This window comes from Burkholderia vietnamiensis LMG 10929 (genome assembly GCF_000959445.1).
GTDB lineage: Bacteria > Pseudomonadota > Gammaproteobacteria > Burkholderiales > Burkholderiaceae > Burkholderia > Burkholderia vietnamiensis.
On sequence record NZ_CP009630.1, the window covers coordinates 1,375,625 to 1,433,295 of the forward strand.

47 protein-coding genes and 1 pseudogene (2 of these 48 running past the window's edge) are annotated in these 57,671 nt (G+C 68.4%); 32 read left to right on the forward strand and 16 right to left on the reverse strand.

Features of this window, described 5'->3' with window-relative positions; genetic code table 11:
* Window positions 1-734, reverse strand: partial view of an NAD(P)/FAD-dependent oxidoreductase gene (locus tag AK36_RS06140; protein ID WP_045578101.1) — the 5' portion only. The gene continues 397 nt to the left of window position 1, outside the view; 734 of the gene's 1,131 nt are visible here — the first part of the coding sequence; it begins with the start codon at window positions 732-734; its stop codon lies beyond the left edge, outside the window.
* A complete protein-coding gene (locus AK36_RS06145) occupies window positions 731-1,663 on the reverse strand; it encodes a 4-hydroxyproline epimerase (RefSeq protein WP_034193876.1) in 933 nt (310 codons plus the stop codon). Before AK36_RS06145 ends, AK36_RS06140 begins: the two co-directional genes overlap by 4 nt.
* Before the next feature lie 857 nt (window positions 1,664-2,520).
* Here AK36_RS06145 and AK36_RS06160 point away from each other — a divergent pair.
* From AK36_RS06160 to ilvD, 3 genes are all read left to right on the forward strand, one after another.
* Entirely contained in the window at window positions 2,521-4,113 is a 1,593-nt protein-coding gene (locus AK36_RS06160) for an aldehyde dehydrogenase (NADP(+)) (RefSeq protein WP_045578103.1), read from the forward strand.
* Window positions 4,106-5,128, forward strand: a complete 1,023-nt coding sequence (locus AK36_RS06165; RefSeq protein ID WP_045578104.1) for an Ldh family oxidoreductase — start codon at window positions 4,106-4,108, stop codon at window positions 5,126-5,128. The genes AK36_RS06160 and AK36_RS06165 overlap by 8 nt, the downstream gene beginning before the upstream one ends.
* Window positions 5,129-5,376: 248 nt before the next feature.
* A complete protein-coding gene (ilvD, locus tag AK36_RS06170) occupies window positions 5,377-7,236 on the forward strand; it encodes a dihydroxy-acid dehydratase (protein WP_045578105.1) in 1,860 nt (619 codons plus the stop codon).
* 153 nt (window positions 7,237-7,389) lie between these two features.
* On the opposite strand, the gene AK36_RS06175 is transcribed toward ilvD, so the two are convergent.
* Window positions 7,390-8,214: an SH3 domain-containing protein gene (locus AK36_RS06175; RefSeq protein WP_045578106.1), complete on the reverse strand. Its 825-nt coding sequence runs from the start codon at window positions 8,212-8,214 to the stop codon at window positions 7,390-7,392.
* A 33-nt stretch (window positions 8,215-8,247) separates the two neighbouring features.
* Window positions 8,248-8,706, reverse strand: coding sequence for a hypothetical protein (locus AK36_RS30745; RefSeq protein WP_080938616.1), 459 nt, complete (start codon window positions 8,704-8,706; stop codon window positions 8,248-8,250).
* A gap of 311 nt (window positions 8,707-9,017) precedes the next feature.
* Here AK36_RS30745 and AK36_RS06180 point away from each other — a divergent pair, with 311 nt between their 5' ends.
* Together AK36_RS06180 and AK36_RS06185 are read left to right on the forward strand one after the other, a co-directional pair.
* On the forward strand, window positions 9,018-10,574 hold the full coding sequence (locus AK36_RS06180; RefSeq protein ID WP_045578107.1) for a sigma-70 family RNA polymerase sigma factor: 1,557 nt from the start codon (window positions 9,018-9,020) through the stop codon (window positions 10,572-10,574).
* A gap of 190 nt (window positions 10,575-10,764) precedes the next feature.
* A complete protein-coding gene (locus AK36_RS06185) occupies window positions 10,765-11,643 on the forward strand; it encodes a helix-hairpin-helix domain-containing protein (protein WP_011881982.1) in 879 nt (292 codons plus the stop codon).
* 34 nt (window positions 11,644-11,677) lie between these two features.
* On the opposite strand, the gene AK36_RS06190 is transcribed toward AK36_RS06185, so the two are convergent.
* The gene (locus tag AK36_RS06190; RefSeq protein WP_011881981.1) at window positions 11,678-12,103 is read right to left on the reverse strand and encodes a helix-turn-helix domain-containing protein; all 426 of its coding nucleotides are present in this window, start codon (window positions 12,101-12,103) and stop codon (window positions 11,678-11,680) included.
* A 193-nt stretch (window positions 12,104-12,296) separates the two neighbouring features.
* Window positions 12,297-13,811, reverse strand: coding sequence for an acetyl-CoA hydrolase/transferase family protein (locus tag AK36_RS06195; RefSeq protein WP_011881980.1), 1,515 nt, complete (start codon window positions 13,809-13,811; stop codon window positions 12,297-12,299).
* A 645-nt stretch (window positions 13,812-14,456) separates the two neighbouring features.
* Here AK36_RS06195 and AK36_RS06200 point away from each other — a divergent pair.
* From AK36_RS06200 to arsA, 12 genes are all read left to right on the forward strand, one after another.
* Entirely contained in the window at window positions 14,457-15,212 is a 756-nt protein-coding gene (locus tag AK36_RS06200; RefSeq protein WP_011881979.1) for a CDP-alcohol phosphatidyltransferase family protein, read from the forward strand.
* Window positions 15,209-16,018 carry a HalD/BesD family halogenase gene (locus tag AK36_RS06205; protein WP_034193842.1) on the forward strand — a complete coding sequence of 270 codons (810 nt, stop codon included), beginning with the start codon at window positions 15,209-15,211 and terminating at the stop codon, window positions 16,016-16,018. The genes AK36_RS06200 and AK36_RS06205 overlap by 4 nt, the downstream gene beginning before the upstream one ends.
* Window positions 16,015-17,016 carry an HpnL family protein gene (locus AK36_RS06210; protein ID WP_011881977.1) on the forward strand — a complete coding sequence of 334 codons (1,002 nt, stop codon included), beginning with the start codon at window positions 16,015-16,017 and terminating at the stop codon, window positions 17,014-17,016. Before AK36_RS06205 ends, AK36_RS06210 begins: the two co-directional genes overlap by 4 nt.
* Window positions 17,017-17,051: 35 nt before the next feature.
* A complete protein-coding gene (locus tag AK36_RS06215) occupies window positions 17,052-17,819 on the forward strand; it encodes a phosphocholine cytidylyltransferase family protein (RefSeq protein ID WP_011881976.1) in 768 nt (255 codons plus the stop codon).
* Complete coding sequence (aepX, locus tag AK36_RS06220) at window positions 17,816-19,501, forward strand: phosphoenolpyruvate mutase (RefSeq protein WP_045578108.1); 1,686 nt, start codon at window positions 17,816-17,818, stop codon at window positions 19,499-19,501. Before AK36_RS06215 ends, aepX begins: the two co-directional genes overlap by 4 nt.
* Window positions 19,498-20,679 (forward strand): phosphonopyruvate decarboxylase, encoded by a 1,182-nt coding sequence (gene aepY, locus AK36_RS06225; protein ID WP_011881974.1) that lies wholly within the window; start codon window positions 19,498-19,500, stop codon window positions 20,677-20,679. Before aepX ends, aepY begins: the two co-directional genes overlap by 4 nt.
* Window positions 20,679-21,743, forward strand: coding sequence for a 2-aminoethylphosphonate aminotransferase (locus AK36_RS06230; RefSeq protein ID WP_011881973.1), 1,065 nt, complete (start codon window positions 20,679-20,681; stop codon window positions 21,741-21,743). Before aepY ends, AK36_RS06230 begins: the two co-directional genes overlap by 1 nt.
* 133 nt (window positions 21,744-21,876) lie before the next feature.
* Window positions 21,877-22,200, forward strand: coding sequence for an ArsR/SmtB family transcription factor (locus AK36_RS06235; RefSeq protein WP_014725081.1), 324 nt, complete (start codon window positions 21,877-21,879; stop codon window positions 22,198-22,200).
* 122 nt (window positions 22,201-22,322) lie between these two features.
* Window positions 22,323-22,820, forward strand: coding sequence for an arsenate reductase ArsC (locus AK36_RS06240; protein ID WP_011881971.1), 498 nt, complete (start codon window positions 22,323-22,325; stop codon window positions 22,818-22,820).
* A 23-nt stretch (window positions 22,821-22,843) separates the two neighbouring features.
* Complete coding sequence (gene arsB, locus AK36_RS06245) at window positions 22,844-23,923, forward strand: ACR3 family arsenite efflux transporter (RefSeq protein ID WP_014725082.1); 1,080 nt, start codon at window positions 22,844-22,846, stop codon at window positions 23,921-23,923.
* A 120-nt stretch (window positions 23,924-24,043) separates the two neighbouring features.
* On the forward strand, window positions 24,044-24,889 hold the full coding sequence (gene arsD / locus AK36_RS34640) for an arsenite efflux transporter metallochaperone ArsD (protein ID WP_014725084.1): 846 nt from the start codon (window positions 24,044-24,046) through the stop codon (window positions 24,887-24,889).
* A gap of 9 nt (window positions 24,890-24,898) precedes the next feature.
* Window positions 24,899-26,662 (forward strand): arsenical pump-driving ATPase, encoded by a 1,764-nt coding sequence (gene arsA / locus AK36_RS06255; RefSeq protein WP_045578109.1) that lies wholly within the window; start codon window positions 24,899-24,901, stop codon window positions 26,660-26,662.
* Between the two features lie 336 nt (window positions 26,663-26,998).
* On the opposite strand, the gene AK36_RS06260 is transcribed toward arsA, so the two are convergent.
* The gene (locus tag AK36_RS06260; protein ID WP_045578110.1) at window positions 26,999-27,682 is read right to left on the reverse strand and encodes a glutathione S-transferase; all 684 of its coding nucleotides are present in this window, start codon (window positions 27,680-27,682) and stop codon (window positions 26,999-27,001) included.
* A 136-nt stretch (window positions 27,683-27,818) separates the two neighbouring features.
* Here AK36_RS06260 and AK36_RS06265 point away from each other — a divergent pair, with 136 nt between their 5' ends.
* Together AK36_RS06265 and pip are read left to right on the forward strand one after the other, a co-directional pair.
* On the forward strand, window positions 27,819-28,394 hold the full coding sequence (locus tag AK36_RS06265) for a TetR/AcrR family transcriptional regulator (RefSeq protein WP_011881966.1): 576 nt from the start codon (window positions 27,819-27,821) through the stop codon (window positions 28,392-28,394).
* 521 nt (window positions 28,395-28,915) lie between these two features.
* Window positions 28,916-29,848 carry a prolyl aminopeptidase gene (gene pip / locus AK36_RS06270; RefSeq protein ID WP_011881965.1) on the forward strand — a complete coding sequence of 311 codons (933 nt, stop codon included), beginning with the start codon at window positions 28,916-28,918 and terminating at the stop codon, window positions 29,846-29,848.
* Between the two features lie 40 nt (window positions 29,849-29,888).
* Here the strand turns inward: pip and AK36_RS06275 are convergent, their stop codons facing one another.
* The 7 genes from AK36_RS06275 to AK36_RS06305 form a co-directional block, all read right to left on the reverse strand.
* Window positions 29,889-30,161, reverse strand: a complete 273-nt coding sequence (locus AK36_RS06275) for a hypothetical protein (protein ID WP_011881964.1) — start codon at window positions 30,159-30,161, stop codon at window positions 29,889-29,891.
* Window positions 30,162-30,346: 185 nt separating this feature from the next.
* Complete coding sequence (locus AK36_RS06280; protein WP_045578111.1) at window positions 30,347-31,438, reverse strand: transglutaminase family protein; 1,092 nt, start codon at window positions 31,436-31,438, stop codon at window positions 30,347-30,349.
* Window positions 31,432-34,035 (reverse strand): circularly permuted type 2 ATP-grasp protein, encoded by a 2,604-nt coding sequence (locus AK36_RS06285; protein WP_045578446.1) that lies wholly within the window; start codon window positions 34,033-34,035, stop codon window positions 31,432-31,434. The genes AK36_RS06280 and AK36_RS06285 overlap by 7 nt, the downstream gene beginning before the upstream one ends.
* Before the next feature lie 210 nt (window positions 34,036-34,245).
* The gene (locus AK36_RS06290) at window positions 34,246-37,683 is read right to left on the reverse strand and encodes a transglutaminase family protein (protein WP_045578112.1); all 3,438 of its coding nucleotides are present in this window, start codon (window positions 37,681-37,683) and stop codon (window positions 34,246-34,248) included.
* A gap of 93 nt (window positions 37,684-37,776) precedes the next feature.
* Window positions 37,777-38,751 (reverse strand): transglutaminase family protein, encoded by a 975-nt coding sequence (locus tag AK36_RS06295; RefSeq protein ID WP_045578113.1) that lies wholly within the window; start codon window positions 38,749-38,751, stop codon window positions 37,777-37,779.
* Window positions 38,752-38,759: 8 nt separating this feature from the next.
* Window positions 38,760-39,701 carry an alpha-E domain-containing protein gene (locus AK36_RS06300; protein WP_011881959.1) on the reverse strand — a complete coding sequence of 314 codons (942 nt, stop codon included), beginning with the start codon at window positions 39,699-39,701 and terminating at the stop codon, window positions 38,760-38,762.
* A 68-nt stretch (window positions 39,702-39,769) separates the two neighbouring features.
* Window positions 39,770-41,185 carry a circularly permuted type 2 ATP-grasp protein gene (locus AK36_RS06305; protein ID WP_011881958.1) on the reverse strand — a complete coding sequence of 472 codons (1,416 nt, stop codon included), beginning with the start codon at window positions 41,183-41,185 and terminating at the stop codon, window positions 39,770-39,772.
* A gap of 574 nt (window positions 41,186-41,759) precedes the next feature.
* On the opposite strand from AK36_RS06305, the gene AK36_RS06310 reads away from it, so the two are divergent.
* The 9 genes from AK36_RS06310 to AK36_RS06350 all read left to right on the forward strand — a co-directional run bounded on the left by AK36_RS06310 (window position 41,760) and on the right by AK36_RS06350 (window position 54,603).
* Entirely contained in the window at window positions 41,760-42,752 is a 993-nt protein-coding gene (locus AK36_RS06310) for a LysR substrate-binding domain-containing protein (RefSeq protein ID WP_034193833.1), read from the forward strand.
* A gap of 665 nt (window positions 42,753-43,417) precedes the next feature.
* Window positions 43,418-43,849, forward strand: coding sequence for a hypothetical protein (locus AK36_RS06315; protein WP_034193832.1), 432 nt, complete (start codon window positions 43,418-43,420; stop codon window positions 43,847-43,849).
* 62 nt (window positions 43,850-43,911) lie between these two features.
* Window positions 43,912-44,676, forward strand: coding sequence for a hypothetical protein (locus tag AK36_RS06320; RefSeq protein WP_045578114.1), 765 nt, complete (start codon window positions 43,912-43,914; stop codon window positions 44,674-44,676).
* A gap of 102 nt (window positions 44,677-44,778) precedes the next feature.
* Window positions 44,779-47,565 carry a poly-beta-1,6 N-acetyl-D-glucosamine export porin PgaA gene (pgaA, locus tag AK36_RS06325; protein WP_045578115.1) on the forward strand — a complete coding sequence of 929 codons (2,787 nt, stop codon included), beginning with the start codon at window positions 44,779-44,781 and terminating at the stop codon, window positions 47,563-47,565.
* Window positions 47,566-47,580: 15 nt separating this feature from the next.
* Entirely contained in the window at window positions 47,581-49,674 is a 2,094-nt protein-coding gene (pgaB, locus tag AK36_RS06330; protein WP_045578116.1) for a poly-beta-1,6-N-acetyl-D-glucosamine N-deacetylase PgaB, read from the forward strand.
* Window positions 49,671-50,942, forward strand: a complete 1,272-nt coding sequence (gene pgaC, locus AK36_RS06335; protein WP_011881951.1) for a poly-beta-1,6-N-acetyl-D-glucosamine synthase — start codon at window positions 49,671-49,673, stop codon at window positions 50,940-50,942. The genes pgaB and pgaC overlap by 4 nt, the downstream gene beginning before the upstream one ends.
* The gene (locus AK36_RS06340; RefSeq protein WP_045578117.1) at window positions 50,920-51,408 is read left to right on the forward strand and encodes a hypothetical protein; all 489 of its coding nucleotides are present in this window, start codon (window positions 50,920-50,922) and stop codon (window positions 51,406-51,408) included. The genes pgaC and AK36_RS06340 overlap by 23 nt, the downstream gene beginning before the upstream one ends.
* Before the next feature lie 91 nt (window positions 51,409-51,499).
* Window positions 51,500-53,323: a glutamine--fructose-6-phosphate transaminase (isomerizing) gene (glmS, locus tag AK36_RS06345; RefSeq protein WP_045578118.1), complete on the forward strand. Its 1,824-nt coding sequence runs from the start codon at window positions 51,500-51,502 to the stop codon at window positions 53,321-53,323.
* Window positions 53,323-54,603: a hypothetical protein gene (locus AK36_RS06350; protein WP_410719672.1), complete on the forward strand. Its 1,281-nt coding sequence runs from the start codon at window positions 53,323-53,325 to the stop codon at window positions 54,601-54,603. Before glmS ends, AK36_RS06350 begins: the two co-directional genes overlap by 1 nt.
* 46 nt (window positions 54,604-54,649) lie before the next feature.
* On the opposite strand, the gene AK36_RS30755 is transcribed toward AK36_RS06350, so the two are convergent.
* A complete protein-coding gene (locus AK36_RS30755) occupies window positions 54,650-54,931 on the reverse strand; it encodes a DUF3626 domain-containing protein (RefSeq protein ID WP_224383347.1) in 282 nt (93 codons plus the stop codon).
* A gap of 157 nt (window positions 54,932-55,088) precedes the next feature.
* Here AK36_RS30755 and AK36_RS06355 point away from each other — a divergent pair, with 157 nt between their 5' ends.
* Window positions 55,089-55,925: a c-type cytochrome gene (locus AK36_RS06355; RefSeq protein ID WP_045578120.1), complete on the forward strand. Its 837-nt coding sequence runs from the start codon at window positions 55,089-55,091 to the stop codon at window positions 55,923-55,925.
* 9 nt (window positions 55,926-55,934) lie between these two features.
* Here AK36_RS06355 and AK36_RS34210 read toward each other — a convergent pair.
* Window positions 55,935-56,157, reverse strand: a pseudogene (locus tag AK36_RS34210) (Zn-dependent hydrolase); the annotation flags it as partial.
* A gap of 111 nt (window positions 56,158-56,268) precedes the next feature.
* Here AK36_RS34210 and AK36_RS06365 point away from each other — a divergent pair.
* From AK36_RS06365 to ahpC, 3 genes are all read left to right on the forward strand, one after another.
* Window positions 56,269-56,487: a hypothetical protein gene (locus AK36_RS06365; RefSeq protein WP_011881946.1), complete on the forward strand. Its 219-nt coding sequence runs from the start codon at window positions 56,269-56,271 to the stop codon at window positions 56,485-56,487.
* A 163-nt stretch (window positions 56,488-56,650) separates the two neighbouring features.
* Window positions 56,651-57,016 carry a type II toxin-antitoxin system VapC family toxin gene (locus AK36_RS06370; RefSeq protein WP_014725103.1) on the forward strand — a complete coding sequence of 122 codons (366 nt, stop codon included), beginning with the start codon at window positions 56,651-56,653 and terminating at the stop codon, window positions 57,014-57,016.
* A gap of 554 nt (window positions 57,017-57,570) precedes the next feature.
* A protein-coding gene (ahpC, locus tag AK36_RS06375; RefSeq protein ID WP_011881944.1) for an alkyl hydroperoxide reductase subunit C crosses the window boundary here: on the forward strand, window positions 57,571-57,671 show its 5' end (the start). It continues 463 nt past the right edge of the window; only the first 101 of its 564 coding nucleotides appear in the window; its start codon is at window positions 57,571-57,573; its stop codon lies off the right edge, out of view.

Sequence of the window (57,671 nt, forward strand, 5' to 3'; positions counted from 1 at the left end):
GCCACCGACGTGCCGTCGCTCGCGTGCGCGCTCGCCGCATAGCCGAGCTCGACGAGCTGGTGCGACACGCGGCCGGGATAGCGGTCGGTGATCAACAGGTGGCCCTTCTTCGGGCGCAACGGCAGTTCGGGTAACAGCGCGCGTGCAGCGACGCCGTTGGCGACCACCACGCGCTGCGCGCGCAGCGTGTCGCCGCTCGCGAGCGTCACGCTCGCGCCGTCGACCGCCACCGCGCGATCGCGGCGCAACGCGACGCCCGGCGCGCGCTGCAGCAGCCAGCTGGCTGCGACGGGCGCATAGAGAATCGCATCGCCGGGGATCTTCAGCGCGCCGCCGAGGCCCGCGCGCAGCATCGGCTCGAGCCGCGCGAGCGTCGCCGCGTCGATCAGCTCGCCGGCCACGCCGTGCGCGGCGAGCGTCGCCTGCTTCGCGCGCGCGAGATCCATCTCGTGCGCGTCGGCCGCGAGCCACAGCGTGCCGCAGTTGCGGTACGCGCAGCCCTGCGGCATCTGGTCGGCGAGCGCGCGCCACAGCCCGATCGAATAATGGCTCAGCGCGAGCTCGGCCGCGTTGTCGTCCATCGCGACGAGATGGCCCATGCCGGCGCCGGTCGCGCCGCCGCTGGCGTCGTCGACCACCAGCACACGCAGCCCGCGCTGCGCCAGCTCGTGCGCACATGCCGCGCCGACGATGCCGGCGCCGATCACCACGACGTCGGTCGTCGTCCCGCTCACGACACGATGCCCCAGCCGAACGGATCGTCTTCGTCGATCAACAGCGTCGCTTCCGCGCTCAGGTGGGCGCTGCCGCGAATCGTCGGCACGATGCCGCCGTCGGCGAGCGCATAGCTCGCATGGAACACGCTGCCGATCACGCTCGCCTGCCGCCACACGACGCCCGGTTCGAGCTTGCCGTCGGCCGCGAGGCACGCGAGCTTCGCGCTCGTGCCGGTGCCGCAGGGCGAGCGATCGTACGCATGGCCGGGACACAGCACGAAGCTGCGGCTGTCGTGCTCGGGGTCGTCGGCGAACAGTTCGATATGGTCGATCTCGCCGCCGTTCGCGCCGGTGATGCCGGCGCGCTCGAGCCCCGCGCGCACCGCCGACGAATACGCGGTCAGCGCCGCGACGTTGTCGCCGGCGACGCGCTGGCCGTGCTCGCTGATCAGGAAGAACCAGTTGCCGCCCCAGGCGATGTCGCCCTTCACCGGGCCGTAACCCGGCACGTCGACCTCGACCGCCTTCGCATGGCGATACGCGAGCACGTTGCGCACGCTGACCGACAGGTCGTCGTGCAGCGTCGCCTCGACGGTGCCCACCGGCGTCTCGATCAGATGCACGCCCGGCCCGATGCGGCCCATGTGATGCAGCGTGCGCACGACGCCGATCGTGCCGTGGCCGCACATCCCGAGGTAGCCGCTGTTGTTGAAGAAGATCACGCCGGCCGCCGCGTCGGGCGACACGGGCTCGCACAGCAGCGCGCCGACCAGCACGTCGCTGCCGCGCGGCTCGAGGATGCAGGCGGTGCGGTAGCGATCGTGCTCGCGCGCGAGCACGTCGCGACGCTCGGCCATCGTGCCGTTGCCGAGCGAAGGAAAGCCGGACACGACGAGCCGCGTGGGTTCGCCGCCCGTGTGCGAATCGATGATCTGAATGCGCTTCATCATGAGCCGTCCGAGATGGGAAAGGAGCATAGCTTCCTCCGTCGCGCGTCGGCCCGCTTGTGGGTTTTCGATGAGGCCGACGACGAAATCGGCACAGCGTCGGGCGCCGCCCGGACGCGCGCCGCGCATTGTGCCGATTTCGTCATTCCGCTCCGCGATACGGCTCAAGCGTGATGGGCACCGGCACGGCGATACTGGTTGCAGGTCGCCGCGCCGGTCGTCGATCGAGATGCGGCAGGCGTACGCGGTGCGCCGGGACGTCGGCCACAAGCGGCGGACTTCGCGCCGCGCCCGGCAGCCGGCCGGTGCGCGGGCGGTGTTAAGCCGCTTTCGTCACGGCGCACCGCGCCGGCCGTGCGTCATTGGTCAGCGGTCAGCGGGCGAACCGCCGAACGTGCGGGGCAGGCGCTTGCCGGCAGCGCGGCGGCGGCACACCGCCGCTTCGCCATTTGCGTGCCCGGCATCGCCGGCGCCGAGCCCGTTCGCCGCAGCGCGCCGCGCGCGGCGCATGAATGGCCGGCGCCCGCGCCGCTCGTCCGGACCGGCCGCCACCCGCACCGGCCCCGGCCCCGATACATCCCAGGAGACGCACCCATGCCAGCCCAAGGCAACGCCCATCCGCCCGTCCCGTTGCCCCGCTCCGCGGCGGCTTCGGCGGCATCGGCCGGCTCGCGCATCCGTACGACACGGCGGTCGTCGCGGCAGTCGCGCTCGTCCTCCATTACTGGGGCGCCCGCACCGGCATCCGTGCCGACGAGCTGCAGCTCGACGACGACGAAGGCGGACGCCCCGCTTTCCGCTCCCTTCCACTCCGGCCGCACGCAGTGCGCGCGGCGCCGCATTTTCCAAGGAACCCCATGCAACTCACAGGCCAGCTCCTGATCGGCCAGACGGCCGTCGCCGGACGGAACGGCACCTTTCACGCGATCGCCGCCGCGACCGGCGAGCCGCTCGCGCCCGCATTCGGCGGCGCGAGCCCGCACGACCTCGACACGGCCTGTGCGCTCGCCGACGCCGCCTTCGACACCTATCGCGACACGCATCCCGAGCAACGCGCCGCGTTTCTCGAGGCGATCGGCCGCAACATCGTCGCGCTCGGCGACGAGCTGATCGAACGCTGCGTCGTCGAAACCGGGCTGCCGCGCGCGCGCATCGAAGGCGAGCGCGGCCGCACGGTCGGCCAGCTCGCGCTGTTCGCGGCGCTGCTGCGTGACGGCGCTTACATCGATGCGCGCATCGACCCCGCGCGCCCCGAGCGCAAGCCGCTGCCGCGCGTGGACCTACGGCTGCGCAACGTCGCGATCGGCCCGGTGGCCGTGTTCGGCGCGTCGAACTTCCCGCTCGCGTTCTCGGTGGCGGGCGGCGACACCGCGTCGGCGCTGGCCGCCGGCTGCCCGGTGATCGTCAAGGCGCACTCGGCGCATCCGGGCACGTCCGAGCTCGTCGGCCGCGCGATCCAGCAGGCCGTGCGCGACTGCACGCTGCCGGCCGGCGTGTTCTCGCTGCTGTTCGACGCGTCGCGCGAGATCGGTCAGGCGCTCGTCGCCGACGCGCGCATCAAGGCGGTCGGCTTTACCGGCTCGCGCGGCGGCGGCGTCGCGCTGATGCACATCGCGGCCGTGCGCCACGAGCCGATTCCCGTCTATGCGGAAATGAGCTCGATCAACCCGGTGCTGCTGTGCCCGGCCGCGCTCGCCGAACGCCACGATGCGATCGCGGCGCAGTTCGTCGCGTCGCTCACGCTCGGCGCCGGCCAGTTCTGCACGAACCCCGGCCTGGTGCTCGCGATCGACGGCCCGGCCCTGCGTGCGTTCGAGGGCGCGGCGGTCACCGCCATCCAGGCGAGCGCGGCGCAGACGATGCTGACGCCGCACATGCATGCGAGCTATACGCGCGGCGTGATCGCGCAGCGTGCGCACGGCGCGGTCGAGCTGCTTGCCGAAGGCGCCGAGGGCGGCCGCTACCAGGCGCGCGCCGCGCTGTTCGCGACGTCGGCCGACGCGTTCGTCGCGCACCCCGAATTGCGCAATGAAGTGTTCGGCCCCGCGTCGCTGATCGTGCGCTGCCCGGACGCCGATACGCTGCATCGCGTGCTGAAGTCGCTCGAAGGCCAGTTGACGATCGCCGCGCACCTCGCCGCCGACGACGCGCCGCTGTTCGCCGCGCTGCGCCCGACGCTCGAGCGCAAGGCCGGCCGCATTCTGGTCAACGGCTTCGGCACGGGCGTCGAGGTCGGCCACGCGATGGTGCACGGCGGCCCGTTCCCGGCGACGTCCGACACGCGCACCACGTCGGTCGGCGCACGCGCGATCGAGCGGTTCCTGCGGCCGGTGTCGTACCAGGACGTGCCCGACGCACTGCTGCCCGACGCGCTCCGCGACGGCAACCCGCTGAACGTGCCGCAACGCATCGACGGCGTGCCGGCGCTGCGGGCAGCGCGCGATGTCTGAGCCGCGCGCCGACGTCGTGCTGGCGCTCGACGACGTCCATGCACTCGCGCTGCGGGTGCTGATGCACCACGGGATGTCGCTTGCACACGCGCATGCGATCGCCGACGTCATCACGCAGGGCCAGCGCGACGAGTGCCACTCGCACGGCGTGTATCGGCTGCTCGTGTGCGTGCGCACGCTGAAGAAAGGCAAGGTCGATCCACGCGCCGTGCCGACGCTGCGACGCCTGTCGTCGTCGATCGTCGCGCTCGACGCGCATCGCGGCTTCTCGCTGCTGAGCTTCAAGACGGGGCTGCCGGTGCTCGTCGGGATGGCGAAGCAACACGGCATCGCGGCGATGGCGATCAACAACTGCTACCACTTCTCGGCGCTGTGGCCCGAAGTCGAAGCGATCGCCGCCGAGGGGCTGGCCGGCATCGCGATGAACCCGAGCCACAGCTGGGTCGCGCCGGAAGGCGGCCGCGAACCGGTGTTCGGCACGAATCCGATCGCGTTCGCTTGGCCGCGCCCGGGCGGACTGCCGTTCGTGTTCGACTTCGCGACCAGCGCGATCGCGCGCGGCGACATCGAGCTGCACGCGAAACGGGGCGACGCGATCCCGCCGCACTGGGCGATCGACGCCGACGGCCGGCCGACCACCGATCCGCACGCCGCCCTGCGGGGCGCAATGCGCACGTTCGGCGGGCACAAGGGCTCGGCGCTCGCGGCGATGGTCGAGCTGCTCGGCGGCGCGCTGATCGGCGACCTGACGAGTCAGGAGTCGCTGGCGTTCGACGGCGGCGTCGGCGCCACGCCGTGCCACGGCGAGCTCGTGGTCGCGTTCGACCCGAAGGTGTTCCTCGGCGACGACCTCGACGCGGGTCTCGCGCGCGGCGAACGGCTGTTCGACGCGATCACCGCGCAAGGGGCGCGACTGCCGTCGCAGCGGCGCTTCGACGCCCGTGCGCGCAGCATCGCGCACGGCGTGCGGATTCCGCGGGCGCTGTACGACGAGATTCTCGCGCTGGTCGAGTGAGGCGTGGCGGTGCGGGCCGGCCTACACGGCCTGCCCTGCGCGCCGCGGCCCGCGGCCGCTCATCGCCGATGGAATGGCCAAACCCGGTGCCCCACCACCCGCTCCCACCGCCGGCGCACGCCCGGCGGCTGTGGGATAATTGCCCCGTTTGCCCAGGGCGCAGCTCAAGAGGTTGTTCGCACGGGCGCGAGAGAGGCCTTTATTCCCGTGCCTCCACCCTTTTCCGCGATATTTCTTCAGCCATCACAATGCCCACATACCGCTCCAAAACCTCCACCGCCGGCCGCAACATGGCGGGCGCGCGCTCGCTGTGGCGCGCCACCGGCATGAAAGACGACGATTTCTCGAAGCCGATCATCGCGGTCGTCAATTCGTTCACGCAATTCGTGCCCGGGCACGTCCACCTGAAGGATCTCGGCCAGCTGGTCGCGCGCGAGATCGAGGCTGCCGGCGGCGTCGCGAAGGAATTCAACACGATCGCCGTCGACGACGGCATCGCGATGGGCCACGACGGGATGCTGTACTCGCTGCCGAGCCGCGACATCATCGCCGACTCGGTCGAGTACATGGTGAACGCGCACTGCGCGGACGCAATGGTCTGCATCTCGAACTGCGACAAGATCACGCCGGGGATGCTGATGGCCGCGATGCGCCTGAACATCCCGGTGATCTTCGTGTCGGGCGGGCCGATGGAAGCCGGCAAGACGCGCCTCGCGAACCCGGTCACCAAGACCATCGAGCTGAAGAAGCTCGACCTCGTCGACGCGATGGTGATCGCAGCCGACCAGTCGTACTCCGACGCCGACGTCGCCGAAGTCGAACGCTCGGCATGCCCGACCTGCGGTTCGTGCTCGGGCATGTTCACCGCGAACTCGATGAACTGCCTGACCGAAGCGCTCGGCCTGTCGCTGCCCGGCAACGGCACGGTGGTCGCGACGCACGCCGATCGCGAGCAGCTGTTCAAGCGCGCCGGCCGCCGGATCGTCGAGCTGACCCGCCAGTACTACGAACAGGACGACGTGCGCGTGCTGCCGCGCTCGGTCGGCTTCAACGCGTTCGAGAACGCGATGACGCTCGACATCGCGATGGGCGGCTCGACCAACACGATCCTGCACCTGCTCGCGATCGCGCGCGAAGCCGGCATCGACTTCACGATGAAGGACATCGACCGCCTGTCGCGCGTCGTGCCGCAGCTGTGCAAGGTCGCGCCGAACACGAACAAGTACCACATCGAAGACGTCCATCGCGCGGGCGGCATCATGGCGATCCTCGGCGAGCTCGACCGTGCGGGCCGGCTGCACACCGACGTGCCGACGGTCCACGCGCCGACGCTGAAAGATGCGCTCGACCAGTGGGACATCGTCCGTACGCAGGACGAAGCGGTGCGCAAGTTCTACCTGGCCGGCCCGGCCGGGGTCCCGACGCAGATCGCGTTCAGCCAGGACACGCGCTGGCCCAGCCTCGACCTCGACCGCGCCGAGGGCTGCATCCGCTCGTACGAGCACGCGTTCTCGAAGGAAGGCGGCCTCGCCGTGCTGACCGGCAACATCGCGCTCGACGGCTGCGTGGTGAAGACGGCCGGCGTCGACGAGAGCATTCTCGTGTTCGAGGGCTCCGCGCACGTGACCGAGTCGCAGGACGAAGCGGTCGAGAACATCCTGAACGACAAGGTCAAGGCCGGCGACGTGGTGATCGTGCGCTACGAAGGCCCGAAGGGCGGCCCCGGCATGCAGGAAATGCTGTACCCGACGAGCTACATCAAGTCGAAGGGCCTCGGCAAGGCATGCGCGCTGCTGACCGATGGCCGCTTCTCGGGCGGCACGTCCGGGCTGTCGATCGGCCATTGCTCGCCGGAGGCGGCCGCGGGCGGCGCGATCGGCCTCGTGCGCGACGGCGACCGCATCCGCATCGACATCCCGAACCGCACGATCGACGTGCTGGTGTCGGATGAAGAACTCGCGCGCCGCCGCGAAGAGCAGAACGCGAAGGGCTGGAAGCCGGCGCAGCCGCGTCCGCGCAAGGTGTCGGCGGCGCTGAAGGCCTATGCGAAGCTCGTGATGTCGGCGGACAAGGGCGCGGTTCGCGACCTGTCGCTGCTCGACGACTGACCGTCGCCTTAGAGGCCGGGAACGGGCCGAGACGGGCTCGTTCCCGGCTTCTACCCGAGCCCCACCCGCAGCCCACCGGCCGGATCGGCAAGCTGCCCAAGCCGCTCTTCGGAGCGGCTTTTTTTCGTCCCGCGCCAACGCGGGCGCCGCGTGTCAGCGGCGAAACTCGTCGTTGCCGACGCCGCCACCGTGGCCGCCGCCGGCATTTCCGCCACCTTGCGACCGGCCGCCGTAACCGCCGCCACCGGGGTTTCCCTGCGGCGGCAGCATGCGCGGCCCGCCGCCCGGCCCGGGCGCCGGGCGCACGACGGCTGGACCGGGCCCGGGTGGCGGCGCCGGGTGCGGTGCGGCTGCCGGGCCCGGTTGCGGCGCCGCGTGCGGTACCGGCGCCGGCTGGGGCATCGCCTGCGGGGCCGGCATGCGGTTCGGTCCACCCCAGCCGCCGCGCGTGGCCGACGGCCGCGTATCGTGCTGCGACGGCGGAGCGCCGCCGGGCGCGCGCTGGATCGGGCCGCCCGGCTGCGGGTGTCCCTGTCCCGGCGGGAGCCCTCCCGGACCGATGCGCGGCTCGGCGCGACGCTCCCAGCGATCGCGATCGTGGAACCACGGGCGATTGCGGTAATAGCGGTCCCAGTACGCGCCGATCGCGAACCCGGTGACCGGTACGCCGACGATCGCGCCGTATTCGATCAGCGGCACGTAGTAGCCCTGGTAGGGATAGTCGAGCTGCTCCGCGTCGATCCAGCCGCGCACGCCAGGCAGCGCGACGTCGCACCACGAGTAGTCGCTCAGACAGCCGAACACGTCCACCGCGGTGCCGGGCGGAAGTTGCGCGACCACCGGATAGTCGGGTGCCGGCCCGGCATAGAGCGCCGCGACCGAGTTCGTGTAGGCGCTGCTTTGCGCGGCGGCGATGCCCGGCGCCGCGGCGATGCCGAACAGGACGACGCACAGACTTCGGATGATCGTTTTGCTCATGGTGCTCTCCCGCGCGGTTCAGCCGCGCGTCCTTCAGTGTCGATGGCCGCCGTGGTGTCCGCCGCCCCAGTGCCCGCCGCCGCCCCAGTATCCGCGGAAACCGAAGCCGATCGAGATGGGCGGCCCGTACCAGCCGGGGTAGTACGCCGGATAGTACGCGGGGTAATAGACCGGATACGGCACGTAGGCCGGCGCGACATAAACGGGGGGCGGCGCGTAGGTGTAATCAGGCGGCGGCTCGGCTGGAGCTGGAGCTGGAGCCGGAACCTGGGCTTGGGCCCGAGCAGGCGCCCGAGCGGGGGCCGGCGTCGGCGCCGGTGCAGCCGCGGACGCCCCGCTCGCCGGCGCGACGGGAAGCTCGCGCTGCGACAGCAGTGCGGGCGCCGGTGCGTAATACGGTGCATAACCGTACGGCCCCGTGTAATAGCAACCACTCAGCGCAAGCATGACCAACGCCATCGCAGGTCGCTTCGCAGCGGAAAGGGAAATCATCGAATGCTCCGTACGAAATCGGCGCGCCGCCGCGCGGCGCGCGCCTGTGTCTAGCTTACGTCCCCTACATATTTCTGCGGGTTTGATCGGTGACTTTTTGTTTCGCCGCATGAATCGGGCCGATGCGGCCCCACAGGCACGCCGCCTGCTTGCGCGTCTGCCGCGCCGACATTGAAGTTGGCGCGATCGCCCTCACGTTGGATATCGAGTCAGGCTGGCCGGCGCGGACGGGCGTTCGCGGCCCCCGGCGACCTGAAACCCGCGGACCTTTGGCCCGCCCATACAGGAGCGCGGCTCACGCCGCTATCGACATGACCCTGCCACGCCCCACGCTTCGGGCGGACACGCCCCTCGATCCGATCATCCAGCTGCTCGCGCGCGCCGGCGAGCAGGGATATCTGACGCACGCCGACCTCGTCGACGCGCTGCCGCCCGACAGCGACAGCGCCGATGCGCTGGAAGTCGTGCGCGCCGCGCTCGCGGACATCGGCATCGACGTGCTCGACGAGCCGGCCGCGCCCGCGCCGTTCGCCGGCACGACGCCGGTCGACGTCGATCGCGACACGCTCGACGAGAGCCGCGCGCTGCTCGGCGACCTCGCCCGCGGCGCAAGTGCGTCGACCGATCCGATGGCGCTCTACATGCGGCGTATCCATGCGGTGCCGCTGCTCAAGCGCGAGGACGAAATCGTGCTCGCGCGCGAAATCGAAACGGGCCGCCATCAGATCCTGCACGCGCTCGCCGGCTACCCGCCGGCGGTCGATGCGCTGCTGGCGCGCCACGGCGCGGCGAGCGCGACGGACGCGGCCGGCGACGAAGACGACGACACGCCGAACGACGAATCGCGCGCGCGGGCATCCGCACGCCGGGACGCGTTGCGCGACGCGCTCGCGACGCTGCGCGGCGCGCTGCACGCGCAGGGCTGCCGTTCGGCCGAATACCGCGACGCGCGCAACCGCGTGGCCGCGCTGCTCGGCGAGCTTGGCTGGGCCGTCCCGGCCGTCGACGACGCGAGCCGCGTCGTCGATGCACTGGCGCGCGCGCCCGCCAACGCGGCCGGCGATGCCGGCACCGACGCGGCGTGCTTCGATGCGCCCGCGCGGCGCGCGCTCGGCGCCGCGCTGCGCGACGGCCAGCAGAAACTGGGCGACGGCACGCGCGCGATGCTGGAAGCGAACCTGCGGCTCGTGCTGTCGATCGCGCGCAAGTACGTGAATCGCGGCGTCGATCTGCCCGACCTCGTGCAGGACGGCTGCCTCGGCCTGATGCGCGCGATCGAGAAGTTCGAATACCGGCGCGGCTTCAAGTTCTCGACCTACGCGACCTGGTGGATTCGGCAGGCGGTCGCGCGCGCGGTGGCCGACCGCTCGCGCACGATCCGCGTGCCGGTGCACGTCGGCGACCAGTCGCAGCGCGTGCAGCGGCATGCGCTGCGCTTCCGCCAACGCCACGGCCGCCGCGCGACGCCGGCCGAACTGGCCGCCGACACCGGCCTCGCCGAGGACAAGCTGCGCGCGTTGCTCGCGCTGCCTGCCGAGCCGCTGTCGCTCGATACGCCGCTGCCGGACGCGGAAACCGGCCTCGTCGACCTGATCGAGGACCAGACCTCGGCGAGCCCGTTCGAACGGCTGGCGAACACGCGCATGCGGGAATGCGTGAGCTCGCTGCTGCGCTCGGTCACGCCGACCGAGGCCGACGTGCTGCGTCGCCGGTTCGGCCTCGGGGGCGCCGAGCCCGACACCTACGACGCCATTGCGCAGGACGCCGGAATGTCGCGCGAGCGCGTGCGGCAGATCGAGAAGCGCGCGCTCGCGACGTTGCGCACGGCCGCGCAGGCGGAAGGCGCGCAGTCGTTCCTCGACGCATAAGCGGCCACGCGCGACGCGCCGCACACCGGTGCGAATGCGCGCGTGTGGGCTGCCGCACGCCCGCAACGTTCGCCGTTGATGCGCGTCAATTTCCATCCGTCACGGGCCGCGACAATGTGCTGAAATGAAGCGTGCTGCGGCGCATTGCGCGCCGCGTCCATCCCGTTTGCGCTTGCCCCGGTCCCGCGCCATGGAAACGACCATCAGCCACACCGACGAGGAAAACCGGCAGATCGCCGACCATCTGCGCGAGGCCGCGCAGTTGCTTGCCGACCAGGGAGCGAATCCGTATCGGGTGGCCGCCTACCGCGCGTCCGCCGATACGATCGAATCGCTCGACGAAGCGCTGCGCGCGCGGTTCGACGCGGGCGGCGTGGATGCGCTGGGCGCGCTGCCGGCAGTCGGCGCAGGCGTCGCGCAGGCGATCGCCGAACTGCTGGTGAGCGGCCGCTGGCGTCTGCTCGACCGGTTGCGCGGCGACGCCGAGCGCGTGTCCGCGTTCGAGGCCGTGCCGGGCATCGGCCACGGGCTCGCGCTGCGCATTCACGACCAGTTGCAGATCGATACGCTCGAGGAGCTGGAGCGCGCCGCGCGCAGCGGCCAGCTCGAAGCGATCGCGGGCGTCGGCCCGCGACGTGCGGCCGGCATCCGCGCCGCGCTCGACGACGTGTTGAGCCGCCGCCGACGCTGGCAAGGCCATGCGCGCGACGCCGGCCTCGGCACCGAGCCGCCGGTCGAACTGCTGCTGTATATCGATCGCCTGTACCGCAACAAGGCGGCCGCCGGCATGCTGCCGACCCTCGTGCCGCGCCGCCTGAACGCGGACGTCAGCGTGTCGCCGCCCGTGATGCACATGACGAAGGGCGGCTGGCATTTCACCGCACTGGCCGCGTGCCCTGCCCGCGCGCAGGAACCGTCCGCGACCGCCGATTGGGTCGCGCTCTATTTCTACGATGCAACGCAACGCGAACAGTTGCGCACCGTCGTCACCGGGACGCTCGGCGCGCTCGCCGGCAAGCGGGTCGTGCGAGGACGCGAGATGGAATGCCGCGTGTACCACGCGGGATGACGGGCCGTACGGCGTTCTAGCCCGTTCTGGCTCGTCAAGGGCTATCCGGTTTCGTCCGGCGCGCCGGGGCGCGATGCGCGGCGATGCGCAGCAGCTTGCGAAACGACGGACATTCGAGATGGCTCGGCGCCGGACAGGCGGCTGCATGTCGCAGCGCGTCGCGCACCGAGCCGAGGCGGCGGATCGTACGGTCGAGTTCGTCGGCCTTGCGCTCGAGCGTCGCGCGGTCGATCGCCGGTCGGCCGTCCGCGCCGAACATCGCCAGCATGTCATCGAGCGAGAAACCGGCTTCCCGGCCGAGCGCGATCAATGCGAGACGCTCCAGCACCGACGCGTCGTACTGACGCCGCAGCCCATGCCGTCCGCTCGGCACGATCAAGCCCTTTTCCTCGTAGTAGCGCAGCGTCGAGGCGGGGAGCCCCGAGCGGCGCGCGACCTCGGCGATATCCAGACGATTCATGCTTGGCCTCGAGTGAACTTGAAGCCGCAAGATAGTCGCTCGACCGTTCCGATACAAGCGCGACGCGTGCGTGCCGCCGCAGGGGTTGCGGCGTGATTGGAGCCGCCCGCCGCGCATGCAGCGCGGAAGCGACAAATTAACGGCGCGGCGGGGGCGCACGCGCGGCGCACGCCCCACTCCGCGCCGGTCAGGCTCAGACCTTCATCGAGCCGGTGCGCACGAAGCGCTCGTGCCACGACAGCGACTCGGCGAGCAGATGCGGCGTGTGCTTGCCGAAGCTCTCGCGCGACGCGCGCTCGAAGTAGTCCTCGAGCATCGGCCGGTAATCCGGGTGCGCGCAGTTCGCGATGATCTTGCGCGCGCGCTGCTTCGGCGACAGGCCGCGCAGATCGGCGAGGCCCTGCTCGGTGACGACCACCGCGACGTCGTGCTCGGTATGATCGACGTGGCTCGCCATCGGCACGATCCGCGAGATCGCGCCGCCCTTCGCGGTACTGGCCGACATGAAGCACGACAGATAGCCGTTGCGCGCGAAGTCGCCCGAGCCGCCGATGCCGTTCTGGATCTTCGTACCCATCACGTGCGTCGAGTTCACGTTGCCGTAGATGTCGGCTTCGATCATCCCGTTCATCGCGATGCAGCCGAGGCGGCGCACGAGTTCCGGATGGTTGCTGATCTCCTGCGGACGCAGCAGGATCTTTTCGCGGAACGTCGCGATCTCGTCGGCGAAACGCTGCACGGCCGGCGGGCTCAGCGACAGCGCGGTGGCCGACGCGAAGCTCAGCGTGCCGTCGTCGAGCAGGTCGAGCATGCCGTCCTGGATCACCTCGGTGTACGCGGTGAGGTTCGAGAAGCCGGCCGTGCTCAGTTCGGCGAGCACCGCGTTGGTGATGTTGCCGACGCCCGACTGCAGCGGCAGCAGGTTTTCCGGCAGCCGGCCGCGCTTCACTTCATGACGCAGGAAGTCGATCAGTTGCGTCGCGATCTGCTTCGACGTGGCGTCCGGTGCGGAGAACGCGTTGCTGCGATCGGGCGCGTCGGTTTCGACGATCGCGACGATCTTCTCGGCCGGGCAGCGCAGGTACGGTTCGCCGATGCGGTCGTCGCTCTTCGTGAGCGGAATCGGCTTGCGGTGCGGCGGCAGCGCGGTGCCGTAATAGACGTCGTGCATCCCGTCCAGGCCGAGCGGCTGGCGCGAGTTGACTTCGAGGATCACGTGCTTGGCTTGCTCCAGCCACGTCTTGTTGTTGCCGATCGACGCGGACGGAATCAGCAGGCCGTCCTCGCGGATGCCCGCGACTTCGACGATCGCGACGTCGAGATCGCCGTACAGGCCGAACCATGCGTACTGGGCGACGTGGCTCAGGTGGACGTCCTGGTAATCGACTTCGCCGTTGTTGATCTTGTCGCGCAGCGTCGGGTCGGACTGGTACGGCAGACGCATCGAGATGCCGTCGGTGCGGGCGAGCGCGCCGTCGAGTTCAGGCGCGGTCGACGCGCCCGTCAGCACGTTGATCCGGAACGTTTCGCCGCGGGCGTGGGCCGCCTCGATGTGCGCGGCGAGCGCGGCCGGCACGGCCTTCGGATAGCCGGAGCCGGTGAAGCCGCTCATCGCGACGGTCATGCCGGGACGGATCATCGCGGCGGCTTCGTCGGCGGTGCGGACGAGCGAACGCAAAGCGGGAGCAAGGATGCGTGAAGAAGACATGGCTATATATCTGAAGCTTCTGGTCTGTCGTTGACGTCGCGGGGGGTGTCTCCTGAGCGACGCGAAGCCCTTGGGGCCGCGAGGGCGGCCCGGCACCACGGGCACGGTCCGAGTATCGCAGACGCCGTCGTCGCGAAATGTCAGCCCGAATGAAAAAGATTCTTGCCGGATGCGCCTGATATCGAACGGCACTTCTGTGTCAGTCGGTCGTAATTCGACCGAATGCGACAGAAAGGCATTAGAAAGAAAACGGCCATTCTCGCCCGGACAGCTTACGAAATGCTGAACGTCGACCGAGCGAAAACCGTCCGGATCCGGCGTCGGCAACCGGGCAATCCGCGCACGCCGAGCGCTTCGCGAATCGCTGCTGCGAATTGTCGCGCGGCGCCCCATCCCGACCCGTGACCGAGATCAAAGCCGCACGCCCGCGCGGATCCGCGCCGAGCGCCGCTGCGCGGCCCGCCGGCCCTTGACGGCGGCGCCCGGCGAACCCCGCTGGAACCGGTACGATCCGCAGGCGGGAACGTCAATTCACGGGCCCGGATTACAACTGGCCAACACCCGGAATACTCCATAACACAGGCACATGTCAGGACATTGGTCCAAGGAAAAGCAACAAATTACAATTCCGTATATATTTCGCCGATGGACCAAAGAAAAACCGCCAACCGTTCCGAGCCCCCCCTGCCCCGCACCTGGGATGCGCGGCTCGCGCGCGCGCTCGTCCGACCGCTGATCGACACGCCCGTTACCCCCAACCACCTCACCACCCTGCGCCTGCTGATCGGCGTCGCGGGCGCGTGGTGCCTCGCGCAAGGCGGCTTCGGCTGGATCAACGCCGGCGCGCTGCTGATCGTGCTGTCCAACTTCGTCGACCATACCGATGGCGAGCTCGCCCGCATCAGCGGCAAGTCGAGCAAGATCGGTCACTTTTACGACCTCGCCGCCGATGCGCTCGTCACGGTCGCGCTGTTCGTGAGCATGGGCGTCGGCGTCGTCGCACAGGGCGGCCAGATGATCGCGTCGCCGGTGCTGCTGGGCGCCGCGGCCGGCGCGGCCGTCGCGCTGATCTTCTTCCTGCGGATGCGGATCGAATCGATCGCCGGCAAGGCAGGCACCAAACAGGCATTCGCGGGCGGCTTCGAGACCGAAGACGTCCTCTACCTGCTGCCGCTCGTCACGCTCGTCGACGGCGTGCAGCCGTTCCTGCTCGCGGCGTCGATCGGCGCGCCGCTGTTCGCCGCATGGGTCGTGATCGATTGGTGGCGCGTCGTGCGCCGCGACGGCGCCGCGCAATCGAACGCCGCGCCGCAGGTCTTCATGTCCCCGTCGAGCGGCCGCGCACGCAGCGACAGGCCGGGCGGCACTCAAAATCAAACTGAAATCCAGGCTTCCAAATGACTTCTAGCACGCGCGACGACTCCGTGCTGAGCCCGGCACGCCCCGCGCCTGCGCGCGCGGCGGCGGCCGATCCCGATCGCACCGTGGCCGACTGCGTCGGCCGTCTCGACGTCGATCGCCTGCGCGGCGACTACACGCGCCAGGGATCGTTCCTGTATCTGGACAGCTTCCTGCCGCCCGACGCGCACGCGAAACTCGCGGCCGCCGCACGCGCGATGCAGGCCGGCCTGAACCGCAATTACCTGCCCGGCCACAAGCAGGGCGGCAGCGTGAGCCGGCACACGATCGACGAACAGGCGCCGTACATCGCCGAGCTGTACCGCTCGAAGGCGCTGATCGGCTTCCTCGAGAAAATCACCGGCGACAAGCTGATGCTGTCGCCGGACGACGATCCGCACGCTTACGCGCTGTACTACTACACGAAGCCGGGCGACCACATCGGCTGGCACTACGACACGTCGTACTACGACGGCCGCCGCTACACGCTGCTGTTCGGCGTGATCGACGATTCGACGTGCCGGCTCGACTACGAACTGCACACCCGCAACCCGGACGTGCCCGACGAAGCGGGCTCCGTGCAGATCGCCGACGGCGGCATCGTGCTGTTCGACGGCGACAAGCTGCGCCATCGCGTCACCCCGCTCGGCCAGAACGAGATGCGCGTGTCCCTCACGTTCGAATACGTGACCAATCCCGGCATGCGGCCGTGGAAGCGCTTCGTCTCGAACATGAAGGACGCGATCGCCTATTTCGGCTTCCGCCAGGTGTTCAAGCAGCTGGCGACGCGACGCGCGACCGGGTCATGACACGCGCTGGCCTGATCCTGCTGTCCGTCGGAACGGCATTGTTCGTCGCGCTGCTCGCGTGGCAAGGCGTCGGCGCGGTCGCGTCGACGTTCCTCGCGGCCGGCTGGGGCCTCGCGCTCGTCGCGGCGTTCCACGTCGTGCCGCTCGTGATCGACGCGCTGGCGATCTCGGCGATGTTCCGCCGCGGCCAGCCCGGCGCCGCGCTCGGCAACGCGCTGCGCGCGCGCTGGGTCGGCGAATCGGTGAACAGCCTGCTGCCGGCCGGTCAGATCGGCGGCCCCGTGCTGATGGTGCGCTACCTCGCGCAGCGCGGCACGCGGATGGCCGACGCGGCCGCCACGGTCACCGTCAGCACGACGATGCAGGCGCTCGCGCAGATGGCGTTCGCGTTGATCGGCATCGCCGCGTTCAGCGCGTATGCGACGCACGAATCGGTCACGCACCTGCGCACGCCGGCGCTGATCGCCACCGGCGTGCTCGGCGCGCTCGCCGTCGCGTTCTACGCGGCGCAGCGGCGCGGGCTGTTCGGCCGCGGCATGCGTCTCGCGTCGAAGCTGCTCGGCCCACGCGACTGGTCGTCGCTCGCGACGCGCGCCGACGCGATCGACCACGCGGTCGGCGCGCTGTACCGCGATCGCGCGAAGGTCGCGAAGACCTTCGCACTGAGCCTCGTCGGCTGGATCGTCGGCACCGCCGAGGTGTGGCTCGCGCTGCACTTCCTCGGCCACCCGGTCAGCTGGCTCGACGCACTGCTGCTCGAGAGCGTCGGCCAGGCGATCCGCGGCGCCGCGTTCGCGATTCCCGGCTCGCTCGGCGCGCAGGAAGGCGGTTATCTGCTGCTCGCGCCGCTGGTCGGACTGCCGCCCGACGCGGCGCTCGCGCTGTCGCTCGCGAAGCGCGCGCGCGAACTCGCGCTCGGCCTGCCCGGCCTGCTCTATCTGCATTTCAGTGAAAGAAACTGGCAACGGCGCCATGCGCCGCAGCCGCTCGCCGACTGATCGTTCAGATCGCCGGCTTTTTGGTTGGAGAACCCATGCGAGCCATCATTCTTGCGGCAGGCCTCGGCTTGCGCCTGCAACAACCACCCGAGGCGCAATTTCCGAAATGCCTGCTGCGCTTCGACGACGTGTCGCTGCTCGAGCGCCATCTGCGCGTGCTCGACGCCGCGGGCGTCGATGAAATCGTGCTCGGGCTCGGCTTCCAGGCCGCGAAGGTCGAACAGGAATTGAAGCGCCTCGGCCGCAGCGCCGAGATCGTGCTGAACGAGCGCTACGACCTCGGCAGCGTGCTGACCGTGCACACCGTCGCCGACGCGATGACGCGCGGCGGCGACGTGCTGCTGATGGACGCCGACGTGCTGTACGACGAGAACATCCTGCACGCGCTGGTGGCGAACGCGGACCGCCCGGTCGATCGCCTGCTGATCGATCGCGACTTCGAGGCCGGCGACGAGCCCGTCAAGCTGTGCCTGAAGAACGGCGTGCCGGTGGAACTGCGCAAACAGCTCGCAGTCGATCTCGACTACGACACGATCGGCGAATCGGTCGGCTTCTTCCGCTTCACCGAGGCCACCGCGCGCCGCCTCGCGACGATCGTCGCCGGCTACGTCGACAGCGGCCGCGCGAACCTGCCGCACGAGGAAGCCGTCCGCGATCTGCTGCTCGAGGGCGGCCATTCGTTCGACGTCGCCGACGTCACCGGCATGCCGTGGATCGAGATCGACTTCCCGAACGACGTCGCACGCGCGACCCAAGACATCCTTCCCCTGATCCAACGCACGACCGCAGGAGCCGCACGATGAACGCACGCGAACCCAACTTCTCCGAATCGCGCAGCGCGCGACTGCGCCGCATGCTGGTCAGCGACCAGCTCGAGTTCCTGATGGAAGCGCACAACGGCCTGTCGGCACGGATCGTCCGCGAAGCCGGCTTCAAGGGGATCTGGGCGTCGGGCCTCGCGATCTCCGCGCAATTCGGCGTGCGCGACAACAACGAGGCGAGCTGGACCCAGGTCGTCGACGTGCTCGAGTTCATGGCCGACGCGAGCGACCTGCCGATCCTGCTCGACGGCGACACCGGCTACGGCAACTTCAACAACGTGCGCCGCCTCGTGAAGAAGCTCGAGCAGCGCGGCATCGCCGGCGTGTGCATCGAGGACAAGCAGTTCCCGAAGACCAACAGCTTCATCGACGGCGAGCGCCAGCCGCTCGCCGAGATCGAAGAATTCTGCGGCAAGATCAAGGCCGGCAAGGATTCGCAGAGCGACCCCGACTTCTCGATCGTCGCGCGCGTCGAGGCGCTGATCGCCGGCTGGGGGATGGACGAGGCGCTGCGCCGCGCGAACGCGTATGCCGAAGCCGGCGCCGACGCGATCCTGATCCACAGCAAGCTGTCGCGCCCCGACGAGATTCTGCAGTTCGCGCGCGAATGGAGCGGCAAAGCCCCGCTCGTGATCGTGCCGACCAAGTACTACAGCACGCCGACCGACGTGTTCCGCCAGGCCGGCATCAGCACCGTGATCTGGGCGAACCATCTGATCCGCGCGTCGGCCTCCGCGATGCAGGCCGTCGCACGCGAGATCCACGAGAACGAAACGCTGATCAACGTCGAGGACCGCGTCGCGTCGGTCAACGAGATCTTCCGCCTGCAGGACGCCGACGAATACTCGGCGGCCGAGCGCATCTACCTGTCGTCGTCGTCGCGTGCGTCGAACGCCGCGATCGTGCTCGCCGCGAGCCGCGGCAAGGGGCTCGAGGCCGTCACCGAGGACAAGCCCAAGGTCATGCTGCCGGTCGCCGGCAAGCCGCTGCTGCGCTGGCTCGTCGACGGCTTCAAGAAGCATGGCGTGAACGACATCACCGTGGTCGGCGGCTATCGCGCCGACGCGATCGACACGTCGGGCATCAAGCTGGTCGTGAACGAGCGCCATGCGCAGACGGGCGAGCTCGCGTCGCTCGCATGCGCGGCCGAACGCCTGACCGGCGACACCGTGATCTCGTACGGCGACCTGCTGTTCCGCAGCTACATCCTGCGCGACCTCGCGGAGAGCGAGGCGGAGTTCAGCGTCGTCGTCGATTCGTCGCTGACCGAAACCAACCAGAGCGTGCGCGACTTCGCGCTGTGCTCGGCGGCCGACGATCGCGGGCTGTTCGGCCAGAAGACGTATCTGCAACGCGTGTCGAGCGACGTTGCCGCCGGCGCGCCGCACGGCCGCTGGATCGGCTTGCTGAACGTGCGCGGCGCGGGCGTCGAGCGGCTGAAGGCGATGCTCGCAACGCTGCAGGCGCGCGCCGACTTCGACACGCTCGACATCCCGTCGCTGCTCAACGAGCTGATCGCCGCCGGCGAGAAGATCGAAGTGCAGTACGTGCACGGCCACTGGCGCGGCGTCAACGATCTCGAAGACTTCCGTCGCGCGGGCGACTTCGCGCACGGCCAGACGCCGCTGTCGGAGCCGGGCACCGCCAACGGAGGCGCGCAATGATCGAAGCGGCGCAGTTCGTCGAGGCCGCGCGCGAGCGCGGGTTCGACTGGTACGCGGGCGTGCCGTGCTCCTACCTGACGCCGTTCATCAACTACGTGCTGCAGGATCCGACGCTGCATTACCTGTCGGCGGCCAACGAAGGCGACGCGGTCGCACTGATCGCCGGCGCGACGCTCGGCGGCAAGCGCGGCATCGCAATGATGCAGAACTCGGGCCTCGGCAACGCCGTGAGCCCGCTCACGTCGTTGACGTGGACGTTCCGGCTGCCGCAGCTGCTGATCGTCACGTGGCGCGGCCAGCCGGGCGTGCCCGACGAGCCGCAGCATGCGCTGATGGGGCCGATCACGCCGGCGATGCTCGACACCATGGAGATCCCGTGGGAGACGTTCCCGACCGACCCCGAACAGGTCGGCCCGGCGCTCGACCGCGCGGTCGCGCACATGGACGCGACGGGCCGTCCGTACGCGCTCGTGATGCAGAAAGGCAGCGTCGCGTCGTATGAGTTGAAGGCGAACCCGGCGGCCGCGCCGCGCGCGCACGTCGCCGCGCAGTCGGGCGCGCGCGCCGCATCGCCGGCCGCGTGGCCGACGCGCCACGACGCGTTGCAGCGCGTGATCGCGCATACGCCGGTCGATTCGACCGTCGTGCTCGCGTCGACCGGCTTCTGCGGCCGCGAGCTGTATGCGATCGACGATCGGCCGAACCAGCTGTACATGGTCGGCTCGATGGGCTGCGTGACGCCGCTCGCGCTCGGTCTTGCGCTCGCGCGCCCGGACCTGCGCGTGGTGGCCGTCGACGGCGACGGCGCCGCGCTGATGCGCATGGGCGTGTTCGCGACGCTCGGCACCTATGGGCCGTCGAACCTCACGCACGTGCTGCTCGACAACGGCGCGCACGAATCGACGGGCGGTCAGGCGACCGTCTCGCAGCATGTGTCGTTCGCGGGCGTGGCTGCCGCGTGCGGTTACGCGTCGGCCGTCGAGGGCGACACGCTCGACGTGCTCGATGCGACGCTCGCGGCGCAGGCCGACGGCGCACAGTTCGTACGGGTCGCGATCCGCACCGGTGTGCCCGACGGGCTGCCCCGCCCGACCGTCACGCCAGTCGAAGTGAAGACGCGCCTGATGCGGCATATCGGCGCCGCACGGACCGAAGCCCACGTTGAAGGAGCCCATTGATGCTGCTGCTCAATCCCGGCCCGGTCACGCTCAGCGAACGCGTGCGCCGCAGCCTGCTGCAACCGGACCTGTGCCATCGCGAAAGCGAATTCTTCGATCTGCAGGACGAGGCGCGCGCGCGGCTCGTCGCCGCGTATGAGCTCGATCCGGCCGAATGGGCCGCCGTGCTGATGACCGGCTCGGGCACCGCCGCCGTCGAAAGCATGATCGCGGCGCTCGTGCCGCAGGACGGCAAGCTGCTCGTGATCGAGAACGGCGTATATGGCGAGCGCATCACGCAGATCGCGACGCAGTACGGGATCGCGCACGACGTGCTGAAGCACGAATGGATGCAGGCGCCCGATGTCGCGGAAGTCGCCGCGCGGCTCGACGCGGGCGGCTATTCGCACGTCGCGGTGATTCATCATGAGACGACGACGGGCCGGTTGAACGATCTCGGTGCGATCGCCGACGTGTGCCGTGCCCGCGGCGTGAGGATGCTCGTCGATGGCGTGAGCAGCTTCGGCGCCGAGGCGATCGACTTCGGCGGCGGCGTGATCGATGCCGTTGCCGCGACCGCGAACAAGTGCCTGCACGGCGTGCCCGGTGCCGCGTTCGTGATCGTGCGTCGCAGCGCGCTCACGAAGGCCGCGAGCCGGACTTACTATCTCGATCTCGGCCGGCTGGCGAAGCTGCAGGATCAGCGCAATACGCCGTTTACGCCTTCGGTGCATGCGTATTACGCGCTCGTCGAAGCGTTGCGCGAGTTCGACGAAGCCGGCGGCTGGCGCGCGCGGCATGCGCGTTACAAGGCGCTCGCCGATCAGGTTCAGGCCGGGCTCGCCGCACGAGGGATGCCGCTGGTGTTGCCTGACGGTGAATCGTCGGTCGTGTTGCGTGCGTACCGGTTGCCGCAGGGCGTGGCGTATGAAGCGCTGCACGACGGGTTGAAGGCGCGCGGGTTCGTCATCTATGCCGGGCAAGGCGGGTTGTCGAAGGAGCTGTTCCGCATCTCGACGATGGGCGCGATCGAGGCCGCGGATGTCGAGCGGTTGCTGGAGGGGTTTACGGCGTTGACGCGGTGAGTGGTGGTTGCAGGTTGCGTCAAGGAAAAGGCCCGTGAGGGCCTTTTTTGTTGGGTAGTCGATCTTGAACGAATCGAGCAGACCGGACAAACACCTTGTTGCTCCCGCCCATCATTTCGACTATATTCGAAATATGGAAAACAAAGATGCTGTCCGCGCTTTCGCCGCGCTTGCTCACGAGCTGCGCCTGAACGTATTCAGGATGCTCGTCGTCGCAGGCCCGGCCGGATTGACGCCCGGCGCCATCGCGGCGCAACTCGACATTCCCAACGCCACCCTCTCGTTCCATCTGAAGGAATTGACGAACGCGGCGCTCGTCACGCAGGAGCGCGATGGCCGCAGCCTGATCTACCGAGCTGCCTTCGAGCAGATGAACGCGCTGCTCGGCTTTCTCACCGAGAACTGTTGCCGCGGCGAGCCGTGCGTCGCCGCGGCCGCCGATTCCTGCAAGTGCTGAAGGATCACGTTCATGAGACGGTTTTACATTCGCGCCGACATCCGCGCTCCGGCGGCCAGCGTCGCGGCAGCTCTGCGCCAACCCAACTTGTGCGCGACATCAGCAAGCGATAAGGCACGCCCGTGACGACGACCAACGTACTCATTCTCTGCACCCACAATTCCGCGCGCAGCGTGCTCGCCGAGGGCATGCTGAACCACTGGGCGCAGAAGCTCGGCAAGGATGTGCGCGCATATAGCGCCGGCAGCGCACCGAGCGGCCGGGTCAACCCGTTCGCGCTCGAAGCGCTCGCGAACGCGGGCGTCGATACGCGCGACTATCGCAGCAAAAGCTGGGACGAATTCGCAGCCGACGACGCACCGCGCATGCGCATCGTCATCACGGTGTGCGACAGCGCAGCCGCGGAACAATGTCCGTTCTGGCCGGGCGCTCCGGTCAAGGTCCACTGGGGCTATGCCGATCCGTCGAATGCGCCGGGCGGCGATGACGGCAAGCGGCAGGCGTTCGAACTCACGCGCGAGGCCATCGGCTATCGCATGCTGCAATTGCTCGCCCTTCCGCTCGACCGTCTGAGCGATGCCGAACTCCTGCACGCGCTCGACGGCATCCTGAAAAGCTGAGCGCTCCTTTTGCGAATCGCCCCATGACCGCTACCGACCTTACCGCTTCGAACAAGCCGCCCGCGAAGCCGCCCATCGGCTTCTTCGAGCGCTACCTCACCGTCTGGGTCGCGCTCTGCATCGTCGCCGGCGTCCTGGCCGGCCAGTTTTTCCCTGCGATGTTCCAGACGATTGGCCGCATGCAGTACGCGCAGGTCAATCTGCCCGTGGGCCTGCTGATCTGGGTGATGATCATCCCGATGCTCGTGAAGGTCGACTTCGGATCGTTGCACGAGGTACGCCAGCACCTCAAGGGCATCGGCGTCACGCTGGTGGTGAACTGGCTCGTCAAACCCTTTTCGATGGCGTTGCTCGGCTGGCTGTTCATCAAGCACCTGTTCGCTCCGATGCTGCCTGCAGCGCAACTCGACAGTTACGTTGCGGGCCTCATCCTGCTGGCCGCCGCGCCCTGCACGGCGATGGTGTTCGTCTGGAGCCGGCTGACCGGCGGCGATCCGCTGTTCACGCTGTCGCAGGTGGCGCTCAACGACAGCATCATGGTGGTGGCCTTCGCGCCGCTTGTCGGCCTGTTGCTCGGCATCTCGGCCATCACGGTGCCCTGGGCGACGCTCTTCACTTCGGTCGTGCTCTATATCGTGATCCCGGTAGCCGTGGCGCAGTTGCTTCGCAAGGCGCTGCTCGCAAGAGGACAGGCAGCATTCGACGCAGCCATCGCGAAGATCGGCCCCTGGTCCATCACGGCGCTGCTCGCGACGCTCGTCCTGCTGTTCGCGTTCCAGGGCGCGGCCATCCTCGACCAGCCGCTCGTGATCGCGCTGCTCGCAGTACCGATCCTGATTCAGGTGTTCTTCAACTCGGCGCTCGCGTACTGGCTCAATCGCGCGGTGGGTGAAAAGCACAACGTGGCGTGCCCGTCCGCGCTGATCGGCGCATCCAATTTCTTCGAGCTGGCGGTCGCGGCGGCCATCAGCCTGTTCGGCTTCAATTCGGGCGCGGCGCTGGCCACCGTGGTGGGCGTGCTCATCGAAGTGCCGGTCATGCTGCTCGTGGTCCGTATCGTCAACCGGACGAAGGACTGGTACGAGCGGGGTGATAGATGCTGAAGCGGTCGAACATGAGAGGCGTCAGCCGCTATCGATGTCAGGACTGCGCGGCACGATCGCGAGCGATGCATCGCCATTCCGCATACGAATCATCACGACACACTTGAAGGAGCGGCGGTCATGAGCACACCTGTGGACGAAATTCGCCGGGCAGTCGCCACGGACTTCGACCGCATCGTCGCGTTGCTGAACCTGTGCGGGCTGCCGGCCAGCGATCTCACACCACAGAGCCTCGACGGCTTCCATGTCGCCATACTCGCCGGTGAGATCGTCGGAGTGGCAGGACTGGAACAATCCGGCGATGCGGCCCTGTTGCGCTCGGTCGCAGTTCGGCCGGAAATGCGCCAATCCGGCCTGGGGAGCCGCCTCATCGACGCCTCCATTGCGCTAGCGCAAACGCGATCGCTGCGCGCGCTCTACCTTATTCCGAACGATGAACCTGCGCTCGCGTTCTTTGTGCGGCGCGGCTTCACGCAGATCGAGCGACGCCACCTTCCCGAGGCGATTCGCGGTCTGCCCGAATTCACGCACCTGTGCCCACAGACGCATCCGTGCCTGTGGAAAGCGCTGAATTTCGATTGCCTTGAGGAAAGTGCCATGAAGAAGCTCGAAGTGTTCGATCCGGCGATGTGTTGCTCGACGGGCGTTTGCGGTGTGGACGTCGACCCGGTGCTGGCGCAATTCGCCGCCGATCTGAAGTGGGTCGAGGCGCACGGCGTGACCGTGGCCCGCTACAACCTGGGTCAGCAGCCGCAGGCATTCGCCGCCAACGCGGCGGTGGTCAAGGAAATGGAAGCGGGTATGGAGCGGCTGCCGATCCTCGCGATCGACGGCCACATCGTATCGACCGGCATGTATCCGTCCCGCCAGCAGCTTGCGCAGAAGCTGGGCATCGCGCTGACGACGGCGGACAAGCCTCATGTCAAGGCCGGCAGTTGCTGCTCGCCCGGCTCCGGCTGCTGCTAGGGAGCGCACATGTCCCTCCCTGACACGCGGACCCGCTATCTGTTCTTCACCGGCAAAGGCGGCGTCGGCAAGACCTCGCTTTCCTGTGCGACCGGGCTGGCGATGGCGGATGCCGGCAAGAAGGTGCTCATCGTCAGCACCGACCCGGCGTCCAATCTCGACGAGGTACTCGGCGTCGGCCTGAGCCAATCGCCGACGGCCGTGCCCGGCGCGCCCGATCTGTTCGCCTTGAACATCGATCCCGAAGCGGCCGCGCAGGCGTACCGCGAGCGCATGGTCGGACCGTATCGCGGCGTCCTGCCTGCCGCGGCGATCCGCAACATGGAGGAGCAGTTCTCCGGTGCCTGCACGGTCGAGATCGCGGCTTTCGACGAATTCTCCAAACTGCTCGGCGATCCCGCCGCGACGGCCGATTTCGATCACGTCATCTTCGATACGGCACCGACCGGCCATACGCTGCGCCTGTTGACGTTGCCTTCCGCGTGGAACGAGTTCATTTCGTCGTCGACCGGGGGCGCCTCCTGCCTCGGGCCGTTAGCCGGACTGGAGAAGCAGAAGGCGCTGTACGCGGCGACCGTCGAACGACTGTCGAGCGCGGTGGACACCACCGTCGTCCTGGTGAGCCGGCCGGAAGTCGCCGCGTTGCGCGAAGCGAATCGCACGCGGCACGAACTGGCCGAGCTCGGCATTCGCAACCAGGTGCTGGCGATCAATGGCCTCTTTGCCACCGAGCGGCATGACGACGCGATTGCAACCGCGATGGCCGAGCGCGCGCGACAGGCACTGGCCGACATGCCGCGCGAGCTGTCGGTGCTGCCGCAGACGCGCATTCCGTTTCTGCCGCGCGGCACAGTCGGACTGGACGCGCTGCGCGACATGGCGCACCCCGAACGCGTGCGCATGCCGACCGAGCGCCGCATGCCCGACACCGCATTGCCGCCCGGCCTCGGCGGGCTCGTCGACGCGCTGTCGGCTACGGGCCACGGCGTAATCATGACGATGGGCAAAGGCGGCGTGGGCAAGACCACAGTTGCGGCCGCCATCGCCGTCGCGCTCGCGGGGCGCGGACACGACGTGATCCTGTCGACCACCGACCCCGCTTCGCACGTGGCTGCCACGGTCGACGGCGTGGTGCCGCGGCTGAGCGTCACCCGCATCGACCCGGCGCGCGAAGTACAGCAGTACACCGAAGAGGTGCTGGCGAAAGCGGGATCGCACCTCGATGCGGGCGGCCGGGCCATGCTCGAGGAAGACTTGCGCTCGCCGTGCACCGAAGAAATTGCGGTCTTTCGCGCGTTCGCACGGACGGTGGATCAAGGCAAGTCCGGCTTCGTGGTGCTCGATACGGCGCCGACCGGGCATACCATTCTGCTGCTCGACGCTGCCGAGGCTTATCACCGCGAAGTGATGCGCACGCAGGGCGACATGCCGGAGTCGGTCCGCCAGTTGCTGCCGCGTTTGCGCGATCCGGATTACAGCCGCATCCTCATCGTCACGCTGCCTGAAGCGACGCCGGTTCACGAAGCCGAACGCCTGAGCGCCGACCTCGCCCGTGCCGGGATCACGCCATATGCCTGGGTCATCAACCAGTCGCTGTTGGCGAGCGGCACGACCGATCCGATGCTGTGTCAGCGCGGCACGTACGAGGTCCCGTTCGTGCGCCGCGTGGCGGACGATCTGGCGCAGCGGACCGCGCTGATTCCGTGGCTTGCGGAGGCGCCGGTCGGGCCAGTGGGGCTCGAGCATGTGATCAGGGCGGGGGCTGGTGCGTAGCGCGACGCGTCTGGTTGATTTGCCAACCGGCGAATGCGATGTGGACGCTGAGGGCCGGTTGGTGAACGGGTGGCTAAAGCGGGTTTTCCGGTTGGGTGAGCAAGCAATCTGTAGACGCACGTGCCGCCACCGCGTCCTGCCACCCCGCTTTTGCAACGCGACCACCGCGCGCAGGCCTCGGAACCGTTACGGTCGACAGATTTACTGCGCAACACTGGCGTCGTCTGATCCGGTATCGATTGAATAGACGAGTCGCCGATGTCGCGTAGGCAGGCCGTCCCCGATTGCAACCAAAGATTGGCCGATCATCGATGACGGTCGGGCGCGGCTGCTATTTCACGCGAGCGCCGGCTGGTTCTTGACGCTTGGGCGCTGCCGCATTCTCACGTACCAATCTACAAGGGCCTCGCACTCCGTAGGCACGGGCAACTTCACGATTGACGCAAAGACCAGTCCGCCGATAACGGTGATGTCGGCCATAGAGAACGCATCTCCAGCGACAAATGGCTGCCTTTTCAGAACGTCATTGAAGTAGTGCATGCCTCTCAGGGCTTTGTCGCGCTGACGAAGCCCCCATTCGGCGTTCTGATAGAGCTCGACGTTAGGTCCTAACCCTGGCGTGGCATGGTGGAAATAGACGCTGATTGCGTCGAGCAACTCCAGCTCGGCGCGCTTGCTCATCATGTGGATCACACCCTTTTCGAGTGGTGTCCGGCCGGTCAGCGTGGGCGCACCATCGAGCGTATCGAGGTATTCGGTAATGGCGGTGCATTCGGCAATGCACGTTCCGTCTTCGAGCTCGAGGACCGGCAGCGTTCCCGAGTAGTTTTTCTCGGAGATGAACTCGGGCCTTTTGTGCTCCCCTTTGTAAAGGTCGACCATCACGAACTCGACGCGCGATCGCAGCCCCTTCTCGGCCAGGGCGATACGGACGCGTGTCGGATAGGGTCCTTTGGGGAAATCGTAGATCGTCATGATCGGAAGTTTGGTTACGTCGAAGTTCATGCTGCTGGAAGCCATGCGTGCCTCTCTCTAAGCGGTCTGTCACACGGGGGGCGGACGATATCCGGCCTGTCACCTACATCCAACCTAACGTTAGTTAGGTTTACGTTAGAGCGTATAATTGCTCGTGTCAACGGTCGCGGAGGCGGTAGCAGTGAAGAATGATTCAGGCCTGAGCTCCAGGGAGCGAATCCTGGTGGCAGCCACAAAGATTGCGCAGGCCCATGGCTACAGCGGCTTGAATTTCCGTGATCTCGCCGAAGCTGTCGGCATCAAGGCTGCGAGCATCTACCACCACTTCGCAAGCAAGGCCGATCTCGGCGCAGCAGTGGCAAGGCGGTATTGGGAGGAATCAGCAGCGACTCTGGATGCGCTTTTGGCCGAATCCGCAGATCCGCTCGATTGCCTGCGCCACTATCCCGATACGTTTCGCAAGGCGCTTGAGCGCGGCAATCGCATATGCCTGTGTAGCTTCCTGGCTGCCGAATCTGATGACCTGCCGGAAACGGTGGTGAAAGAGATTCAGACTTTTGCGGATGTCAATGTTGCGTGGCTGAGCAAGGTGCTGTCCGCCGCGGCCGTGGTCAGCCCCGAGGATATCGAGCGGCGTGCTCGCGCCATCTACGCGGCCGTCGTCGGCGCTCAGCTCGTTGCCAGGAGTCGCTCGGACATTTCTCTCTATGACGGATTGATTGAAAGTTATCGCATCGCTGGTCTTCTGCCGGCATAGCCGCATCGAGCAAACCGGCTTTGCGGCCCTATCGATCACCGCACACGTCACGAAGGCAGAGAGCGACAGCGCCAAATCCTCCTACACGGGAGAGCACACCGTGCGCACCGTCGTCAAATACGACGGCAAGTCGTACGGAATCGACACGTACCGGACCTTCTGGTATTCGCCCGCCGCGATGGAGCGCGTCAAGTAACGCGCCGACGACCTGCGTGTCGCGCGCGATATAGCAAACCCTCCCCGAAACGGTTTCTCGACCAGCAGTAGCTGCCCGTCACGGTCGACAGCGGACAAACGAAACCGGGCAAGGACGCAAGCCGCGCCCGGCAATGCCGAATTCGCGATCGATTCACACCGCCGCGGCCGCCCCACGCCCACAAAACACCGCCCCACACCACCCCAAATTGCACGGGCATAATGACAACCCGTACTCGCCGGCGGCCGCTTCGATGCACGCACAACGATCCGTTGCGGCACCGCAATATCACGCACTTTCGCCGATCCTCACCCGGAGCCTGCCTGTGTACCCACCGATCGAACCCTACGCCCACGGCCACCTCGACACCGGCGACGGCCATCGCATCTACTGGGAGCGCTGCGGCAACCCGTCCGGCAAGCCCGCGGTATTCCTGCACGGCGGCCCCGGCGCGGGCTGCAGCCCCGACCATCGGCGTCTGTTCGATCCCGCGCGCTACGACATCCTGCTGTTCGACCAGCGCGGCTGCGGGCGCTCGACGCCGCATGCGAGTCTCGACAACAACACGACCTGGGATCTGGTCGCCGACATCGAACGGTTGCGCGAAATGGTCGGCGCCGAGCAGTGGCTCGTCTTCGGCGGCTCATGGGGCAGCGCGCTCGCGCTCGCCTATGCGCAGACGCACCCGCAGCGCGTGAGCGCGCTCGTCGTGCGCGGGATCTTCACGATGCGTCGCGCCGAGCTGCTTTGGTACTACCAGGAAGGCGCGTCGTGGCTGTTCCCGGACCTGTGGGAAGAGTTTCTCGCGCCGATACCGGAAGCGGAGCGCGGCGACCTGATGGCCGCCTACCATCGCCGGCTGACGGGCGACGACGAAGCCGCGAAGCTCGAAGCCGCGCGCGCATGGAGCATCTGGGAAGGCCGCACGATCACGCTGCTGCCGAACCCGGCGCTGGCCGCACACTTCGCGGACGGCCACTACGCGCTCGCCTTCGCGCGGATCGAAAATCACTACTTCGTCAATCGCGGCTTCGTCGACGAAGGCCAGTTGCTGCGCGACGCACATCGCCTCGCCGGCATTCCGGGCGTGATCGTGCAAGGCCGCTACGATGTGGCGACGCCGGCCCGCACCGCGTGGGAACTCGCGAAAGCATGGCCGGACGCAACCTTCGAGATCGTGCCGGACGCCGGCCATGCGTACAACGAACCGGGCATCCTGAAAGCGCTGCTCGCCGCGACGGACCGCTTCGCCGCGTAAGCGGCACGAGGCGACATCGCGCGTGCACGCGCGACTGCGCTCACAACGCGGCTTCGACGATGGTCCGGCCGCTGATCGCCCGCTCGACGAGCCGTTCGTCGCCGACCTTGCGGATCGCATCGTCGAGCAGCCCTTCCGGCGCCTCGGTCGCGACCTTCAGCAGCCCCGACAAGCCGCGCGCGTCGAGCACCACCAGCGTCTCCATCGAATCCGCGCGGCTCACGAGCACGCGCCGAAATGCCGGGCCCGCGCCGAAGCTCGCGCAAAGCGCGATCGTCTGATCGTCGAGCGTGTAGTCGAAGTGCTTGATCATGGATGCCGCCCCTGCATTCGGCCGGCGACGCGCGTCGGCGCGCCGTCATCGCGGCGGCGCACCCGCACGTGCCACCGGCGCCGGACCAGCGTGCGATCCGTTCGCCAGCATCACCATGCTAAGCCGGCAGTATTAACGAAGACTTAAACGCAGGGCGCGCGGCGCGCGCGGCCGATCATGCCGCGTCACGCTCCCTCGTCGAGCGGCTCGACCGTCACGCCGACCTTCAGCTCCTGATCCGCGCCGCCGCCGCGGATCACGCCGCGCAGCGGCGTCACGTCCGCGTAGTCGCGGCCGATCGACAGCATCACGTAGTCGTCGCCCGGCGCGCGGTCGTTGGTCGGATCGAGCTGCAGCCATCCGCCATCTTCGGGCCACGCCGGATCGTACACGTCGACCCACGCATGCGATGCATCGGCGCCGATCAGCCGCGGCTGGCCGGGCGGCGGCTGCGTCAGCAGATACCCGCTCACATAGCGCGCGGCCAGCCCGAGCGAGCGCAGCGCGCCGATCATCACGTGCGCGAAATCCTGGCACACACCCTTGCGCAAGCGCAGCGCATCGAGCGCGGTAGTCGTGATGTCGGTGCTGTTCGGCGTGTACGCGAAGTCCGCGTGAATCCTCCGCATCAGGTCCCACGCGGCCTGCACCAGCGGACGCTGCGGCGTGAAGCTCACGGCCGCATACGCGGCCAGTTCCGGATCGCACGCGACATGCGGCGACGCGAACACGAATTCGCTCGCCGCATCGTACGGCGCACCGGCGCGGAACCGCAGGCGCTCGCGCACGGCCTCCCACGCGGTCGCATGATCGGCATCGGGGTTCGCGATCGCCGGCGGCGGCGCGCCGCGCGCGCCCCGCGACCACACGGGCGGCGTCACGCGCACGGTGCTGCAGCTGCGCACGAGCAGCGCATCGTGCGGCTGGTTCAGCGCGAACGAGGCACGCGCGTTGCCGAACGCGTCGACGTCGGTGCCGACCGTCTCCGGCACCGGCTCGATGTCGAGCGCGAACGACAGCACCTGCTGGCGCGGCGTCGCGAGCGGCTGCAGCCGCGCCTGGTGCTGCGCCGATTCGACGCGCGCCGCGTAGCGGTATTCGGTGTCGTGCGTGACGCGCAACAAGCGCCCGCGCGCGCCGGCCGATGGCGTCGATGCGGTCGATGCTGCCGATGCGGCGATCGCGCCCTCCGTCTGCTTCGCGCCGACGGCATCGCCAGCCTCGCCGTTCGCCTGTGCCTTCGCCTTCGTCTTCGTCGCATGTTTGCTCGTCACCATAGCGTCCTGCCCGCCTCGCGCACATGACTGAAATAGCGCTCGCCGATCCGGTTCGACAGATCCCACACGGCCTTCACGGTCTCGTCGAGCGCGGCGAGCAGCCGCTCGTGCCGGCCGCCTTCGGTCTCGCACAGTTCGTGCAGCGACCACGCCGGCACGTCCGGGATCGTCTCGGCCAGCTCGGACAACGCATAGCCTTCGCTGCGCTCGACCTTCGTGAGCCGGCCGCGCAGCGCCTGCACGACCCAGCCCAGCGAGCGCGGGTTGTCGGTGTCGAGCACCAGCAGCGACAGCAGCGGCGCGATGTCGAAGCGGCGCTGGAACCGCGAGCGGAACGTGATCGTGCTGTCGAACAGCTCCAGCACGAGCTCGAAGCCGTCCTGCCGATGCACCGCGCCTTCGTCGAACGCGAACTTCAGCACGCTGCAGAGGAAGTCGAGCCGATCGATCTGCCGGCCGATCGACAGCAGGCGCCAGCCGTCGTCGCGCGTCATGTGGTCGGTCTGCGCGCCGGTAATCGCGCCGAGCAGCAGGCCGACGCGCTCCAGCAGCTGCAACGCCTCGTTGCCGATCTGCTCCTCGGCTTCGGGATGGTCGGCGCTGTCGGCGAACAACTGCGTCGCGTCGTCGATCAGTCGCCACTGCTCGCTCGACAGCCGCTCGCGGATCGCGGCCGCCGCGCCGCGCATCCCGAACAGGCAGGACGCGATGCCCGAGGTGCGATCCGCGCCGCGCGTCAGCGACGTCGCGAGCGCATGCTGGAACGCGCGCGGCGCCTCGACGGCATTCGGCGCATCGGCGGCGACCAGCCCGGTGTCGCGGCACAACGTGTCGATCAGCTCGAGATGCGCGGGGCTGTCGACGTCGTCCTCGCCGCGCAGGCGCTCCAGCGCCGCACGCGCGAGGCGCATCAAATTGGTCGCGCGCTCGGTGTAGCGGCCGAGCCAGAACAGGTTCTCGGCCGCCCGGCTCGCGATCGCGCGCGGCCGCCCGACCAGATCGTCGGGGCCGAGGCGCGCCTGCAGCAGCGTCGTCGAATCGACGATGCCGTCGGTCATCACCCAGGTATCGACGGTGCTACCGCCGCGCGGCATCGGCGCGTTGAACAGCGTGTCGCGCGTGCCGACCCGCGACAGCCCGCCCGGCAGCATCCGCCAGCGCTGCGCACCGTCGGCCAGTGCGAACACGCGCAGCAGCAGCGGCTTCGGCACGATGCGCGCGCCGCCGTGACCGTCGGACGTGCCGTTCCCCGGCCAGGTCGGCGCCTGCGACAGCGGCAGATCGGCCTGTATCGTGTAGTGCTCGGGCTGCGCCAGAATCCGCGCGCGCCACTCGGCCAGCTGCGCCGACGTGAGCCGCGCGCCGATCACCGGGTCGAATGCGCCGCCGGCCTGCACGTCGGGCGGATACGACGGCTTCACGATGCAGCGCGCCAGTTGCGGCAGCGCGTCGTCGCACGCAGCCGCCTCGCCGCACCACCACGAATGCACGGCGGGCAGCGTCAGCGTTTCGCCGAGCAGCGCCTCGGCGAGCCGCGGCAGGAACCCAAGCACGCCGGGCGATTCGAGAAAGCCGGAGCCCGGCGCGTTCGCGAGCAGCACGTTGCCCGCGCGCACCGCCTGCAGCAGCCCCGGCACGCCGAGCAGCGAATCGGGCCGCAGCTCGAGCGGATCGAGCCAGGCGTCGTCGACGCGCCGCAGGATGCCGTGCACGGGCTCGAGCCCGCCGAGCGTCTTCAGGAACACGTGGTTGTCGCGCGCGGTCAGATCGCCGCCCTCGACGAGCGTCAGCCCCAGGTAGCGCGCGAGATACGCATGCTCGAAATACGTCGCGCTGTGCGGCCCCGGCGTCAGCAGCACGATCCGCGAGTTCTTCGCCGTCGGGCTCAACGCCTGCATGCTTTGCAGCAGCGACCGGTACGCGGATGCGAGCCGCTGCACGCGCAGCCCGCGAAACGCGCGCGGAAAGAGCCGCGACACGATCAGCCGGTTCTCCAGCAGATAGCCGAGCCCGGCCGCGCCCTGCGTATGCTGCGCGACGATGCGCCACTGCCCGTCGGGGCCGCGCGCGAGATCGAACGCAACGACGTGCAGCCACGTATCGCCCGGCACGCGCGCGCCGCGCATCGCGCGCAGATAGCCGGGATGGCCGGTGACGAGCGCGGGCGGCAGCAGCCCGCGCTCCAGGAGCGTCTGCGGGCCGTACAGGTCGGCCATCGTCGCGTTCAGCAGCCGCACGCGCTGCAGCACGCCGCGCTCGATCGCGGCCCAGTCGTCCGGCGTGACCATCAGCGGCAGCAGATCGAGCGACCACGGGCCGGCGGCGCCGTCGCCCACGCGTTGTTCATGGAGCTGGTAGAACAGGCCGTTCTCGCGCATGCGCCGTTGCAGCGCGTCGGCGCGGCGATCGAGGTCGGCGACGCCGTCGCTGCCGAGCGACGTGAAGAAACTGCGCCACGCGGGCGCGAGCATGGGTGCGTTCAGGCCGGCGGCGCTGCCGCGCAGCTCGTCGTAGCGGCCGGCCGCAGCCGGCGCCGCGAGCGCGGCGGCGAGTTCCGCGGCGTCCGGCTGAGCGCCGGTATCGAAAAGCGTGGGCATCGCGTCGGCGTCGGCGAGATCGTCGGGGTATAAGGGCGGCACGGTCAGGGCGTTGCGTCGTCAGGATGGGATGGCAGCTGCGCGCTGCCGCCCGGCATGCGGTCACGGCCGGCGCGTCGGCCGGCCGCGGCCTGTCGGCATCCTAGCACCTGACGCGGCGTGCCGGGGGCGCGCGAAACGCGCATCGTGGTCCGTCCTTTCATCGGCGATTCAGGGCCGTCGCAGGTCGAGCGTGAACGGAAATTCACGGCTCGGCGCGACCGGCGATACGGCCATCCGCCCCGGCGTATGCCCCATCGCGACGAAGCGCGCGAGCCGCCGGCTCTCGGCCTCGTACGCGTTCACCGGGAACGTCGCATAGTTGCGGCCGCCCGGATGCGCGACGTGATACCGGCAGCCGCCGAGCGAGCGCTCGAGCCACGTATCGACGATGTCGAACGTGAGCGGCGCATGCACGCCGATGGTCGGATGCAGCGCGGACGGCGGCGCCCATGCCTTGTAGCGCACGCCCGCGACGTATTCGCCGGCGGTGCCGGTCGGCTGCAGCGGCAGCGCGCGACCGTTGACGGTCACGACGTGCCGGTTGTCGTTGAGCCCCGTCACGCGCACTTCGAGCCGTTCGAGCGACGAATCGACGTAGCGCACGGTGCCGCCGGCCGCGCCCTCTTCGCCCATCACGTGCCACGGCTCCAGCGCGCCGCGCAGCGACAGCTGCATCCCGTTCACCGCGATCTGCCCGAACAGCGGGAAGCGGAATTCGAAATGCGGCGCGAACCACGCCGCATCGAATGCGAAGCCGGCATCGCGCAACTCGGCGAGCACGTCGTCGAAGTCCATCTTCAGGAACGCGGGCAGCATGAAGCGATCGTGCAGCGCGGTGCCCCAGCGCGTGAGCGGCGTCGTGTACGGCGCGGCCCAGAAGCGCGCGACGAGCGCGCGCAGCAGCAGTTGCTGCACGATGCTCATCCGCGCATGCGGCGGCATCTCGAACGCGCGCAGCTCGAGCAGCCCGAGCCGCCCGGTCGACGAGTCGGGCGAATACAACTTGTCGATGCAGAACTCGCTGCGGTGCGTGTTGCCCGTCACGTCGATCAGCAGGTTGCGCAGCACGCGGTCGACGAGCCACGGCGGCATGTCCTGGCCATAAAGCAGCTTGTTGCGCTGGATCTCCGCGAACGCGATGTCCAGCTCGTACAGCTGGTCGTTGCGCGCTTCGTCGACGCGCGGCGCCTGGCTCGTCGGCCCGATGAACAACCCCGAGAACAGATACGACAGCGACGGATGGTTGTGCCAGTACGCGATCAGGCTCGCGAGCAGGTCGGGGCGGCGCAGGAACGGGCTGTCGGCCGGCGTCGCGCCGCCGAGCACGAAATGGTTGCCGCCGCCGGTGCCGACGTGCCGGCCGTCGACCATGAACTTCTCGGTCGACAGGCGCGACTGCCACGCGGCGTCGTAGAGGAATTCGGTCTGGTTAACCAGCTCGTCGAAGCTCTTCGCCGGATGGATGTTCACCTCGATCACGCCGGGATCGGGCGTGACCTGCAGCAGCTTGAGCCGGGCATCGCGCGGCGGCGGGTAGCCTTCGAGCACGAGCTTCACGTCGAGCGCGTGCGCGGTCAGCTCGATCGCCGCGAGCAGTTCGAGATAGTCCTCGAGCGCGGCGAGCGGCGGCATGAACAGATACAGGATGCCGTTGCGCACCTCCGCGCACAGGGCGGTGCGCGTGATCCACGCGGCCGATTCGAAGCGCTCGGGGCGGCGCTGTGCGTCGTGCTCCCCATGCTCCCCGCGCCCGCCGTCGGCCGGCCGGCTGCGTTCGACGCTGCCGTCGCTGCGCCACTGCATCACCGTGTGCGCCGGCGCTTCGCGCTGCACGCCGGCCAGGTAGCGCGGCGCGTCGGCGGCGCCCGCATGACGCGCGCGGAACGCGGCCGCGTCGGGCAGCACGTCGCGCGGCGCGAACGGATCGCGCTCGACGAGATACGGATAGTCGGCATCGGCGACCCACGGCAGCGAATCGAGCGGCAACCGATAGCCCATCGGCGAATCGCCCGGCACGAGGTACATCCGCTCGTCGCGGAAGAACCACGGGCCGGTCTGCCAGCGCGGACCGTCGAGTGCCGCCCCTTCGTCGACGCGCTTGATCGGCAGCACGTAACCGACCACGCTGTCGAGTTGCCGGTCGAACACCTTGCGCAGTCGCGCGCGTTCGAGCTCGTCGTCGAGCCGCGAGTCGAACGGATCGACGTTGACGGGCAGCCGGCGCTCGCGCCACAGGTAGTACCACACGTCCTCGTAGCCGGGTACGACGAATTCGTCGGTCAGGCCGAGGCGCGCGGCCAGTGCGTCGATGAAGCGCTTCGCGTCGTCGGTCGTGCATGCGGACGGTTCGCGCTCGTCGGCGAACAGCGACGGGTCGTGCCACACCGGCTGGCCGTCGGCGCGCCAGTAGATCGACAGCGCCCAGCGCGGCAGCTGCTCGCCCGGATACCACTTGCCCTGCCCGAAATGCAGGAAGCCGCCGTCGCCGTATTCGGCACGCAGCCGCTGCACCAGTTCGGTCGCGTAGCCGCGCTTGGTCGGGCCGAGCGCATCGGTGTTCCATTCGGCGCCGTCGCGATCGTCGATCGACACGAAGGTCGGCTCGCCGCCTTGCGTCAGCCGGACGTCGCCTGCCGTCAGCGCGCGGTCGACCTGCCCGCCGAGCGTGCACACGGCGTCCCACTGCGTGTCGGTATACGGCTTGGTCACGCGCGGCGATTCGTACACGCGCGTCACCACCATCTCGTGCTCGAACGCGACTTCGCATTCGTCGATCAGCCCCTCGACCGGCGCCGCGCTCGTCGGCTGCGGCGTGCACGCGAGCGGAATATGCCCCTCGCCGGCGAGCAACCCCGAGGTCGGATCGAAGCCGATCCAGCCCGCTCCCGGCAGATACACCTCGCACCACGCATGCAGGTCGGTGAAATCGACCGACGTGCCGCTCGGGCCGTCGAGCGCCTTCACGTCGGGTGTCAGCTGGATCAGATAGCCGGACACGAACCGCGCGGCGATGCCGAGATGGCGGCACAGCTGCACGAGCAGCCATGCGCTGTCGCGACACGAGCCCGATGCGAGCTCGAGCGTCTGCTCGGGCGTCTGCACGCCCGGCTCCATCCGCACCAGATAGCCGATGTCGCCCTGCAGCTGCTGGTTCAGCGCGACGAGGAAGTTCACGGTGCCGGCCGGCGTGCGGTCGACGCCGTCGAGATAGGCGCGGAACAGCGGCGCCGCGCTCGTCTGCGCGTCGCACGCGAGATACGGCGCGAGCTCGGTCTTCAGCGCGTCGTCATAGCTGAACGGATATTGCTCCGCGCTCGCTTCGAGGAAGAAGTCGAACGGGTTGTACACCGACATCTCGGCCACGAGGTCGATCGTGACCTCGAAGTGTTCGGTGCGCTCCGGAAACACCAGCCGCGCGAGATAGTTCGAGAACGGATCCTGCTGCCAGTTGATGAAATGCTGCGCGGGCTCGACCGTCATCGAATACGAGAGGATCGGCGTCCGGCAGTGCGGCGCGGGCCGCAGCCGCACGATCTGCGGCCCGAGGTTGATCGGCCGGTCGTAACGGTAGCGGGTGGTGTGATGCAGCGCGACGTGGATGGGCATGGGAGAGCCGCTCGGTTCGGGTTGAGCCGGCCGCGCATCGCGCGTCGCCGCCGATACGGCGGGACGGCGCGGCGGCCTGGGCAGAGTTGCGGGTCAGACGAGTTCGGGCGACTGCACGACGCTGATCTCGACGCCGACGGTGCTCGCGCCGAGCCCCGTCACGGGCTGCGCGTCGCGATAGTCGAGGCCGACGGCGATGCGCACGTAGCGCTCGTCCGGGCAGCGGTTCATGAACGGATCGAAGCCGACCCAGCCGAGCCCTTCGACATGAGCCTCGGCCCACGCGTGTCCGGCCGGCTGCTGCATCAGCGCGGCCGGTTGCGGCTGTGCGCCGAGCGCCGCCAGCGGCACGCGCTGCGACTGCGCGGCGTGCGACGCGCCGAGCACCTGCTGCATGCCGTCGGCGCTTTGCAGCGCGAGCGCTTCCTCCTGTTCGTCGTCCGCCGCGCTCTGCTTCGCGTCGGCCATGCGCTGCATCGCGCCGTCGGCGAGCACGTAGCCCGAGATGTAGCGCGCCGGCACCTTCAGCGCGCGCGCGGCCGCGATGAACGCATGCGCATGATCGCGGCTCGTGCCCTCGCCGTTTTGCAGCGCCGTTTCGGCATCGACGGGCGCGTCGGTCAGATTCGGTGCATACGCGATGCGGCCGTGCACTTCCGTCATCAGCCAGTGCAGCGCATCGAGGCTGTGCGGCTCGATCGGCAACGCCTGCGTCAACTCGCGCACGGTGTCGCCGGCCTTCGTGAGCGCGGTCTCGCGCTCGAAGATCCACGGCGGCGCATAACCGTCCTGATTGCCGAGGATGCCCGCGCGGTCCTGCGTCTCGACGACGCCGGCCGCGACCACGACGATCTCCGGCTTCGCGCCGCGCTCGTGACGCACGAGATCGACGCGGTTGCCGAGCCCGTCCGCATAGGACAACGTCGGCTCGACGCCGTCGATCGTCACCTGCCACGCGCGCACCGTCTGCCCCGGCCCGGATTGCGGCCGCAGCCGCAGCCGCTGCAGCGCGTGGGACGCCTGCTCGTCGAACTGATAACGCGAGATGTGTCGGATAGCGAGTCGCATGGCAAGTCTCAGTCGAAGTTGTAGGCCTGGGCGATGTCGACGCCGAGGCTGTTGTTGCGGCCGATGAAGTCGGTCAGGAACTCGTGCAGGCCGCTCTTGAAGATCCGCTCGACCGACGTGTCGGACAGCATCTGCAGGATCTTGGTGGCCGTGTCGTGACACGGATGTGTCACGCCGTAATCCTTCGCGAGCAGGTTCAGGCTCGACACCACGCGCCCGTAGCAATAGCGCAGCGAACGCGGCATGCGGCCGTTCAGGATCAGGTAGTCGGCGATGTTCATCGGCTTGTACTGGACGTCGTACACCCAGCGGTACGAACGGTGCGCGGCCACGCAGCGCAGGATCGTCTCCCACTGGTAGTTGTCGAGAATCGTGCCGACGTGCGACACCGACGGCAGCAGCAGGTGGTACTTCACGTCGATGATCCGCGCGGTGTTGTCGGCGCGCTCGACGAACGCGCCGATCTGCGCGAAATCGAAGATCTCGTTGCGCAGCATCGTGCTGTAGAAGCTGCCGAGGATCAGCGCGGTCTCGCGCTTCACTTCGTCGAGCACCGCGGGCAGCGCGCTCTCCGGCACCGGCCGCGCAAGCGCCTGGCGCAGCGCGAGCCACGCGCCGTTCACGCTCTCCCACGCCTCGCGCGTCAGCGCCGTGCGCACCATCCGCGCGTTCGAGCGCGCGGCTTCGATGCACGACAGCACGCTCGACGGATTGTCGCGGTCGCGCAGCAGATAGTCGGTCACGGTGTCGGCGGCATACGCGTCGTATTTGCGCCGATAGCCGTCGTCGGCGCCCGAGCTGACCAGCACCGACGACCATTCGGCCGGCGCGTCGGACGTGCGCGTGAGCGCCATCCGCAACCCGGCGTCGACGATGCGCGCGATGTTCTCCGCGCGCTCGATATAGCGGTACATCCAGTACAGACCGCTCGCAGTTCGTCCCAGAAGCATCTCGTGTCCACTCCGTCTTCGTTCGGTTCGCGCGCCGGCTGTGGCGCGCGCGTGCGTGCGTTCCCGGCTCAGTCGGCCAGCACCCAGGTGTCCTTGGTGCCGCCGCCCTGGCTCGAGTTGACGACGAGCGAGCCTTCCTGCAGCGCGACGCGCGTGAGGCCGCCGGGCGTGATGCGGATGCGGTCCGACACCAGCACGAAGGGCCGCAGGTCGACGTGGCGCGGCGCGAGGCCGGCGTCGGTCAGGATCGGCGTCGTGGACAGCGCCAGCGTCGGTTGCGCGATGTAGTTCGCCGGCCGCGCGCGCAGCTTCGCGGCGAACGCGGCGAGCTCGGCCTTCGACGCGCACGGGCCGACCAGCATCCCGTAGCCGCCCGAGCCGTGCACTTCCTTCACGACCAGCTCGTCGAGATGGGCGAGCACGTATTCGAGGCTGTCGGCGTCGCCGCAGCGCCACGTCGGCACGTTCTCCAGCAGCGCCTTGCGGCCGGTGTAGAACTCGACGATCTCCGGCATGTACGAGTAGATCGCCTTGTCGTCGGCGATGCCGGTGCCGGGCGCGTTCGCGATCGTGATGTTGCCGGCGCGGTAGACGTCCATGATCCCGGCCACGCCGAGCACCGAGTCGGGCCGGAACGTGAGCGGATCGAGGAACGCGTCGTCGACGCGGCGGTACAGCACGTCGATCGCGCGAAAGCCTTCGGTCGTGCGCATCGCGACGCGGCCGTCGATCACCTGCAGATCGCTGCCTTCGACGAGATGCACGCCCATCTGGTCGGCGAGGAACGAATGTTCGTAGTACGCGGAGTTGTGGATGCCCGGCGTGAGCACGGCGATGGTCGGATTGTCGGCGTTGCCGCCGGGCGGGCACACGGCCGCGAGCGACTGGCGCAGCATCTGCGGATAGGTCTCGACCGGGCGTACCTTGACCTGCTGGAACAGCTCCGGAAAGAGCTGCATCATCGTCTCGCGGTTCTCCAGCATGTAGGACACGCCGGACGGCGTGCGCGCGTTGTCCTCCAGCACGTAGAACTGATCTTCGCCGGTGCGCACGATGTCGACGCCGATGATGTGCGTATAGACGTTCCCGGGCGGCCGGAAATCGATCATCTCGGGGATGAACGCCTCGTTGTGCGCGATCAGATGCTTGGGCACGATGCCCGCGCGCACGATCTCCTGGCGATGGTAGATGTCGTCGAGGAAGGCGTTGAGCGCCATCACGCGCTGCTCGATGCCGAGCGACAGGCGGCTCCATTCGGCGCCCGAGATGATGCGCGGCACGATGTCGAACGGGATCAGGCGCTCGGCCGCCTGGGCGTCGCCGTAGACGGCGAACGTGATGCCCGTCCTGCGGAACACGGCCTCCGCATCGTGGGCCTTCTGGGCGAGGCTGGCAGGGTCCTGCGTGTCGAGCCACTGCTTGAGGCGCGCATAAGGCGCCCTCACCATGTCGCCGGATTGCAGCATTTCATCGAATGGCTTCATCGATCTTTTTCTCCATCGATCATTCTTCCCGGCATTGCGCATGCCGGACCGGCGTAAATACTGCTTTGCAAGGACCGTGCCTTGCCGTACCCGTGCGTTTCCCCCGTTTTGCACCGCCCCGCGCACGCTTGCGCGCCATGCCGCACCATGTCGGTGCAACGGCGGCCCGGCGCGTCGCATCGACAGCGTGCAATTGCGCGATCACCGCGCCAGACGTCGAACTTAGTGCGCGTGCGTGTCACGCGTATGCAATCTGCACCGCGACGATTCGCCGGCACGCCGCGGCCCCGAATCGCGGCTGAAGCGGGCCGGCCACGGTTGCCGCGGCCGGCCCTTGGGGAAGTACCGTCTGCGGCGCCCGGTTCGACGCGATGAACTAACCGGTTAGCCGGTTCCGGCGTCTCAAACTTATGCAGCCGTAATGCCGCCGACAATGCCCATGCATATTTCGACTGACACCGATCGAAAAAAAACATCGGTCTGCTCGCGGCGAGGCGCGGTACGCTAGAAAGTTCGTGCAGCGAATCCGTGGCGCCGCGCCGTGGGCGCCCGACTATAAAAAGCGAAGAAAGAAATGGAAGCAAAGTGGCTGGAAGATTTCCTGAGCCTCGCGGATACCAAGAGTTTTTCCCGAGCCGCGCGTCATCGGCACCTGACGCAGTCGGCATTCAGCAGACGAATCGCCGCGCTCGAAACTTGGATGGACGCCAAGCTGGTCGACCGCAGCATCAACCCGGTCGCGCTGACGCCGGCCGGACAGATGTTCCGCGCGCTGGCGGCGGACATCCTGCGCAGCATGTACGCGGCACGCAACCTCGTGAACGGCTACGACCAGTTCGCCGCCAGCGATCAGGTCGTGCGCTTCGCGGTCGCGCATACGCTGGTATTCACGCTGTTCCCCGAATGGCTGAAGCAGTTGAACGGCGAAGTCGGCAATGTGACCGCCCGCGTGAATGCGGTGAACGTGCCGGAAGGCGTGCAGCAGCTCGTCGAAGGTGAATGCGATCTGCTGCTCGGCTATCACCATCCGCAACTGCCGATCGTGCTCGATCCCAACCATTTCCCGTTCGTCACGCTCGGCGTCGAGCGGATTCTGCCGGTGTCGACGCCCGATGCGCACGGCAAGCCCGTATTCGAGCTGCCGGGCGCCGCCGATGCGCCGCTGCCGCTGCTCGCCTACTCCTCCGGCGCGTTTCTCGGCAACGTCGTCGAAATGCTGCTGCTGAATGCGGCGGGGCCGTATGCGCTGCACCGGTGCTTCGAGACGCATATGTCCGAGGCGCTGAAAGGCATGGTGGTGGCCGGCCACGGAATCGGCTGGCTGCCGGAGAGCTGCGTGGCGAAGGAGCTCGCCGACGGCTCGCTGGTGCGCGCGGGGTCCGCCGAGTGGGTCACCGAGCTGGAGATCCGGCTGTACCGCTCGGCGCGCCAGCGCGGGCTCGCGGCCGAGCAGCTGTGGACCTACATCATGAACCGGCCACGCGCAGCGAACGACGCCGCCGTGGGCGGCCAGTCGCCTGCCACGGCAGCGGTGCGCGTCGCGCGCGGCAGCGCGCGCGGGCGGTAGCGGCGTCGCGGTTCGCGGGGTACGTCGGCGGCGATCCTGCACGCGCCGGCCGATCGCCCAGGCGGGCGCGGCTGCACATTTTTCGAGCCTGTGCCGGTAAATATGCAGGCAGCCGCACGCCCGATCAAATCGGCCATCACGCCAAACGTTTGCGAATCCGGACCGCCGTTATTGCCGAATGCAAAATCGATCGCCGCCGCTGCGCGATTCGTATGCCGGAAATACCTCGTTACAAAACAAAATAAAAATCCCGACTTGCGCGCAATGGTGATAATCACCAAAAACGTCGCACCCTCATTTACTGCCGATTGAATCTGTGCATTCGCCGTCACTGCAGCGCGTCGAATACAGACGCAAATGTTTCTTTTATCAGTCGTTATTTTTCGGCACGAAGTTCGGTACAACCACCACGCAGAGACCTGCTTCCTGCCATTCCTACCGCGGCCCAATTTCGACGACCGGAAATAGCGACTTTGTTCAGAGCTGATTCATTTCGTCCAATTAATCCATATTCCGTTTAAATAATACCTTTAAAGCGCGTCCGATATCCGCCACCCGTGGTTGTTTGTTCAAAATCCATCGTGTATCAATAGCGTGTCGCAAAAGAACGCCGTTAATTTCGACCCGGAATAAATCAGTGCGATGAATTCCGGATGGAGGTGACAATGTCTTCCTCGTCGCTCAAGGAGCATGCGCGCGTGCTCGTCGGCGTCGTCGCATTCGCATGTCTCGCGCATGCCGGCGCCCAGACGCAGCCAGGCGGCGGTGCACCTGCGTCGGGCATCGCGCCCGGTCGCTACATGATTTCGTACATCTGCGGCGACGCACGCATCGACGGAACCGCGCCGCTGCCGCCTGACGGTCGCCCGTACAACCTCGGCGTGTCGTTCGTGTCGGGCGGCACCGGGCAGCCGCTGTCGAACGTTCAGGTGCGGCTCAGACGACATGGCCGCGTACTCGTCGAGTTCAAGTCGAGCGGGCCGCGCTGCCTGTTCAGCGTGCCTGACGCGAGTTACCGGATCGAAGGAACCTATGCGGGCGCGACACAGTTCGCGGTCGTCGAAACGGGGGCGCTCACCACGCAACTGAAGTGGTAGGCGCCGGCCGATCGCGCGCGGTTGCGCCATCCATCGGATCCGCGCGCACCGAGGAGCATCGAATGACTCGTGGAGAACGACCGGGCGACTCCCCCGCCGGGCCACCGAAACCCTCGTGGGGCCCCGGCAGGAATGCGGCGCTCAGCGTCGTGGCGTTTGCCGCGATCTTCGGCGCGTTTGCGCTCGTCGAGCGCAACCCGGGCCGCGGCCACGCAAGCATCGCCCGCGACGTGGCGGGCGAGATCGGCACGGCCGTCGGCAGGTATCGCAACGCATTCGTCGCCGCGTCGGCACCGGTCGGCGCCGCATCGACGGCCGCGCTGTCGGCGTCGCTCATCCCGCCTGCATCGGCCGCGGACGCGGAAGCGGCCGCCGCACCGCAAGCGGACGCCGGTTCCGCCGCGAAACCGCCGCGCGGTGCGGACCCGCGGCACGCGGCGCTCGCGACGAGCCCGCACGACACATCGGGCGGCGCGCGCGCAACGGACACCGGCGACACGCACCGGACGTCGCGTTCGCCAGCGCCGGGACACACGCGCAGGCACCGCGCGGCTGCGTCGCAACTGCGGCCCCCACCGCAACAGCAGCTTCCTGCGCAGCCGCCCGCGCCGGCGCAGTCGTATCTGACCGACGCGGCCCGGATGGAGACCACCAGCGTCACGCACGACGAGCTCGCAAGCGCTCGTGCGCTGGCAAGAGCGCGCCGGTGCGCGCAGCTCGACCAGTGGCAATGCGTCGAGCAAAACGCGAGCCGTGCGCTCGCCATCGATCCGACGAATAGCGAATCGCGTGCGCTGCTTGGGCAAGCGATACGCAATCGTCTGTAGACGGTCCACGGCCGGCGGGCATGGCCGCCCGCCCGCGCGATCGCGGCGACGTGCGTCGCCGGGCGCGCAACGGTCGTGACCGATTCGGACAGAGGAGACATCGTGGCCAGCAATCGCCAGCAACAATGCACGTCCGTCGCGCCGCCCAACCGGCGGATCCTGCTGCATGCGCCCCTGCTGTTGCTGCTCGTCGCGTCGGGCTCGTGTCTGGCCGGCGAAGGCGATGCGTCAGCTCTCGGCGCGCGCGAAATCGCCGAGGCCGACGCCGGCGGCGGGCGCGATGCGCTGCCGCCCGATATGCAGCCGGCCGGTACGACGGTGCAAGTCGTGCAGGTGGCCGACGCCGAGCCGCCCACGGCGCCGACCCCGATCGCCCGGGCCTCCGATGCATCGATGCAGGTCGCGCAGGCGCGGCAGGCGTCGGCGATGCCGACCACGATCGTCGTCGAGCCGGATACGTCGCCGCCAAGCGAACCGCGTGCGGTCGAGCCGGCGCTGGCCGCTCCGGTTCGGTCGATGGACGCGGTCGGCACGTCGGACGCCGCCTCCGCGGACACGATGCCGGACACGACGCCGGCCGCTGAGCATACGCCGGATGGATCGCTGCACAGTTCGCCGGGTGCGGCTGAGTCGATGTCGTCGGTGTCCTCGATGTCGTCGCCACCTTCACCACCCGCTACACCGCCGACGCGCACGCCTACTGCGCCGCCTACATCCGCGTTCGCCCTGCCCCAACCGCCCACACCAGCGCAGCCCACGCCGGCCATGCCGCAACTGCTAGCCCAGGCCGCGCCCCCCGCTGCACCGACCCGAACCGCCCCGGCATCCGCCCCGCCGCTGCCGGACGCGCCCACCCTGCGGCCGCCCGGCGCGCAACCGTCCACGCTCGACGCGCCGAACTCGCAGTCGCCCGGCGCCCAGCTCCCCGGCGATACGCCGCAGCGCTCGCAAGGCCCCGACGTCGAAGCGCCGAACGCGCAGGCACCGAACCTGCGAACCGCCGACGTCGCCACCGTGCGCAACGACGTATTCGGCCTCGCGGCGAGCGGTGGCGCGGTCAAGGCGCTCGAGGAAGCGAAGGCACGGCCCGACGCATTCTCGGCGGTCGACGTCGCGCAACTGGATGAACTGTCGATACGCCAGCAGGTCCGCGGCGGCCGCGACAAGTCGCGCTCGATGACGAGCGCCGACCGCTTCGACGGGATCGACGACGCGCTGCGCGCCGCCGACGATCTCGACCAGCGGATGCCGCCGACCCCCGAGTATTCGCCGGTCCGCACCGCGCTCGCCGGCGACCGCACGATCGCGCATGCGGCACGCGGCGACATGAAAACGGCCGTCGCGACGTTCGAGACGATCCCGTCCAACGCGGAGATCTCGATCGACGCGCTCGCGGCCGTCGGCGATGCCTACCTGTACCTGAGCGAACCGGCCAAAGCGCACGCCGTATACGAGCGTGCGCTGAAACAGGCCACCGCATCGCCGACGGACCGCGCGACCCGCGGCTTCCAGTACGGCGCCCGCACGCGCGCGATCGAACTGCGCGAAGGGCTGTTCTGGTCGTACGTCGACCAGGGCCGCGCGGCCGACGCCGGAAAAGTGCTCGACGACATGCGCACGTCGCTGCCGCCCGCGAAGGAGGTACGCAACTACGGCCCGGAAGAAAGCGATTATTTGCGCTACTACCGGCTGCGCGCGCAATACCTGATCGTCACGGGGCACGTCGACGAAGGGATCGCCGCGCTCGAACAGCTCGAGAAGGAGGTGCCGTTCAATGCGGAAATCCGCGCGGCGCACGCCGACGCGGTGTCGGGCCAGTCGCATCCGCGCCAGGCGATCTCGATGTACCGCGCCTCGCTGACCGATCATCCGGACAGCGTCGAGATGCTCGCCGGTCTCGGCCGCGCGGCGCTCGCGGCCGACGACTACGCGAGCGCGAAATACGCCGATCAGACGCTCGGCAACACGTTCCCCGACAGCGGCGCCGTGCGCAGCTTCAAGCGCGACTACAACGCCTATCGCAGCCCCGTGTTCACGACGGAACTGAGCTACGAACACGGCAACAGCGCACTGGCCGACAACAGCTTCACGTCGGACAGCTATCTGTACTCCCAGCCGTTCGGCGACAACTGGCGCGTGTTCTCGCATACGTTCTTCGGCTACGCGCAGACCGATGCCGGCAGGATCAGCCGCACGCGCACCGGCGTCGGCGGCGACTACCGGCACGGGCCGCTGACCGTGCAGGCGGAAGCCACGCGCTCGCTCGGCACCGATGGCCGAACCGGCGGCCGCGGCACGATCGCCTACGCGCTGAACGACTACTGGACCGTGAGCGGCGCGCTCGACAGCAACGACAACTCGCTCCCGTGGAAGGCCTATGCGGCGCACATCTGGGGCCGCTCCGCGAACGTCGCGGTCGTGTATCGCCAGAACGATCGCCGCGAGGTTCGGCTCAGCTACGGCGTGAACCGCTACAGCGACTCGAACCTGCATCAGGAGATCGCGGCGAGCGCGACGCAGCGCGTGTACACGTCGGCCAACCAGCTCGTCAACGTGTCGCTCGATCTCGGCACCGACAGCAACACGCGGCAGGACGCGCCGTACTTCAGCCCCGGCCGCGACTATGCGGCGGCCGCCACCGTGATGCACCAGCTGACGCTGTGGAAGAAGGGCGACATGGGATTGCGGCAGCGCGTGTCGGTGTCGGGCGGCATGTACAACGAGCGCGGTTTCGGCACGAGCGCGCTGTGGAGCGCGCGCATCGAACACGCGTGGACCTTCAAGCGCGACATCACGCTCAGCTACGGCATCGAGGTGAGCAGCCACGCGTATGACGGCCAGCGCGAGCGCTCCGAAACCGGCTTCCTGTCGGTCAACCTGCCGTTCTAGCAAGGAGATCGGACAATGCAATCGAGACGGACCTTCATGTGCGGATGCGTCGGCACGTTTGCTGCCTGTTCGTTGTTCCCGGGCGTGACGGGGGCCAAGATGATCGACCTGCTGCCGCCGTCCGATCCGGCCGACGGCAAGACGTTTCGCGTGATCTGCCTGCATGACGTGCGCGACAACCTGATGGCGTCGTTCTCGTCCGCGTCGGCGATGGTCGACCCGTTCGCGGTCGACACCGGCACGCTGACGGCGATCTTCTCGTGGCTGCAGACCAACAACTATCACACCATCACGGTCCGCCAGATCGAGGAGTCGCGGCGCGGCGGCAAGCCGCTGCCGCCGCGTGCGGTGCTGCTCACGTTCGACGACGGCTACCGCAGCCACTACACCAAGGTGCTGCCGCTGCTCGAGCGCTTCCAATATCCGGCCGTGATGGGCATCGTCACCGCGTGGATCGACGCGCCGCCCGATCTGCCGATCCGCATCAGCGACAAGGTCCAGGTGCCGCGCGACTACTTCATGTCGTGGGACGAGGTGAAGCAGATCGGCCAGTCGCACCTCGTCGAGCTGGGCTGCCACACCCACAACCTTCATCACGGCGCGGTCGCGAACCCGCAAGGCAACGAGCTGCCGGCGACCACGTCGCATCTGTATCTCAAAGACGAGAAGCGCTATGAAACCGACGCCGAGTTCGAAGCACGCGTGCACGACGACCTGCAAACCTGCGTGCGGCAGATCCGCGAGCGCACCGGCATCGTCGCGCGCGCGATGGTGTGGCCGTACGGTGCGGAAAACCAGCCCGTGCGCAGGATATCGACGTCGCTCGGCATGGACATCCAGTTCAGCCTCGATGCCGGCCCGAACACGCCCGACGTGCCGTTGGACCGGCTGAGGCGGATCCTGATGATGTACGACGTCGACATCGGCGGGTTCGAGCGCTCGATGCGCGAGCCGGCGTCGAACCGCGGCGACGTCGACGTGCCCGAGCGCATCGTGCAGGTCGATCTCGATCAGGTCTACGATCCGGACCCGGCGCGCCAGGAAGCCAATCTCGGCAAGCTGATCGAGCGCATCTACCGGATGCAGCCGAAGTCGGTCTACCTGCAGGCCTATGCGGACCCGAAGGGCACGGGCGTCGCCGAAGCCGTGTATTTCCCGAACCGCCATCTGCCGATGCGCGCCGACCTGTTCTCGCGCGCCGCGTGGCAGCTCAACACGCGCTCGAACGTGCAGGTGTACGCGTGGATGCCGGTGCTCGCGTTCCGGCCGCCGCCCGACAAGCTGCGCGGGCTCGCGGCCGTCACCGCATACGGCGGCGCGCCGGCGCGCGAGAACGGCACGCGCGTGTTCCGGCTGAGCCCGTTCGATCCGGATGCGCGACTGATGATCGAGCAGATCTACGAGGATCTCAGCAAGCACGCGTCGTTCAGCGGCATCCTGTTCAGCGACGACGCCGTGCTCGACGATTACGAGGACGCAGGCCGGCATGCGCTGCACACCTATTCGCTGTGGGGGCTGCCGGCCGATGTCGGCAAAATCCGCGAGAGCCCCGACCTGATGAAGCGCTGGACCCGCCAGAAGTCGCGCTACCTGATCGACCTGACGCGGCAGCTCGAACAGATCGTGCTCGCCTATCAGAACGTCGGCGACGTGCTGACCGCGCGCAACCTGTTCGCGCTGCCGGTGATCAAGCCCGAGTCCGAGGCGTGGTACGCGCAGAACTACGACGACTTCCTCGCGACCTACGACTACGTCGCGTTGATGGCGATGCCGTACATGGAGCAGGCGAGCGACCCGGAGCGCTGGCTGGACCAGCTCGTGCGCACGGTGCGCGCGAAGCAGCGCGGGCTGCAGCGCACCGTATTCGAACTGCAGTCGTACGACTGGCATGCGCGCAAGGAGGTGTCGGCCGGCACGCTGCTCGCGCAGATGCGGCGCTTGCGCAGCGAGGGCGCGGTGAACTTCGGCTACTACCCCGACAACTTCCTCAACGGCCAACCCGAGCTCGACGCAATGCGCGACGTGATGTCGCTGAAGTCGCGCCTCGACCCGACATCGATCAACGCGCTGATGCAGATGCAGAACGCGCAGGGGACCCGGACGCCATGACCAGCCACAGCCTCATCCAGCGCGTGCAGGACTTCGTGTTCTACTACCCTTTCTTCATGTCGTATCTGTGGATGATCGGCGGCGTCGTTCACTACTTCCTGCTCGAGGAAGGCCGCACGCTCGGCACGCGCGCGATCGCGGCGAGCGGCATTCCGAAGGTCTCGATCGTCGTGCCCTGCTTCAACGAGGCCGCGAACGCGCGCAGCGTGATCCGCCACCTCGATGCGATGGATTATCCGAACTACGACGTCATCGCGGTCAACGACGGCAGCAAGGACCGCACCGGCGAGATCCTCAACGAACTGGCCGTCGAGATTCCGCGCCTGCTCGTGATTCACCACGCGCGCAACGAAGGCAAGGCGGTCGGACTCACCACCGCCGCAGCGGTATCGAACGCCGAGTATCTGCTGTGCATCGACGGCGACGCGCTGCTCGCGCACGACGCGATCGGCTGGATGCTCGAGCATTTCGTGACCGATCCGGGCGTCGGCGCGGTCACCGGCAACCCGCGCATCCGCACGCGCACGTCGCTGCTCGGCCGCATGCAGGTCGGCGAATTCTCGTCGATCGTCGGGCTGATCAAGCGCACGCAGCAGGTGTACGGCCGCATCTTCACAGTGTCGGGCGTGATCACGATGTTCCGCAAGACCGCGCTCGCCGACGTCGGCTACTGGAGCTCGGACATGCTGACCGAGGACATCGACATCAGCTGGAAGCTGCAGTGCCGCGACTGGCGCGTGGTCTACGAGCCGCATGCGCTCAGCTGGATCCTGATGCCCGAGACGCTGAAAGGACTGTACCGACAGCGGCTGCGCTGGGCGAAGGGCGGCATCCAGGTGCTGCTCAAGTACGCTGGCACGCTCGCGCGGCCGACCCAGATGATGATGTGGCCGCTGTTCGCCGAGTATCTGATCGGCATCGCATGGGCGTACGCGATGTCGTTCATCCTGCTGCTCGCGCTGATCGACGTGGTGTACCCGCTCCCGGCGAACTGGCATGTGTCCGTGGTGCCGCACTGGCACGGGATGCTGCTGGTCGCAACCTGCATCCTGCAGCTGATCATCGGCAGCATGATCGATCGTCGTTACGACGAAAAACTCCTGATGTACTTCCTTGACACCATCTGGTACCCCGTGGCGTTCTGGCTGATCAGCATGATCACCACCGTCGTCGCGTTACCCGCCGTCGTACTGCGGGGCCGCGGCAAGCGCGCCGTGTGGGTCAGTCCCGACCGAGGCATTCAACATGAAGAACGCGCCGATTATTGACCTTTCCCTGCGTGCGCCGCACGAGATGATCGCGGAGCGCGGCACGCTCGTCGGCCCCGTGCTGGTCGCATGGTTCCGCCTCGTGCGGCCCGCGCTGGTGGGCGGGGTCTGGGCATCGATCTGCATCTATACGTACCGCTATCTGCTGCCCTTCAACGAGGCCGAGATGCCGATCGAGCAGATCGTGTTCTATGTGACGAGCATCGCGCTGATCGCCGGCACCATCGTCACGTGGCTGATCGCGGGGCGCGTCGTGCATCCGCTCGCGTACCGGCTGCGCGTGTCGAAGATGCTGCGGCGCTCGGCCAGCGTGCAGGCGCGCGCGGTGCCCGCGAACGCGCTGGCCGGCGCACGCCGCCACGGCGCGCGGCGCACGACGCGCATTCTGGTCGCGTCGCATGACGCGAACGGCTCGATCGCCGGCATCGAATGGATCGCGCACGCGGGGCCGCAGCCCCGCGAGTAGGTCGGCGTGCGCGTCCGTCCGCGCGCGGCGCATCGTTCGCTTTGCGCCGCGCGCCGGGCGGCAACTTCCCGTTCTGTAGACGAGGTGAATCATGTGCGGAATCGTCGGAGCAAGCGGCCTGAACAATCAGGTGCCGCAACTGGTCAAGGCGCTGAGCCGGCTCGAGTATCGCGGCTACGATTCGTGCGGCATCGCCGTGCTGCGCGACGGCCGCCTGCGCAGCGAACGCACGCTGCGGCGCGTGGCCGACCTGCAGGACCGCGTGCTGACGCTCGGCCTCGAAGGGCAGACCGGCATCGCGCACACGCGCTGGGCGACGCATGGCGCGCCGTCGGAAATGAACGCGCACCCGATCATGTCGGGCGACACGATCGCGGTCGTACACAACGGCATCATCGAGAACCACGACACGCTGCGCGCCGAGCTTCGGCAGCGCGGCTACACGTTCCGCGGCGAGACCGACACCGAGGTGATCGCGCATCTGATCCACAGCGTGTATCGCGACGATCTGCTCGACGCGGTGAGGCGCGCGGTCAAGCGGCTGCACGGCGCCTATGCGATCGCGGTGCTGAGCGCCTGCGAGCCGCAGCGGCTGGTGGCCGCGCGCGCCGGCTCGCCGCTCGTGATCGGCATCGGCGCGGACCAGAACTATCTGGCGTCCGACTGCGCGGCGCTCGGCGAGCTGACCGACCGCTTCGTCTACCTCGAAGACGGCGACGTCGCGCTGATCACGCCCGAGCGCATCGCCGTGGTCGATTCGATCGGCAGCGACGCGCAGCGTCCGCTGTGCGTGGTCCGGGCGCGCGACCACGACGCGGCGCTCGGACCGTATCGTCACTTCATGCAGAAGGAGATCTTCGAGCAGCCGAAGGCGATCGCCGCCACGCTCGACGGCGTCGACACCGTGTCGCCCGCGCTGTTCGGCGACGACGAAACCGCGCGCGCGCTGCTGTCGAAAACGCGCAGCGTGCTGCTGCTCGGCTGCGGCACGAGCTACTACGCGGGCCTCACCGCGAAGTACTGGCTGGAGAGCATCGCGGGCATCCGCGCGCAGGTCGAGATCGCCAGCGAGTACCGTTATCGCGAGACCGTGCCCGATCCGCACACGCTGGTCGTGGGCATTTCGCAGTCGGGCGAAACGGCAGACACGATCGGCGCGATCGAGTATGCACGCGCGATGGGCCAGCATCTGTCGATGGCGATCTGCAACGTCGCGACCAGCTCGATCGCGCGCACCGCCCCGCTCTGCTTCCTCACGCGCGCGGGCATCGAGCTCGGCGTCGCGTCGACCAAGGCGTTCACGACGCAACTCGTCGCGCTGTTCCTGCTGACGCTGACGCTCGCGCGGCAACGCGGCCGGCTCGACGACGCGCAGGTCGCGCTGCACCTGAACGGGCTGCGCGCGCTGCCGGCGCGCATCGGCCACGCGCTCGCGCTCGAAACGCAGATCATGGGCTGGGCCGCGAAGTTCGCGCGCGCCGACCACGCGCTGTTCCTCGGGCGCGGCATGCACTATCCGATCGCGCTCGAAGGCGCGCTGAAGCTGAAGGAGGTGTCGTACGTCCACGCTGAAGGCTATCCGGCCGGCGAGCTGAAGCACGGGCCGCTCGCCCTGGTGACGAGTGCGATGCCGGTCGTCACGATCGCGCCGGACGACCGCCTGTTCCAGAAGCTGAAATCGAACATGGCGGAGGTGCGCGCACGCGGCGGCCGGTTGTACGTGCTCGCCGGCCAGCATCTGGGGATCGACGCCGACCGCGACACGCACGTGATCCGCGTGCGCGAATCGGGCGATGCGCTGTCGCCGATCGTCAACGTGATCGCGCTGCAGCTGCTCGCGTACCACGTCGGCTGCGCGCGCGGCGCCGACGTCGACAAGCCGCGCAATCTCGCGAAATCGGTGACCGTCGAATGATGGGGCGGCTGGCCGTCGTCGCGCATGCGGGCCGGCGCGGCGCTCGCGCGCGGCTCGGGGCGGCGCTGTGCGGCGTCTGCTGGGCTGCCGCGGTCCCGTCGCTCGCGTGTGCAGGCACCTCGGCCGTGCATACCGTCACCGTGCAGGAACGCGCCGCGCCGCAGGACGACGGCGACCCGCGGCGCTTCATGCACGGGGTCGGCGTGGCCGACGCCGGCGGCGGGCGACGCTGGGTGTTCTTCAGCAGCTCGGGCATCGCGCCGCGCGGCGCACTGCGCAGCGGCAACTGGCCGCACGACGTGTACGTCGGCGAATGGCTTCCCGGCAAGCCGCGCATGCTGCGCGTCCATACGTTCATCAGCCGACCGGAGGCGCAGGAGCCCGTGTCGATCGCGCAGAACCCGCGCGGCGACATCTTCGTCACGTTCGAGGACGGCTGGAATACGCCGCAGGTGGTCAGCCAGCGCTACGGCATCTATCGGCGCGACCTGAAACCGGTCAAGCCCTATCCGAACGACGTCGAGTCGGGCGGACATTCGGGCCATGTCGCCGCGGTCGGCGAACGCTTCGTCGTGTTCTATTCCACCGATTGGATCGACGGCGGCGGCGTCGACAATCTCGGCACCGGCAACGGCGTCTATGTGAAAACCTACGATGCCGAAGGACGCGTGCTGAACCACGTGCCGGTCGCGCCGCATCGCCGCGAATGGTGGCCGCTGGTCGCGGGCTCGCCGCGCCGCGCGCTGCTGGTCTGGCAGAAGTACATCGCCGGCAGCACCGACGCGACGCTCGAATACGCGATGTTCGATCCGGTCACCGCGAAGCTCGACAAGCTCGGCACGCTGAGCGACGCGATCCAGTACTACGTGTACTCGTCGGCCTACGTGCCGGCGATCGACCGCTTCGTCGTCGTGACGACGACGGCCGACGAGCGCGGCGTCGCGATGCTGATCGATCCGGACGGGCGCCGCGTCGCGACGCTCGACTGTCTGCCGGCGTCGGTGCGGGAGTCGGGGATCGGCATCGACGGCGCACACGCGTACGTGCCGACCCGCGACGGCCGGCTGCTGACATTGGCGCTGTCGCCGACCGGCATGACCGTAAGCGGCGTGCAGCGCTCGCCGGTGCCGTGGGGGGCGACCGGCATCGTCGGATTCCCGGCGCGCGCCGCCGCGATGCATTTCGTGTCGCTGACACCGACCGGCGTACGCGAAGCCGACTTCGACACGGCGCGCGAGACGCCATTGCCGAACGCGGACGCGCAGTGTGCGCGCCGCTGACCATCAAGGTGCGGCGAGCGCCCGCGCGCACATCGTGGCTGCGCGTTCAGCGCTCGTTGCTCGTCACGGTTTCGAACTGCGAGCGATAGACGCCTTCGCGAACGATGCGCTCGAGCGTTGAGACGCCGTCCAGCAGCGTGTCCGGATGGAAATTCGGCGTGACGGGAAATTCCGGGCCGACGCCAGTTGGCTGGCCACGATCGTCGGATATGGGCAAAGCGTACGGTCTGCGACAGTGTCCATGCCGATGGTCCGGTAGCGTCGGCGCGACCGACTGTATCGCGATGTCCGCGATGCCGTGAAGGAGGCAGCGCACCGCACCGCGCATGTTTCGGTACCCGATGCTATATCGCGCGCACGCTGCACGCCGCGCGTTCCGAAGTCGCCAACGCCGCGCGCACCGGCTAGACTGTCGCCCGATCCCATTCACCGGCCAGCGCCCCTGCAGTTTTCTCGCGGCCGGAACACCCTCGTACGGAGAACGAATGCTGAAGCGCCGGTGGTTTTCGCTGTTGTTGCTGCTCGCGTGCGCGCTCGCCACGCACGCATCCGCACAGTCCGCGCTCGAACTCGACACCGGCGGCGCGCCGCGCGTGCTGACGCGCGACGCCTTGCTCGCGCGCGCCGATGCGACCGAGCTGCACGTGCCGCACGACATCGCGTACGGGCGGCCGATGACGTTCCGTGCGGTGCCGTTCGCAGCGCTGCTCGGCGATGCGCCGCTGCCGGCGGACGGCGTGCTCGAAACGCGCGCGGCGGACGGTTTCGCCGCTCAGCTGCCGCTCGATCTGGTGCGCCGTCGTGCGCCGGCCGGCGCCGTTGCATGGCTCGCGATCGAGGACCCGGCGCGGCCGTGGCCGAAGCTGCCGGGCAAGCAGGTCAGCGCCGGCCCGTTCTATCTGGTGTGGTCGGGGCCGGACGCGGCGTCGGTGCGCGGCGAGCAGTGGCCGTATCAGATCGTGCGCATCACGATCCAGTCGTCGCCGCTCGCGCGCTGGCCGTCGCTCGCGGTCGATCCCGCATTGCCGGCGAACGCGCCGGCCCGCGCCGGGCAGCGGCTGTTCGTCACGCTGTGCCTCGCCTGCCACCGCATCGACGGCGCCGGCAGCAGCCAGGCCGGCCCCGATCTGAACACGCCGATGAATCCGGTCGACTACTTCCAGCCGGCCGCGCTGCGCCGCTACATCCGCGATCCGGCCTCGGTGCGCGACTGGCCGGGCCGCGTGATGCCGGCGTTCCCGCCCGAGCAGCTGAGCGACCGGGAACTCGACCAGATCGTCGCGTACCTGACGTACGTCGCGCGGCGCAAGCCCGGCAAATAAGCCACGGCGCTCACGGGCGCTTCGCGGCACCGCTTGCAGCAGCACGTTGGCGCCGGCCGTCGACCATTCCGGCGTGATCGCGTCGGCCTCGTTTGGGCCGAGACCGTCGACGCACGGCACGCGCGGCATGGCACGCGTCGTGGCCTGCGCCCGACACGATGTCCAGGTGCGACAAGCCGAACGCCTGCGCCGCGTCGCGCACCGCGCCGATGTGGCGCGCATACGACATCGGGGCCTTCAGCACACGCAGATGTTGTCGTAGCGGCCGCGCGTCGGCGATGCCCCAGCTTGCGGACGTCACTCGATGTATATATGATACGCATATCATATATCGGAGAATGCCATGAGCCGCATCCTGATCGATCTGTCGAATGGCCAGCTCGACGAGCTGGCCGCCATCGTCGACACTGAGCAACGCCCTCGCGCCGCGATCATTCGCGATGCAATCGATGCGTATATCGCACAACACAAGCGATCGCATGCCGATATCGTGTTCGGCCTGTGGAAGGACCGCGCCGTCGACGGGCTCACCTATCAGGAGGCACTGCGTTCAGAATGGTAAAAGCGATCATCGACACCCGTTACGTCACCGCATGCCGGAGCCGCCGGCTTGCGGCCGACGCTCGTCCCGCACGGCTTCGGCCGCCGCATGCCGGCACCGTGTTCGGTCTCTGGAAAACGCGCGCGCTCGACGGGCTCGCGTATCAACAGGCGTTGCGCGCGGAATGGTGAATGCCCTCTTCGACACCAACATCCTGATCGACTATCTCGGCGGCGTGGAAGCCGCGCGCGAGGAACTCGCCCGCTACGAGTCGCGCGCGATCAGCGTGGTGACCTGGATGGAAGTCCTGGTCGGCGCAACGGCAAGCGACGACGCAGCGATCCGCACGTGGCTGTCGTCGTTCGACATCATTCCGCTCGACGGCGCGGTGGCGAATCGCGCGGTCGCGATTCGCCAGGCGCGCCGCATTCGGTTGCCCGATGCGATCGTGTGGGCTTCCGCGCAAGTGAACGGCCTGCTGCTCGTATCGCGCAACACGAAGGATTTTCCCGTCACCGAACCGGGCATCCGGGCGCCCTATCAGTTGTAGCGAAGGCGGCGGCGGGGCGAATGTCTGCCCCGTCCTGCCCTGCCAGTCGCTGCCGCATGGCGGCAGCCGCGCGACCGTATAGGCCAAGCGTCGCACGCCGGTCCACGCGTGCCGGCGCTCGACGTACTCGATACGCTTCGTGCGCTCGACGACGCCCCGACACGCACTACACGCATGGACTAACCGCCGCATCGCGCAACCGCACCACCGAGCAACGGCACATGCGAAGCACCCGGCATTTCCGTACATCGCGTGGCCGCGGTGCCGATATCGCATCGGCCTCGTGCCCAGCGACCAGCGACCGATCGCAGCGCCCCGGCGATGCATCGAGCTTCCTCGCGTTCGGCCACGGCGCACGCGCCGCACGCAATGCTGCCCCTCCGTGCCTCGCTCCGCCTCACGGATCCAAAGCCCCGCCCATGCCCGTTCGGAACCGCGCCGCAACCAGATAGAAATTCCCGATGCAGCGGATTAAAACAAGCAATTTCACAAGGCAAGGGTGAACCCGGATACTGAGCACACTTCATCAACACCACCGCAAAGGAACGCTCAAGATGCCGATCATCAACACCCAAATCAAACCGTTCAAGGCAACCGCATACCACAACGGCGATTTCGTGCCCGTGACCGAAGAGAACTTCAAGGGCAAGTGGTC

Coding starts and splice junctions, on each gene's coding strand:
- AK36_RS06145 (WP_034193876.1), bottom strand. CDS start 1,663: ATGAAGCGCATTCAGATCATCGATTCGCACACGGGCGGCGAACCCACG.
- AK36_RS06160 (WP_045578103.1), top strand. CDS start 2,521: ATGCAACTCACAGGCCAGCTCCTGATCGGCCAGACGGCCGTCGCCGGA.
- AK36_RS06165 (WP_045578104.1), top strand. CDS start 4,106: ATGTCTGAGCCGCGCGCCGACGTCGTGCTGGCGCTCGACGACGTCCAT.
- ilvD (WP_045578105.1), top strand. CDS start 5,377: ATGCCCACATACCGCTCCAAAACCTCCACCGCCGGCCGCAACATGGCG.
- AK36_RS06175 (WP_045578106.1), bottom strand. CDS start 8,214: ATGAGCAAAACGATCATCCGAAGTCTGTGCGTCGTCCTGTTCGGCATC.
- AK36_RS30745 (WP_080938616.1), bottom strand. CDS start 8,706: ATGATTTCCCTTTCCGCTGCGAAGCGACCTGCGATGGCGTTGGTCATG.
- AK36_RS06180 (WP_045578107.1), top strand. CDS start 9,018: ATGACCCTGCCACGCCCCACGCTTCGGGCGGACACGCCCCTCGATCCG.
- AK36_RS06185 (WP_011881982.1), top strand. CDS start 10,765: ATGGAAACGACCATCAGCCACACCGACGAGGAAAACCGGCAGATCGCC.
- AK36_RS06190 (WP_011881981.1), bottom strand. CDS start 12,103: ATGAATCGTCTGGATATCGCCGAGGTCGCGCGCCGCTCGGGGCTCCCC.
- AK36_RS06195 (WP_011881980.1), bottom strand. CDS start 13,811: ATGTCTTCTTCACGCATCCTTGCTCCCGCTTTGCGTTCGCTCGTCCGC.
- AK36_RS06200 (WP_011881979.1), top strand. CDS start 14,457: ATGGACCAAAGAAAAACCGCCAACCGTTCCGAGCCCCCCCTGCCCCGC.
- AK36_RS06205 (WP_034193842.1), top strand. CDS start 15,209: ATGACTTCTAGCACGCGCGACGACTCCGTGCTGAGCCCGGCACGCCCC.
- AK36_RS06210 (WP_011881977.1), top strand. CDS start 16,015: ATGACACGCGCTGGCCTGATCCTGCTGTCCGTCGGAACGGCATTGTTC.
- AK36_RS06215 (WP_011881976.1), top strand. CDS start 17,052: ATGCGAGCCATCATTCTTGCGGCAGGCCTCGGCTTGCGCCTGCAACAA.
- aepX (WP_045578108.1), top strand. CDS start 17,816: ATGAACGCACGCGAACCCAACTTCTCCGAATCGCGCAGCGCGCGACTG.
- aepY (WP_011881974.1), top strand. CDS start 19,498: ATGATCGAAGCGGCGCAGTTCGTCGAGGCCGCGCGCGAGCGCGGGTTC.
- AK36_RS06230 (WP_011881973.1), top strand. CDS start 20,679: ATGCTGCTGCTCAATCCCGGCCCGGTCACGCTCAGCGAACGCGTGCGC.
- AK36_RS06235 (WP_014725081.1), top strand. CDS start 21,877: ATGGAAAACAAAGATGCTGTCCGCGCTTTCGCCGCGCTTGCTCACGAG.
- arsB (WP_014725082.1), top strand. CDS start 22,844: ATGACCGCTACCGACCTTACCGCTTCGAACAAGCCGCCCGCGAAGCCG.
- arsD (WP_014725084.1), top strand. CDS start 24,044: ATGAGCACACCTGTGGACGAAATTCGCCGGGCAGTCGCCACGGACTTC.
- arsA (WP_045578109.1), top strand. CDS start 24,899: ATGTCCCTCCCTGACACGCGGACCCGCTATCTGTTCTTCACCGGCAAA.
- AK36_RS06260 (WP_045578110.1), bottom strand. CDS start 27,682: ATGGCTTCCAGCAGCATGAACTTCGACGTAACCAAACTTCCGATCATG.
- AK36_RS06275 (WP_011881964.1), bottom strand. CDS start 30,161: ATGATCAAGCACTTCGACTACACGCTCGACGATCAGACGATCGCGCTT.
- AK36_RS06280 (WP_045578111.1), bottom strand. CDS start 31,438: ATGGTGACGAGCAAACATGCGACGAAGACGAAGGCGAAGGCACAGGCG.
- AK36_RS06285 (WP_045578446.1), bottom strand. CDS start 34,035: ATGCCCACGCTTTTCGATACCGGCGCTCAGCCGGACGCCGCGGAACTC.
- AK36_RS06290 (WP_045578112.1), bottom strand. CDS start 37,683: ATGCCCATCCACGTCGCGCTGCATCACACCACCCGCTACCGTTACGAC.
- AK36_RS06295 (WP_045578113.1), bottom strand. CDS start 38,751: ATGCGACTCGCTATCCGACACATCTCGCGTTATCAGTTCGACGAGCAG.
- AK36_RS06300 (WP_011881959.1), bottom strand. CDS start 39,701: ATGCTTCTGGGACGAACTGCGAGCGGTCTGTACTGGATGTACCGCTAT.
- AK36_RS06305 (WP_011881958.1), bottom strand. CDS start 41,185: ATGAAGCCATTCGATGAAATGCTGCAATCCGGCGACATGGTGAGGGCG.
- AK36_RS06310 (WP_034193833.1), top strand. CDS start 41,760: ATGGAAGCAAAGTGGCTGGAAGATTTCCTGAGCCTCGCGGATACCAAG.
- AK36_RS06315 (WP_034193832.1), top strand. CDS start 43,418: ATGTCTTCCTCGTCGCTCAAGGAGCATGCGCGCGTGCTCGTCGGCGTC.
- AK36_RS06320 (WP_045578114.1), top strand. CDS start 43,912: ATGACTCGTGGAGAACGACCGGGCGACTCCCCCGCCGGGCCACCGAAA.
- pgaB (WP_045578116.1), top strand. CDS start 47,581: ATGCAATCGAGACGGACCTTCATGTGCGGATGCGTCGGCACGTTTGCT.
- pgaC (WP_011881951.1), top strand. CDS start 49,671: ATGACCAGCCACAGCCTCATCCAGCGCGTGCAGGACTTCGTGTTCTAC.
- AK36_RS06340 (WP_045578117.1), top strand. CDS start 50,920: ATGAAGAACGCGCCGATTATTGACCTTTCCCTGCGTGCGCCGCACGAG.
- glmS (WP_045578118.1), top strand. CDS start 51,500: ATGTGCGGAATCGTCGGAGCAAGCGGCCTGAACAATCAGGTGCCGCAA.
- AK36_RS06350 (WP_410719672.1), top strand. CDS start 53,323: ATGGGGCGGCTGGCCGTCGTCGCGCATGCGGGCCGGCGCGGCGCTCGC.
- AK36_RS30755 (WP_224383347.1), bottom strand. CDS start 54,931: ATGCGCGGTGCGGTGCGCTGCCTCCTTCACGGCATCGCGGACATCGCG.
- AK36_RS06355 (WP_045578120.1), top strand. CDS start 55,089: ATGCTGAAGCGCCGGTGGTTTTCGCTGTTGTTGCTGCTCGCGTGCGCG.
- AK36_RS06365 (WP_011881946.1), top strand. CDS start 56,269: ATGAGCCGCATCCTGATCGATCTGTCGAATGGCCAGCTCGACGAGCTG.
- AK36_RS06370 (WP_014725103.1), top strand. CDS start 56,651: ATGGTGAATGCCCTCTTCGACACCAACATCCTGATCGACTATCTCGGC.